Source organism: Ruegeria sp. AM5, from assembly GCF_056540645.1.
The window spans coordinates 1-55,883 of the sequence record NZ_JBQFXC010000005.1 but is presented as its reverse complement, the minus strand read 5'-3'; the positions used below and the strand labels follow the sequence as shown (position 1 = coordinate 55,883).

Sequence of the window (55,883 nt, the reverse complement as noted above, 5' to 3'; positions counted from 1 at the left end):
CAATCTCCATCTGCGCCTCGGCGGCCATGCGCAGAACCGCCTTGCGGGTGATGCCGTGCAGAATGTCGTTGGACAGCGGGCGGGTGACGATCTTGCCGTTCTTGACGAAATAGGCGTTGTTGCTGGTGCCTTCGGTGACATAGCCATCTTCAACCAGCCAGGCATCGTCACAGCCAGCCGCTTTCGCCATCATCTTGCCCATGGACGGATACAGCAGTTGCACGGTTTTGATATCGCGGCGGCCCCAACGGATGTCATCGATCGAAATGACCTTGGCCCCTTTCTTCGACGCGGGGCTGTCGGCCAGACCTGGCTTATTCTGCGTGAACAAAACCAGCGTAGGCTTGGTATCCGCTGACGGAAACACAAAATCCCGGTCGCCGTCACTGCCGCGCGAAACCTGTAGATAGATCAGACCCTCTTCGATGTCGTTCAGCTCGACCAGTTTGCGATGGATTTCCAGAAGTTCTTCTTTGCTGCAGGGTTCAGCCATCTGTAACTCGTCCAGCGAGCGTTTCAGCCGCACCGCGTGGCCTTCGAAATCGACCAGCTTACCATCCAGCACACTGGTTACTTCATAGACGGCGTCTGCAAACAGGAAACCTCGATCAAAGATCGAGACGCTTGCCTCGGTTTCAGGCAGGTATTCGCCATTCACATAAACGGTGCGGGTCATGTTCTTCTCCTCAGCCCCAAAGTGCCGCTTTGGGCGGATGCACTCCGGCGTCATCAAAAATCAGGGGTGTGTCGCGGTCTTCTGCCAACAAAAGCGGTCCGTCAAGGTCCGTCACCATCGCGCCCTGCGCCACCAGCGTTGCAGGTGCCATGGCCAGCGAACTTCCAACCATGCATCCGACCATGATGCCATAGCCCTCGGCCAGCGCGGCCTTTCGCAGCTCCAGCGCCTCGGTCAGACCGCCGGTCTTGTCGAGTTTGATGTTCACCACATCATATTTGCCTTTTAGCGCAGGCAAGCTGGCCCGATCGTGACAGGATTCGTCGGCACATACCGGCACCGGACGATCCATGCCGATCAGTGCATCATCCTCACCGGCTGGCAGAGGTTGTTCAACCAGAGCAACGCCCAGTCGCACAAGATGCGGCGCAAGATCGGCGTACACTTCAGCAGACCAACCTTCATTGGCGTCGATAATGATTTTGGAGTCCGGCGCACCAGCCCGCACAGCCTCAAGCCGGGGCATGTCGTCCGGTGTACCAAGTTTGATCTTCAACAAGGGTCGGAACGCATTTTCTGCTGCCTGTGCCTGCATTGCCTCGGGAGTGTCCAGGGAAAGAGTATAGGCCGTAACTTCAGGCCCCGGTGCGGCAAGTTCCGCCAGCTCCCACGCCCGTTTGCCGGAGCGTTTCGCCTCAAGGTCCCAAAGCGCACAATCCAATACATTCCGAGCCGCGCCGGCAGGCAGCAGATCCATCAGGGAATAGCGAGAGAATACGTCGGGCAGGCCGGCAATCTCGGCCTCGACTGAATCCAGCGTTTCGTCATAGCGCGCATAGGGCACGCATTCGCCCCAACCATGATGCACACCATCCGAGATCCGAACCGTCAGGACCTTTGCCTCAGTCCGTGAGCCGCGCGAGATAGTGAATACCTGCGCCAGCCGAAATACATCGCGGGAAACGTCAATCTGCACGCGTTCAACCTTTCATCGAAAGTGGTGTCTGTTGCCGACAGCAAGGGGCGATCGGCAACCTGCTTAGATCACAGTGCGGCCAGCGCATCCACCAGTTTACCGGCACCAAACCGGTAAGGATCGGTTGCTGGGATACCCATCTCGGTCTCAACCTTGGCGATGTATGCGTGTGCGTCGTCTTCGCTCAGATGCTGGGTGTTGATCGACACGCCCGCAACCTGGCATTCCGGGTTAGCAACACGCGCCAGCGGCAGCGCTGTGTCGCGCAACTGCTCCAGCGTCGGCAGCGAATACTCAGGCAATCCTCGCATATGGGTCCGGGTCGGCTCGTGGCACAGGATCAGCGCGTCGGGCTGACCGCCATGAATCAGCGCCATGGTCACGCCAGAATAGGACACATGGAACAACGAGCCCTGCCCTTCGATGTGATCCCAGTGATCCGGATCGTTGTCCGGTGTCAAATACTCAACGGATCCCGCCATGAAATCGGCGATAACCGCATCCAGCGGAACGCCCTGACCCGTGACCAGAATTCCGGTCTGACCGGTGGCCCGGAAGGTGGATTTCATGCCGCGTTTGCGCATTTCAGCGTCCATGGACATCGCAGTGTACATCTTGCCGGCAGAGCAGTCGGTTCCAACGGCCAGGCACCGCTTACCAGTACGCTGGCGGCCGTTTGCGATAGGATATCCTACGGTCGGTACACGGACGTCGTGCAATGTGCAGCCGTGAGTCTGTGCCGCAGCAACCAGATCGCCTTCGTCGCGCAGCAGGTTGTGCAGGCCCGACGCCAGATCATAACCCATCTCCAGTGCTGCGATCAGAACCTCTTTCCAGGCCTCACTGATGACCCCACCTCGGTTGGCAACACCAATGACAAGAGTCTTGGCACCAGCAGCTTTACCTTCGGCAAGTGTCATTTCGGTAAGACCCAAATCAGTCTTGCAACCATCCAGCCTTATTTGACCCACGGCATTCTCAGGACGCCAGTCGCGGATACCAATGGCCACTTTGGCCGCCAACAAGTCGGGCGCATCGCCCAAAAACAACAGGTACGGTGTCTCGATCATTGCGGTGCACTCCTTTGATTCTGGCTTAAGCTAGAGAACCGTTTTGACGAGGGTTTCTCAAATTCTTCTTGCCTGCCCGCCCACAGCGGGAAGTTTTTGCGTATTTGGACTTTCTTGCACAAGATTGTTCGAAGTTTTTAAACTGATCAAACTTTAAGCACCCCATTTTGCCAGTATCTTCAATCATGCTGCATACGCATTGCCGCATATGCACAATCACGCTTGCGCAGCATTGCGCAATTTAATATCCCATGACCAACCCTAAACGCAATTTCCTTACTCTCATGAGGTCCAAATGAGCTTCCGCATCCAACCTGCCGCTCCGGCCCGGCCCAATCGCTGCCAACTGTTTGGCCCGGGCTCGAACACCAAGCTATTTCCCAAGATGGCTGCATCAGCTGCAGACGTCATTAATCTGGATCTAGAAGATTCGGTGGCTCCTTCCGACAAGGATACCGCTCGCGCTAACGTAATCGAGGCGCTGAACACAGTCGATTGGGGCAATAAATACATGTCGGTTCGGATCAATGGGCTGGATACACCCTATTGGTACCGTGACGTGGTTGATGTGCTGGAACAGGCAGGCGACCGTCTGGATCAGATCATGATCCCCAAGGTAGGCTGCGCGGCCGATGTCTATGCCGTGGACGCGCTGGTTACCGCAATCGAGCGTGCCAAGGGCCGAACCAAGCCAATTTCATTCGAAGTGATCATCGAATCTGCCGCCGGACTGGCGCATGTCGAAGAAATCGCAGCCTCATCCCCGCGCCTGCAGGCCATGAGCCTTGGTGCCGCAGATTTTGCAGCCTCAATGGGCATGCAAACAACCGGCATCGGGGGTACGCAGGAAAACTACTATATGCTGCGCGAGGGTGAGAAGCACTGGTCCGATCCGTGGCACTGGGCGCAGGCCGCAATTGTCGCCGCCTGTAGGACTCATGGCGTGCTGCCTGTCGACGGCCCGTTTGGCGATTTCTCAGACGATGAGGGCTATATCGCGCAGGCCAAACGGTCTGCCACACTGGGGATGGTCGGCAAATGGGCCATCCACCCCAAGCAAATCGCATTGGCCAATCAGGTCTTCACACCGTCGGATGAAGCAGTGTCCGAAGCGCGCGAGATCCTGGCTGCCATGGAAGAGGCAAAAGCCAACGGTGAAGGCGCGACTGTCTACAAAGGGCGTTTGGTCGATATCGCCTCAATCAAACAGGCCGAGGTAATTGTGGCACAGGCGGAATTGATCGCGGCGGGTAACTAAGAAAAAAGGGCGCTCAGCCGAGCGCCCTAATCGATCTGATCAGCGTCCAAATACATTGTTTGGTGTCCATGTGAAACGCTCACCCTTCTTTCCTGATTTCATCATCAGGCACGAGGTACCGTATTTCTGAAAATACTTGATTTTGATTGGATACCAACCCGCCTGCGGCACTTCGACCTCGGTGCGTTGGTTGGCTTCGCAGCCCTGACGGCCGTTGACATAGCCAATCTGCTGACCGCCGACCCAGGCGTCAATCCCATCGTTCGACCAGGTCTCAAGCTCGTAAACTCCGGGTGAATCAAACCGGATATATCCGCTGATTTCCGCGGCAACATTGAACGCCTGATTGTAGGTCAGGACAGGATCACCTTCGTTCGTGTCTCTGTAGTCCAAACCTCTGAGGGGCTGACCCGGCTTTGCCTTTTTCAGCAGATGATTGACCTTCGAGAGGTTCTGGATTTTGCGAGGCGGGTTACCTTCCCAACTGTATTTTACGTTCAAACCGGCTTTTGGGCTGGGCTGAGGGCTAGCTGGCTGTAACTTCAAAGGTGCTGCTGTCGCAGCGCCGGCAAACATTGCCAAGGCAGCCACCAGCGCTCCGGTGCGGAAAAATGTCATGGTCTACTCCCTGAATTTGCGCCTGCTTCGGGGTTAATCCCTGCCGACGATCCTGTTGAGATGACACTAGGCGCTGAACTTTGACCTCGCAAGATGGTTAAAAATCACTTTTTAATGGTCACGCACGCATATCCTTGGGCGATCCCATCACAACATATGAGGTGATCGAGGTCACATGCGGCAGTGTACCCAGCACCTCGGTGTGAAAGGTTTTGTAGGAAGGCAGATCGGCACATTCGACCCGTAGCAGGTATTCGATCGTGCCCGTGATATTGTGACATTCCACCACTTCGGGCGCTTGTTGCAAGGCCCTTTCGAACCCTTCCTGCGCCGCTTTTGTGTGCTCGCCCAAACCAACGCCGATATAGGCAACGAAACCCACCCCCAGCGCCGCCGGGTTCAGCACCGCTCGGTAGCCGGAAATGACCCCTGCCCGCTCAAGCTCCTGCACCCGGCGCAAGCAAGCGGATGGGGACAGGCCCACCCGCTCGGCAAGATCGAGGTTGCTGACGCGGCCATCGCGCGAAAGTTCGTGCAATATTTGTTGGTTGATCTGATCAATCTTCGCCATTTATTGCGACATTAGCCTTAGAACGCACGAATACGCAATTTCATTTGCCGGGTTCAGCGAGAAAATGCAGCCATGACCTACGATATCCTGATGGCCCTGATCGCGTTTGCTTTTGTCTCGTCAATCACTCCAGGCCCTAACAACCTTATGCTGATGGCATCGGGTGCGAATTTCGGCTTTCGCCGGACAATCCCGCATATGCTGGGCATTGGTTTGGGCTTTACCTTTATGGTGCTTCTGGTGGGGGCGGGTCTGGTTCAGATCTTTGACCGGTATCCGATCAGTCATACCGTGTTAAAAGTACTGTCGGTTCTGTATCTGCTGTATCTGGCCTGGAAAATCGCCCACGCAGCGCCCGCCAAAGGTGCCGATGCTGCAGGCACCCCGATGACGTTCCTGCAGGCTGCAGCGTTCCAATGGGTGAACCCAAAAGCCTGGGCGATGGCGTTGACCGCGACAGCCGCCTATGCGCCCGACCAAACGATCAACGCGATTCTGCTGGTCGCGCTGGTGTTCGGAGCCATCAACCTGCCCTCGGTCAGCACCTGGACGGTTCTTGGACAGCAAATGGCGCGAATCCTGACGAACCCGCACCGATTGCTGGCATTCAACTGGACGATGGCGGCCCTGCTTGTGGCCTCGCTCTATCCGGTGCTGTGGCCGAATTAGGTTACCTGAGCGGCAGGCAAATTTCGGTCAACAGATCCTCGGGGGCCGTTTCTCGTGGATCGTTGAGATAGATCTCATAACACGGATGGTCCGCAGGTTCTTCGCCAGACTCGGGCAACCAATTGCCAAATAATGCCTGATACGCGCCGTGAAGGCCGGAATAAGGTCCCTTGAAGGTCAGCACCGCTGTTTTGCCACCCGGAATTTCAAGGTCTTCCATCCCCTCGGGCGTATCATCACCGCAGAATTCAGCACCTGCAAAACTGCGCAATTCATCCTCGGGCACATCGTCCGGACTGTCGAGATACAGCCCGATCATCGGGCCGACTTGCGGCCACAGTTTGCGGGATTCGCACAGGGCACCAAAGGCCTCAAAGCTGCGGCCAATCTCGGCATACGCCCCTTTATGTGGCAGCGCTATGACTCGGCGGGACGGTTCGGTTCGGGTTGTTACGGGATGCATCGGATATCCTCCGGTTTTGAACATTGGATGGGCCGGCAGTATTTGCCCCGCACGTCGAAACGCGGTGGGGCTGCTGCCGTAGGCCTCGGAAAAGGCCCGCGCAAAGGATTTTTGGTTCGGATAGCCAATGTCGGTCGCGATCCGCGTAACCGGTCTGTCTGTTTGCACCAGCCAGCAGGCGGCACGGTGCAGGCGTATCCGACGGGTGGCCTGCGCGCAGGTCTCGCCAGTAATGGCGCGAAACACGCGATGCCAGTGAAACCGCGACATGGCTGCGACCTCGGCCAAAGCATCCAGCGACAGTTCCCCGGCGGGGTGATCATGGATGTAGGCCAACACGCGTAACACGCGATCTTCGTAGCTGGCGGCCATCGGTATCCTTCCTTCTCTTTGCCCGTCCGTGGTCGCATATTCCGCGACCACAAATCTTGCTGAGTTGCATCCCGGACCACCTTTGGTCATATAGCAGGGAACTTCCGCGTTGAGAGGCGTCATGACCCAGTATCTGGATTTCGAAAAACCGCTGGCCGAGATCGAAGGCAAAGCTGAAGAGCTGCGCGCGCTGGCCCGTGCCAATGAAGAAATGGATGTGACGGAAGAGGCCGCCGCGCTGGATGCCAAGGCCGCCAAGCTTCTGGACGAGCTGTATGCCGATCTGACCCCATGGCGGAAATGTCAGGTGGCGCGTCATCCTGAACGTCCACACTGCAACGATTACGTGGATGCGCTGTTTACCGAATTCACCCCACTGGCAGGTGACCGGAACTTTGCCGACGATCTGGCGGTAATTGGCGGTCTGGCGCGGTTCAACGATCAACCCGTCATGGTGATTGGCCACGAAAAAGGCAGCGATACCAAATCGCGGATTGAACGCAATTTCGGCATGGCCCGCCCCGAGGGCTATCGCAAGGCTGTACGCCTGATGGAAATGGCAGGCCGCTTTGGCCTGCCGGTAATCACCTTGATCGATACAGCTGGGGCCTATCCCGGCAAGGGGGCGGAAGAACGTGGCCAGTCCGAGGCGATCGCGCGCTCAACCGAGATGTGCCTAAAGATTGGCGTTCCTTTGGTGTCCGTAATCATCGGCGAAGGTGGTTCTGGTGGCGCGGTCGCCTTTGCGACTGCGAACCGCGTAGCGATGTTGGAGCATTCGGTCTACTCGGTGATTTCGCCCGAAGGCTGCGCGTCGATTCTTTGGAAAGATGCCGAAAAAATGCGCGAGGCCGCCGAAGCGTTGCGCCTTACCGCTCAGGATCTGCACAAGCTGGGCGTTTGTGACCACATCATCACCGAGCCCAAGGGCGGTGCACATCGCAACCGCCCGGCGGCGGTCGAAGCCGTGCGGTCTGCAATTGCCTCGATGCTGGAAGAGCTTGATGGGAAAGACGCGGCAGCCCTGATCAAGGACCGCCGTCAGAAGTTCCTGGATATCGGTTCGAAAGGGCTGGCGGCTTAACCCGTCAGCCACCCAACCGCTGCAACAGAGCCACCGAAGGCTGGCCAGTCACGGACAACCCGTTGGCGCGCTGGTAGGCGCTAATTGCCGCCTCAGTATTCTTGCCGATAACACCATCTGCGCCTTGTGTGTCATAGCCCGCGGATGTCAGGCGGCGCTGCAGTTCTTTACGATCCTCCAGCGTCAAACCGGTCGCATCCGGCCCGAATGACGCTTGGAACGGCGCGCCGCCAGCAATGCGATCAGAAAGATGACCCACGCCGATCGCGTAGCTGTCCGAATTGTTGTAGCGCTTGATCACCTGAAAATTGCGGAACACAGCAATACGTGGGCCGGGCGTCTGCGGTTGCAGCACTGCCGCCGGCGTGCCCGAAACCGTGCCCACTTCACCGCCCCAAGGCTGCCCTCGCACCCAACCGGCACGTGCCAGATAAGCAGCCGTTGACGCAAGTGAATCTGCTGGGTCATCGGACCAGATATCGCGCCGCCCGTCGCCAGTGAAATCGACTGCATAAGCAAGGTAGGACGTCGGAATGAACTGTGTGTGGCCCATCGCTCCGGCCCAGCTGCCGGTCATGTTAGCCGGGGTCGTATCGCCCTCTTGAATGATCTTCAGCGCCGCCACCAGTTGCTTCTCAAAAAACGCTCCGCGCCGCCCGTCATAGGCCAGAGTCGACGTTGCCGAGATCACCGGCACATCGCCCCGCCGTGCACCATAACGGCTTTCCAGGCCCCAAACAGCCACGACGACCTCCTTGTCGACACCGTATTGGGCCTCGATCTGCGACAGGGTTCCTGCATGCCGCACAAGCATTTGCTTGCCAGTGTTGATCCGTTCATCCGAGGCAGCAATCGCCAGATAATCCTCAAGCGAGCGTTTGAATTCGACCTGATTGCGATCGCGTTCGATCACGTCGGGTAGATATCCTGCGCCTTGAAACGCTTGGCTAAGGGTCGTCTGTGAAATGCCCTGTGACGCTGCCCGGTTTTTGAAACTGGCCACCCAGGCATCCCATCCTGCGTTCGGAACCGCACGCATCCGCGAAGCCGGAGCACTGTTGGGTGCGGTGCCTGTGGAACAGGCCGCCAACAGGGTTGAACCAAGCCCTAAGGAAAACACTCTTCGATTAATCATGGTTAAATCTGCTCTTGTTGTGATTTGCGTTCAGAATAGCGCAGCCCGGTCGCTCAAGCCAGCAAAGCGACATCCTAAATCAACTGAGTTGAGAGATGGGCAACAAGCCGCTCAGATCACAAGCAGCCGCAAGCCCTGGGTCACATCCGAACGCACTGCTAGTCGCAACCCAGGCTCATCCCCGGCCTTGAGCGCTGCGATGATCAGACGATGGTAGTGCGGTGGCTCGGTCCTCCGCAACCGACCGTATAGGGCACGCATCGTGGGACCCAGCTGCAGCCAGACGGTTTCGGCCATGGCAAGCATCGCGGGGGCCTGTGCGCGTAGATACAGCGTGCGGTGAAATTCCAGATTTGCACGGATATATCCCACTGCATCGCGTTTCGTGACCATCTCGGCTACTGCCATGTTGATGCTTTGCAACCGGTCAATCAGCGCCATATGCGCGCGCGGCAGGGCCCGGCTGGCCAGTTCAACCTCAAGCAGCGCGCGCAGCGCCGCCAGCTCTTCGATCCGATCGCGCGTGAGTTCCGGCGTTGATACCCGACCGGAGGTGGACAGGAACAAAGCACCTTCTGCCGCCAGACGTCGCACCGCCTCGCGCGCGGGAGTCATCGACACACCGAATTCCTTGCCAATCCCGCGCAGCGTCAACGCCTGCCCCGGGGCAATCTCTCCATGCATGATGCGGGATCTGAGGGCGCGATAAACGCGATCATGGGTTGCCGTATGAGACTCGGCGGGGCGTGAGGCTAACATGAGTTTATGTGATCACAAATCGCGCTGAGGTCAAGCGACGGAGTCGAAGCGATATCTGTGCAGTTCAGCCCCGTTGTCTCGCAGCCAGCGGCGTGGTTCTTTGTAAGGGCCAAAAATACGCTCGACCTGCGCCCAGAACGCAGGTGAGTGGTTCATTTCGGCAAGATGCGCCACTTCATGCGCGGCCACATAATGGAGAACCTCTGTCGGGGCGAGGATCAACCGCCAGGAGAACATCAACCCGCCCGCAGAACTGCACGACCCCCAGCGCGAACGCGTATCGCGCAAAGTAAGGCTACTGTACGACCGCCCCAGCATCGCCGCGTAATCATCGCACGCACCGGTCAGACGATCGCGGGCAAGCTCTTTTAGAAACCGCGCTAGTCGCCGTGCTTCGGCACCGGGCGGAACCCCGATCGCATCGCCACTCAGCAAGACCCTCCGCCCCGATGCAGGAACGATTCGCCGCGCCGTACCCTCGATCGGAATGAACTGCCCTACGCCAACTGCTTCAAGGCTAGGTCGATCCTGCAGGTGCCCGCGGATCCAGCCCTCTTTCTGCTGTGCGAAATCCAGCGCTTCGGCTTCAGCCACCCCTGTCGGGTAGGTCAGCGTAACCCGTCCATCCAATTGGGAAATTCGCAAACTGATCCGCCGTGCGCGCGCCGATCTGCGCAGTGTCAGCGGCACCGGAGGTGTTCCGGGCAATGCGTGTCGCCCCATGGGTGGGCCTCCTTTGCGCAAAGGCTTTGACAGTGCCTGCCGCATGTGGCAGGTGACCTGAATCATTGATGAGATTCACCTGATATCAAGGGGATTTGATATGCCCAAGGAAGAATGGGGCGTAAAGCGTGTCTGCCCGACAACCGGCAAACGTTTTTACGACCTGAACAAGGACCCGATCGTCAGCCCCTATACGGGCGAGGTCGTGGAGCTGGACACCGGAAAAAGCCGGATGATCGCCGCGGATGCTGAAGATGCCGCTTCGGTCAAGGCGCGCGAAGCGTCGTCGGACGAAGACATCGTTCTGGATGATGACGACAACGTCGATGTCGAATTGGACGACGATCTGCTGGACGACGATGACGACAGCGATAACGTTTCACTAGACGATATCAAGGACATGTCGTCAGAAGACGAAAACTGATGGATCCCGAGGCGGCCCCGCCGCCTCGACCCGGCCTGCGAAGTCGGTCTGAATTTTTTGCGGATTCCGATTTTAGGACTTGCACTCATCGACGGCGTCTCATAAACGTCCGTCCACCGTTACGACGGTACCTGTATGGGGCCTTAGCTCAGTTGGGAGAGCGCTTGCATGGCATGCAAGAGGTCAGGGGTTCGACTCCCCTAGGCTCCACCAAAATCCCATGATATGCTTTGAACTCAATAACTTCATGGTTTTCAATGGTTTTCCCAAGGGCCTGTTACATTGAGGTGTTACAGTGAGGACTCTTGAGAAGATGCCTGGACACCCCCGTTTGTATCGCCGTGGATCGACCTATTATCACCGCGCAGCCGTCCCGAAGGACATAGCTGACTCGTACGGTAAGGTCGAAGAAACCTTCTCTCTACGCACCAAAAACAAGGCTGAGGCTCTCGTTAGGGTCCGTATCGAAGCAGCCCGCATTGACCGCCTGTTTGAGGAACACCGGAGAGCGCTGAGCAGGCAAACGGAAAAGGACGCAGAGGAGCCTCTGGAAGAACTCACCCCCATCCAGATAGCCCGGGCAAAGCAAGCCTACCTGCATCATCTCTTGGATGAGGACGAAGAGGCTCGGTTGGAAGGCTTCGAGGACCCAGAAGATCCACACGAACCCAACGCCTATGAACCACGCCCAACCTTTGAGGAATGGCAACAGATTAACCAAGACATGAACGAGGTCAACCGAGCCAACCTCGCTCGAGGCAAACGCGATGAGTTCTTCCGGTCAGAGGCCGACGAGATCCTCACGTGGGAAGGCATTGACCTAAAACTGGCCGAGGGTTCCCCAAGTTGGCCAAGGTTGATCAGGGCGCTCCAAGAGGCATCTGTGGAAGCCCATGAGGCGACGAAGGATAGAGACCTTGGCAACCCAGTTGCTACCCCGCCATACCCCGAGGTCACCCCAGGCGAAACTGACGGTGGCACGGCGGGTCCTCTCCTGTCTGAGGCGGTAACGAGTTGGGAAGCCGAGAAGTCACGAAGCGCTTGGTCACCCAAGGTACGCGATGATCATTTGGCTTGGATGGCCGCGTTCACGGAGATCGCAGGCGATAAGGCCCTCTCTCAGTACAACAAGGACGATGCTCGACGTTTCAAGGCAGCCCTGCTCAAGCTCCCGGCGAACTGGAAGAAGAAACCCGAGGTCAGAAACCTCTCGATCCTAGAGGCCGCTGATAAGGCCGCTGAGACCGGCATGCCACCGATGAGCAGTGCTACGCTGAACAAAGCGTTACGCAGGGTCGGTGCCTTCTGGAATTGGGCAGAGGCGCACCATGACGGGACCAGAAGCGGGTTGTTCAAAGGGTTGACGATCAAGGAGACGATCAACGCCCGTGAACAACGTGACCCGTTCAGCACAGAACAGTTATCCAAGCTGTTCAATAGCCCGCTGTACACTGGATGCCGGTCTGAGCGTTTCTGCGCGGAACCGGGGGATCACTCCATGCGTGGAACCGCGCGGTACTGGTTGCCGCTCCTCGGGTTGTTCACGGGAGCAAGACTCAATGAACTCTGCCAGTTGAACGTCAAGGATGTACGCGAAGAGGACGGGATCGTGTTCCTAGATATCACGGACGAAGCAGAGGACCAGAAGGTCAAGTCAGCGAGCGGAAGGCGGCGCATACCAGCTCACCGGCAACTTGTCGAACTTGGGTTCATTGAATTCGCCAGCAAGCGGCGAGACGCGGGTACGGATCGACTTTTTCCAGAACTCAAGCTGGATGCCTCAGGGTATCGCTCAGGTGAGTTCTCGAAGTTTTTTAGCCGTTATCTTGAGCGCATTGGGGCGAAAACCAGGAAAACGTCGTTCCACTCACTGAGACACAATTTTGAAGATGCTTGTCGCAATGGAAATGTGCCGCCGCACATCATTAATGCGCTTCAGGGCCATGCAGAACAAGGCATGGCTGGTAGATATGGAAATGGTGTTTACCGGCTAACACTCTTAAAGAAAGCGATGGATAGCATCACCTTCAGTGAGGTTGGGTTCGGCAATTTGCAAAGGAGCTTCGGTGCCATCGCGCCAAACACCATCCTTTCTGACAGTGAATTGGGGAGCTGAAAGGAATGCAGGTAGTTGTTCTGCCTTTTGAACGTTCAACCCAAAACAACGAATTCACCAAAGCCGACCTAAACCGGCTTTGGATACGTTTCACTAAAGAACTCGAATGGTTTCAGTAGGCAGCTTGTTTAGTCTTCAATCGCCAACAAGTCTTTGGTTTTACTCTTTTCGATTAGCTTTGTAACAGATGGGCGCGGCCCCAGCTTTAGCTGAAAACGCATCGCATCGCCTAGTCGTGGGTAAATGTCGTTGTGCCTTGAGCCAAATCGCACCCAACCGTTGGCAGCATCGTATGTTCCAGCATCCAGGTTAGTTTCTTCCGGTACGTGTATGTAGTCAGAGATGCCCGGGAACTCTTCTTCTCGCTTTTCGGCATCCCAGAACAAGACTTGCCACAACTCATTTTGATGACCGAAATCCAAACCTTTGAATTTTATGGCATCGCAAACCTTTTTGTACGCTTCAGGATCTTTCATGTTGCTGTGGCCATATGCCAAGTCATATGCAAGTTTAGCTAGCGCCTTAATTACGACTGGTTGCGCCAGCACGGTGGTGGATTTTGCTCCTGGTCGACCAAAACCATCGCTGTTTGCGATCAACTTCCAAAAAGTACGAAGGTATTCTCTTCGGCTTTCCACAATCGCTGGTGTCGCAGACTTTGAGTTGGTTTTCCCAAGGCACAACAGGCACGTAACGGTCATGATGTCTTTGCGTGTTATCGCACCATCATCATTTTGCCAGTCGGTCACGTCACGTTCGGAAGGCTTGAAGCCAAGCAGGTTTTCTTCGATCAAGTCTTCAGAAATAAACTTATTTATTGGATCGGAGTGATCGTATTGTTCTCGGTACGATCGACCTACCGCTTTACCTTTTGCGTTAAGGTCGTAAAACAACTGCTGCTCTTCTTCCTCTTTCAGCCCAAGGTGGCACTCAACTGCTATAGTGGACTCCGCCAGGGCGGCTTCGAGAATTTTTGACCAAAAAGCGTGAACACCGTGGTCAATGACTTCACCATGGTAGTCCGAAGGCACAAATAGTCCTTTCGCCGGATACTTATGAGATTGGTTCACCTTCTTTAGGAAATCCAGGACACGATCGAAGCCAGCACGACGATGCTGACCATCGACCACCCACATGATGTTCTGGTGGCCAATTAAAACTTCAAATGACCCCGTCGAAATTCCTATCCGTTCGCCCACGTCGCGAATAAGCAAATCTGATCCATCTGGGGCCGCATTTCTTATGTTGCATACAATGGGTTGAAGCGAGACGTATGCCGGATCACCGAGTTCGTCGCGGATTTTCAGCAACTCAGGCGTAACGGTCGTAGTCCTTTTCAATGCGTGCCTTACTAGCCCCATAAGAGTGTATCTCGCCAAACCGACGGCGTGTTCAGTTATCAGCGTCCTCTGCGCGTGAAACTCTTCAGCGTATGCGGCGTTACTCGAAATAGTGGTCCTATTTGCAACCTCTGAAAGATCGATAAAGTCTCTCAATGACATGTTGAACTTCAGCGTTGTACGCCCAAGGTTTGGCCCAATCATTGCCTGAAACCAGCGACCGGTTGCATCAGCCTGCTTACCTAGGTCGGCCAGGGTTCGTGGGGACTCATTCGCTTCAATGTTCATATGCTGCTCTCCAGTTCGTTCGATCTTGGTTTTACAGGATCGATCCTGGAGGTCAACATAAAAATCACCAGGTGAAAAAACTAAATACGATTTTATTACTTTTTATCTTTCCATACACTTCTCTCAAGCAGCCAGGCCAATATGCGTTTCGAGGAGGCTGTTCAGATCGATTTTCACGCAGGAGCTGAAGTCTGCGCTCCAAGTCTTCATAGGTGGTCATGACGTTTTTGCATTCAAACAGTATCACTTTCGGCGGTCATGAAGCTCCGCGTGAAAGCCCAATAAGCACTAAGAAGAAGCCCCCATTGCAAAGACTGATGCCATACAACGGCTTCGCGTGTCGTAATTAGGCCAATTGTGTAATTTGTCCGCTTTGGGTTTTGAGACAAAAATCCTAGTACATATCAGTATTCACCTTTCCTTCCTACGCCCCCCTCACCCCCCTGTTGAGTCCGTTGAGCTAGGCAAAGTTCACGCCCCAGGGGTACTTGAAACTGTTACGCCCACAACCTTCCTTGCCGATTGCAACGAAGCCTCCTATCTGCTTGAATTGAGCCATCATAGGAAGGCCAATCAATGAAGCAGTACGTCACCTATCGACGAGTATCCACGACCGAACAGGGGCGCTCTGGGCTTGGCCTAGAGGCCCAGACACGGGACATAGACTTGTTCCTGGCTAACTACTCAGACGAACCCTTCGAGGTCATAGGAGAGTTCACAGACGTCCTGAGCGGGACAGACAATGAGCGCCCTCAGTTGACCAAGGCGATCACCCTAGCGAAGCAGGCAGGGGCCGAGTTGCTGGTCGCTAAGTTGGACCGTCTTTCGCGCAAGGTATCTTTCATTGCAACGCTGATGGATGACAAGCAGCTGTCTCTGCGTGTCGCTTCGATGCCTCATGCAGACAAATTCCAACTGCATGTCTACGCGGCATTGGCGGAACAGGAACGTGAGTTCATATCCAAGCGCACCAAGGCTGCGCTGCAGGCCGCCAAGGCCCGAGGTCAGAAGCTCGGTGGTATGCGTGATGCTACAATGAAGCGGAACGAAGCTGTAAAGGCCAACGCTGTTGCAAGGGCTGAGAAGGTGCGGGGCCTTGTGCTACCCCTGAGAGACGCTGGGAGGTCGCTACGAGAGATCGCTGCGGAGCTTGATAAGGCAGGCGTGGCGACTGCGCGGGGCGGTGCTTGGAGTGCCGCTCAGGTGAAACGGATCATCGAGAGGTTGGCGTTGAACACTTAGTTCTCCTCTCGCTTTGCGCTTGTTCTTCTTCCACTGCAGCATTCTGGATTAGGAAACCAAGGGTAGGAAGCTGCAGGTCTAAGGGTTTCTCCCTCCCCCTGAATGAACCTAAAACGTCTCGGCTGGTGTCCATCTGGCTGAGGCTCGGAAACCCCTAAATCAGTGTTTTGTAGACCACCCTACCTGACCCCTGATTTTGGCCCTCTATTTCCCTATAAAATCAAAGGCTCATAGGGACCAAACTAGCTGAACTGCGCGAGGTGGGTCGGAGTTTGAGCCTATCGTTGTGAACCAAGAAGCGCGGTAGTTACTGCCCCTTCTGAACGAACCCAAGACGCTTCGGCTGGTGTTCTGCTGGCCGGGACATGATCATCGAAAACCCAATGAAACAAAGGGTTCTGAATTTCACCCCTCCATCAGATATAGATACCGAAAGTTATACCATTGGGTATCACTTCGTGTGCCACAACGGTCACTCGAATGTCGAAGCAATTCCCCAACACCCTAGAGAAGAAGTAACCCTGAGGTTTACCTCAAGTGAGTTCAGAGGGTGCCTTACCCAATTACAGCTCCCTCATGAGAAAAGATAAAAACCCAAAGATCTACCTGCAGTGTTCAATCACGGGCATCAACTTGGATTTGGCGACCGAAGCTATTCTCCCTCCCTCTAGAGAAGAGAGAACAACTTGAAGCTATACACTTAGTGTAAAACACCAAGTGCCACTAAGCGTCCGACCCCCTGTATCTCCTCTGCGATGATGATCGATGATGGTCATTAACCGGTCGATGACACGCTATGTACATCTCGTTGTAAATCAATGGGTTGGAATTACTGCCCCCTTATGAGTAACAGATACCAAGAGATTTACCTTTAGTTACACGATCAGGTTTCTCTCAAGGCTTCACAGTTTCCCGTGTGTGTACGTCCTGTGAATGCCCACCACCGATAATCAACCATCAATCCTATTTGCTACACCGTTTCGATCTTGGTTCTTGGTCGAACCTGTTCAGGCCTCATACGGATCCCTGTCCTTACTGACGGGTCGATGTAGTGAGACCTTGTACCGTTTCTCCTCGCCCGTGTTGCATTTGGCAGTTTTGCACATGGGCGGGGTGATGAGGACGCCCTCGGCTGTTGTGGTGACTGGCTTCGGGGGCGTCCTCAGTAATCCCAACGCACAACCCAATGAGGCCACAATGACCACCTGTGCCTCTGCTATATGCAACAACCCACTACCAGCCTTTGAGTACACCAAAAGGCTGTCCCAGCGATGGGGCTTATGTTCCCGCTGTCGCTCGGTCGTGCAGAACCGAGGGGTTCCTCTCGGTGGCTACATCCCCGGTGGTGCGGTCAATGCAGTTGCTCGGTCGGTGAAGAGGAAAGCCGAGCCTACATCCTCGGAGGTCGCCGAGGCCGTCCGGTTAACCCGAGGCACAAGGCATCGTGTCGGTGATTGGGCTGATAGGCCCACATACCGCATGGCTGTGTTGAGGCATGGTAGAGCAAGGGAGAGGTTGCAGCATCTGCTCATCGGTAGACGACATGAACCGAACGCATCAGTCATTGTCAGATCATTCGTCCACTACGTTCTTGCCCGAGAGTTCCTCGGTACGGGACACAGATATGGCGTCTACCTCGTTGGCGGCACGTTCATGGGCCGTCAGGGGCTTTGCGTCCCTCCCGGTCGCAAGGATGAGGTGCTGACCGGCGATGTCCGATACTCGAAGTACCGCCTGAGCTACGCCGACTTCGCCATTGTCGGTACACATACCCTGAAAGCTGCTGAGAAGCTCGGTCTACGTCGATCTAACCGAGACCTAACCTCATCGATTGTGACCTCCTATGCTCGCCTCCTCGCTTCTGGCGATGCGTTCCCGCCGGTCTCAGTACCAATCAGATCGATGCGTACAGACTTCCTCGGCGACAGTCTGTTCGATCATGTTTTGCCGAGGTCCCCAGCGATACCCGCGAGATACCACAAGGTGATCCGCAGGTCCTCTGGTCTGATTGCTGGTCAATGCCCTGAGGGCCTCGACCCGATTTCCGAAACGCTGCCACGACCGACAACACTGCCCAAACCACAAGCACCACCGATGCCGTCTACGGATTGGCTGTTTGACACGTAAGGACTACCCGACATGCCGCGAGCAAAACCCAAGAAACCACCTCGGCAGATGTACCTCAAGACCTGCAACGCCTGCGGTGAAGAACATGAAACCCACAAGCCAAAAGCATCGAGGTGCGACCGGTGCATCTCTGAGAACCGCAGGATCAACTACAAGTCTTGCATCTCGTGCGGTGTGAAGTTCCCGGCTCCGTTCGGCGATGAATATAACTGTCCTTCCTGTGCCGAAGCTCATGGGATTGGGCAGGCCGAACTCACCCATGAACAACGCGAGGCTATCAAGGCTGAAGAGACGCTCGCTCGATGGAAGAACAAGGTCGCGATCCTCGAGGCAAAACTCGATGAACGCAGCCACGCAAAACCGAAAAGGACACGAAAGATGGCCACCAAGGTCAAGAAAAGCGCCGTCGGCGTAGCATGGCTCGAGCTTGTAAGCCGCGATGGGCAGGTCTCATCTTTATCCCAACTCCACGAGCGCGAGATCGACGAGGAAACCAAGCTGCGTTTGGCTATGGCGTTCACCCGCCTCCGGCTAAAAGGCTACGCGCTGGACGCACTGGCTCAACTATGCCCCGTCCAACTGATGTCTCTCGATGAGGACAAGGCGATCACTAGCCTGCCCTTAATCGAAAACCCAAACCCACCAACACCACAAGAGTTGGCCGAGATCGAACTCGGTCTTCGATAACCAACCCATTCCAAAGGACACCAGAAACATGGTTGAAAGAGTAACCCTCGGTGGCGGCGATGCCACCGCACAAACAATGCCATCCTCCAAATCATATGCTTCAAGTGCAGACTACGTGAGCGGGGGCGTCACCGTCCGCGACACCAAGAACACGCAGCGCGATGTTCACTCACAAAGCGATCTCAAAGACAGCGACGTAATCAACGTACAAGGGATGTCAATGAAGGTCGCCCAGGCTAAAGAACTTGGATTGCTCGACGCCGTCTTTGATGAAGGGCTTTCAATTGGCGCGGCTCAAAGGGCAGCGCAGGAGCATAGTTCTGCGGTAGTCGAAACGCCCGAAGAACCCAAAGGTAGTGACACAGGCCACGCTGAGTTCGACTCCGTGATCGATGGTCTCAACGCCTCGCTTGATGACAGCATTATGTCGATGGGCGAGGCTCAGACATATGAAGCAGCGTTCGGCCAGATTGCCATGTCCGGTATGACCATCGAGGAAGCTGCCGAAACCATGCGCGGTCTAGCTGACGGGTCGGTATCTGAGATCGATGTACCCGGCGACACCCGCGCGATGTTCTCGAATGTCCAAAGCACGATCACCGAGGCCGCAACTCAGAGCGCAATGCAGGAACTTGGGCAAGATGGCTTCGATTTCCTGAAACAGGCATCCGCCACAAACCCCGGAGTGGACCGCGTGGTCCGTCAGTTCGCCGTAGACCGGGCGGCGGGTCGTGCCGATGGGATTACTTGGGCCGAGTTCGCGCAGCATATCCGTGAGCAACTTGGTCACTAAAATCCTGCTTGGTGATGGCTCGCAACCATCGCCAGCCACGACCCAGGCAGGTTGACGCTCATCCCAGACTAGTTTGCCCGAGGGCGGCTGCGAGGATAACTGTGGGTCACCTGTCGGGGCCGCAAGTATGAATGGCAAGAACATGACCAGCTTAACCGACATGGTTTGGGACACAGACGTCGCTCTGGTCCTGAACCGTATCCAACCCCGCGCCTGCGCTGATCCGGACTACTTTTACGCGACCGCCGATCTGATTGAAGAGGGTCGTTCACCAACTGGGATCGGGCAGTTGACGCTCAGTGAACTCGAAGCATGGGCAGAACGCCTGAATAAAGGATCAAAGGCCGATGCTCAGGATCAAGAGAGCCGATACTTACATGCGAACAACGATGTTCGCTACGTTGCCCCGCGAGAAGACCACCGGCCTATTCGTCAGGTACACCCATCATCCACCTGATCCACGCATCGACGCGGCGATCCTTGATGTCGAACACGCCAAGACTGGCCGCTTCGGCATCGGCTGGCATTACTTGGTGCTGGTCGATGGTACGATTGAACTATGTAGACACCCCCTAACGCGTGGCGCAGTTGGTCGCGACAACTTCACCCTAAGCCATATCCAGATTGGCGTAGTGGGTGGCCGAGACCGGGAGACCGGTAAGTTCTCTGAGACCCTCACGACTGCCCAGCGTGACGCACTCGAGGCTCTCTATCAGAAACTTGCGGAAACACTCGGTGTAGCTCTCGAGATCGACGAAAGCCTCGAGAAGTTCTCGTTTGTCCAGCACGAGCAAACCGAAGCTGCCGACGCTGAACTTGAAAAAACCCTCGACCGCAACGAAGCGATGACGCTAGGCGTCCACTAACGCCGCCAACCCCCCCTCGACCCCCGAAAACACCTCCTGTGATCCATTGATTTCATTGGCTTTTCTGAGGCCAAAATCGACCCTCCGCAGGGGTCGGTAGGGAAGTGCTGTTTTAGGGGTTTTGAGGCTTCCACAAAGGACCCCTCCCTATGGCCAACGCCATCACAGTAGGTGACGCCAAACGTCACTACCAAAAACACACTCCGCTGCACGGCAGAACCCGCCAGCACAAGGCAGACCTCGACGCAATCGCAAAGGCATCCGCCCCGATGCCCAAGGCCGAAAACCTGATCGCCAAACGCTGTGACGAGGTAATCGACCGGAAGATCGACAAGATGCTCACGCGTCTCCAAGGTCGTCGCACCCGGCATCGCTATGACCAATCTGCCGTGGTTGCTCTCGAGCATCTGACAGATGATCCCCTCGATCCCCATACGCAACTACCGATCTGGCGGGACATGCTGCGCCGCTCGAAGGGAACGACCCTGCCAAAGATGGATTTCTATCGAGATGCCCGCGCGATCTTCCAGCAGCACTCAATGTTCAACCCGGCGGCTCAGTGAAGCCGTTCAGATCAAAGGACCCCGAAACCATGACATCCAAAACCAACCCCACACCGGGACCACTAACCGACGACACTGAGGTCTGGCAGCGCACCCTGTCTATTCTCGCAGGTATCAAGCAGGTTGCCAGCGAGGTACGCGCAGAAGCTCGCCAGATCGAAGCGGTTTATCCTGATCAGTGGATTAAACCCGGATATTGGGAACGGGCCGATTTAGTAAGCGCCCTTAACAACGCCCACACGGTCATGAGCGCCGAAGTTCGCGCGATTGCGCGTAGCCGCAACTTAGCCATGCCTGAGAGTTTGAGGTGACGATGGACAAATTCAAAACCTCAAATCAAAGGTTTTAAGCGGCTCAGGGTTAACCTCTTGGCCGCTCTTACTTACGCCACATCAGCTACGGCTTTGGATGTACCGTCAGTTGCTCATTTTCCGAGCGGCCTGCTTCGCGTCGTATTGCTTCCACAGCCCCATGTGTCCGTTTTGCCGCGCGTTTGCCAGCCACAGCTTTTTTCGAGCGTCGGGCATTTCCATAGACCGGTACTGTCCACCGGAGAATTTTGGCCAGTCTATGGCTAAACCAAGTTTGACCATTTCAGCGGATAGATCACGACCATCCTCAAGGTAGCACTTTGCAACAGTCCGTCCGTGGGTGTCTTGCTCGGTCACTTCGGCCCTAATTTTTTGACCCTTGCAAAGCGAAACGAGCGCCCATTTCGCCTTCTTTCCATAGGGATGGTTCATCTCGGGAGCATCGACACCAAACAGACGAACCTGTGTTTTCTTAATGACCAGTGTATCGCCATCTACAACGTAGGCTGAACCCGATAGTATCGTGACGTCGGGTTTCGGGACCGTATGGTCTGGATCAAAACGCTCTGGCTGCGATGTGCGCTGCCGTTGGTTCGTAGTCAATCTAGGTTTCTCATGCCTACCTGACTGACTCGGCGGAGTAGTTGTATCAACTGGCCTGTTACTGCGAATTGCCAAATACACAGCAACAGCCAAAACCAAACCCAAGACTATCAAGATTTCCATGAGCTAGGTCTCCTAGAGTTAGGTCAATCAGATTTTTCGCACTGGATCAGGATCGAACCAAGCACACGTTCGGGTTGATACGCTAGGGACACCTCATATTCACTCAGGGAGATGTGACGGATTTACCCCGCTGAGCGAATTCACGCGTGTGACAACGAGGCATGTGATCCATGCTCATTGCCACTCCCAGAATAGCTATCGGAATTTCAATTGGTTGATGTTTTTCTCGTCTTCTAGAGCTGGCGGCGCAGTTTGGCAGAAAATCGCAGGAGAATGGCAGCTTCGCAAAAGCAATCAATTCGTATCGTCCAGATGTGCAACCCAGGGTGAAAAGTCTTAATAAATGATTAAGTGACGAACTATCGCGTGATGAGTGTGGAGCATATTGTGGTATGACTGAGAACAAGGATCGCTTGACGGCTGAGGAAGCAAAGGGACTTCGGACCGCAAAAGAACTAGAAGGTCATCTCGCGTGGTTGGATACGTTTACCCCCGCAGCCTTGGGTGTCCTCGCCATCGCATCTGGTATCTACACCTATCTCGGTGTGTCCTCATTGCTCGAAGATAACGGTGCGGTATCATTTTTCGCAGCCGTTGCGTACTCAATCGCCGTCTCTGTCGGTATCTTCGTCTTTTGGAGCTACATGCTACGCTTGCTTCCTTCAATGCGTACGGCTAGTGGCTTCATTGGTTTGACGATCTCCACGATTGTTGGCTCTGTCGCCATTATCGCCATGTCTAGCTGGCTGAACGCAGCCGCGCTGGCAGGTTCGGCGGCAGTAGAACAACACTTGGAGAACACTGTCCGTGACTACCAAGCTGCACTCGAACAAGCCCACGACATAGCCCTCAGTGGCCAAGCGTTGGGTCGCGAGGTGGAACGCGCCCGCCAGAGTTTTGAAGAACTGGCTGAACTCGAGCAGTCCGGAGACCTCTCAGGTACCGCCGGTCGGGGTGCCGTGTTTCGTGTGCTGACACAAAAAGCTGAGGAGTTGCGAAACCTTGAAGAGCAGATCGCGGCGCAGCAAGAACCTATCGAGGAAGCCTTCCAACAAGGCAACGAAATCCTCGCAAAGATGCGCGAGCTTACTGTAGCCCCCGGTCCAGTGGATCGCCGTTCGGTTCAGTTCTCCGAGGAAAGTGTGAAGCTGGCGGGTGTTATCTCGCGCCTCAACCAGTACAGCGTGGCACCACTTGTTGCTCGTGCTGCTGAGGACTTGCCATCCTCGGTCGTACTTCCAGAGCTTGATGGGCGCAGTTCCGACGTACGAGACGCGCAATCGTCCACAATCAACTCCGTTTTGAATGCGTTGGACCAACGCAGCAAGACACTCAAGAACGCCGCTGACGAGGTATTGGACATGGAGCCGCCCATCGAGACGGCGTACAACCCGATTTCCAGCGCCGATGCAGTAATCAAGTACGCCCACAACTTCGTACCTTCGTGGGCAGGAGCTATTGCCATCGACTTGTTGCCCGCCGTGTTGGTGTTTGTGCTGGCTATCACACAGGCCGCAATCCGCAGCGGCAAGGACGGCATGAGCATTGAGGATACTCTGACGCTTGCTGACCTCAGAGCCGCAATGAACGCCATGAAGGACGTAGAGGCGACAATGGGCGTGGCCGACGCAGCTATCCTCAACCGCGCCACTCCACAAAAAGATGAAACGTGATGAACTTACTAAGTCGTTTCGATCCTCGTTCTGGGCTGCGCTACGTACTGATCCTGCAGCTCGCGATTGCGGGCGTTCTAATAGCGTCGGACGTTTTTGGTGTCATGCCCAGCCCATTTAAGGAGCGTGTTAAATTCCCGACCGGTCCGATATCCCCCGGCGATCAACGTCGAGAGTATCGCACTGATCGTAGCGATCCGTCACTTGTGCCGCAGGACGGACCTCTGGACGTACCCGTGCCAGAGGCTTTTCCAAACCGATTGGACTTTTCAGTTCAGGAAGTCGAAGGAATGGGGAGAATACTTCTTCTTAGCGGCCAGATAGAGGTGGACGACTCGGCCCGCTTCGCTTCGTACCTGTCCGACATGCAGGAGAAGCCCGACCTTGTGGCTCTCCACAGCCCGGGAGGAGTAGTTTCTGAGGCACTGTCCATTGGTAAGCAGGTGAGAGGTGCTGAGCTTTCTACAGCCGTTCTAGCTGGCTCGATGTGCGTATCGTCATGTCCTTACGTTCTTGCAGGCGGTGAGGAACGCGTCGTCTCTCTTCGCGGCATTGTAGGTATGCATCAGCACTACTACGACCAACCTCGCTTAATACCTGTCGTCTTCGCGGTAGAGAGCATCCAGAAGGGGCAAGGAGAGACGATGCAGCATCTGATTGACCTGGGTGTGGACCCGTCACTGATGCTGTTCTCACTGAACACACCACCCGAGGAAATCTATGCGCTTATCGAGGAAGAACTAGTAGATACCCGCATAGCAACCCAAATTATCGATTAACACGAGACACTGAGGACTTCGCCTTGTTCAAGAAGCTAACCATTGCCTTCGCATTTTTCGCCACTACCGCAGCCGCCGGTGGCCTCCAAGTGCGCGACGCGGACACGATCGTTGTCGATGGCACTCCTGTCCGTTTGAACGGCGTGGATGCGCCGGAGCTTGGCACTCGTTCTGGTCAGGATGCTAAACGCTGGATGGTGAACTATCTTCGCGGCAAGAACATCGAGTGCAGTCTTAATGGCGAACGCACCCATGATCGGTGGGTCGGTGTTTGCTACGCGGACGGACAAGACATTGGTGCTGCTGTGATTGCTGCGGGGCATGCTCTGGATTGCGCGAGGTACTCGGGGGGACGCTATAGGCATTTGGAGACATCCGCGGCCAAATCTCGGTTGAGACGCGCCGGGTACTGCCGGTAAGTACAATCGCTGGCTGGAAAGCGGCCATTCAGGCGAAAACGCTGAAAGTCCGCTTAGAGCCCAAAGCGGCCTATTGTGATCCATCGCGTGCCGGATCGATACGGTGGCAGAGACCATTGTATGACCTCAGCCTTATCCCTTTTTGGAAGGCGGGTTTTCTCCACCTTTCGACGCCCAATTTGGACCAACAATGCTAAGAGCTTTGGGGGGGCGGAAGCTGTGGGACGAGTTGTTCCATTGGTGGCGACATAAGAAACAACAGGTACGCCTTATGAGGTTGCGCTGCGGACGACGCCTATTTTTCAACAATTCCCACAGCGAGACCTTCCGTGAAGCTCAGAGCTACTCTGTCTCCCGGGCTAAGCTGTTCAACAAACTCACGACCAACATCCGTTTCAACCTCGATCATTTGTTCCGTGCCGCTGCTGTCCGTCACAGTGGCGATTGAGCTCGCGGCGTCGAAGGAAACAAAAGTCAGAATTAACGTAACCATCGTTCCGGCAGCCACGCCCGGTGTTGATCCCTCTGCAACCTGGGCTTCCAATTCAACCATACTGTCAACCTCGCCGGGGAACGCCATGCTTGCAGCTACCCCCAGTGTGTAAACCGCTTTGACTGTGTCGCCTTCTTCAATTTGGTCGAAGTTTACGACTTCCGGTCCCGCAACAATGGTCTCTTCTTCGCCCGTCTCTGAGTTTTGCAGCACGATAAGGCGAGTGTCCGGATCGACCGACTTAACTGTCGCATCGGCTTCGATGGTCACGCTGCGCTCAGCTGTTTGAGCGAAACTGAGCGCGGGCAAAATCAAGAAAAATGCGGACGCAAGAAGTTTGATTAGCATGTCTTCTCCTAATGAGATTGATGATGGAAGTCTGCAAAGTAGCACACAGTTTCGCAGGATAGCCAAACGTTGCCACACCGCTTCGCAGTTTCAAAGATGTTTGTCAGTCAGCATCAGCAAGGACCGAAGTTCTCGAGCATCAGATTTCCACCAGAGCGCACACGTAATCTTGAGTGCTTGGGCGGACAACGCTTCAGGTTTCGGTCTCTTGCTTGCCATTCTTGGTCCTCCGTTTCCTAAATATAGCAGTGGACCAATTCAGTTGGGGAAGCTCATACAAGGCTGACCGAACCGAGCCCTTTTCAGACTTTGGGTCAGGCGCAGCATCCGTTTCGAAGGCGGGTATCAGCTATTCGCTTCATCTGAATAAGCAATACTCTTACCGGCTTTCACTTCGCTAAAATAAAGTAATCGGCTTCACTGATGCGACATAATACGCATGCTAAAATCCTACGCAGAGAATGTTGGTTCATGAGAGGTGCGCGGTTTTTTTGCGCACGGTGAAGGATTTGAAACATGGAGCTTCTGGCGTTGAAACCACTGGCCTTGGCCGTCTTGGCGGCAGTGGGGTATGGCGTTGCAACCATCGGAATGAAACTGGCCTCAGCCGAATGGACGGCGGTGGCGCTCGCTCTGATCATTCTGGGTTTTCTTGCCGCCACCCAGTCCGAGGTGGTGCTGATGCGCACAGTTCCACTTTCCGAGCTGTATCTAATAATAATTGCGCTCGAGACGCTGATCGTACTGACCTACGCTTACAGTATCGGCGAAGGGCTAGAGCCGCGCGATTGGACAGGCGGCGCGCTCATATTTGCGGGGCTCGCGATCGTCTCGCACTGACCGGACATGGGGTGGCCGGCGCGATACGCTACGCTCGGGCCAACGATGACTTGTTTGCCCAATGGGGCCGGGAGCAATTTCTAAGTGTTCTGACGGCAACGGCGGGTATGTCCGTAAAGCGGTCGCAGAAGGCATTACATCTAGCGTCCGCTCTGCGGCCATCTACCTGCGTGGTAGAGTAACTAACTGCGGATTTCCTTAGGATGCAAATCGCACCTTGCGTCTCTGCCAACAACTGAAAAAGTGTTACAGTGGGTTGTTACAGCGCAGGAACTCTCTTACATTTAAGCCACTGATTTTATTGAAACCTATCACCTCAGGATCGCATCCCCTAGGCTCCACCAAAACTTAACAATACAATTAGATAGCGAGCATTCGAGCGGTGTGACACAGAGGTGTGACACAAAATGAAGCTGCATGAGTATCTCTCACTGTCCAGACATGGCATCTACTACTTTCGTTGGCCATTGCCCGACACAAGACCAAAACCCCACAATAGACCAAACACCAAACGAAGAACCCTTCGGATGTTTTTGCGTAAACGATGCCCTAAAGAGGCTGGTACTCTGGCACGGCGTCTTGCGGTGCGCGGCGACATAAAAACAAAGCACATAGAAACATAAGGCATAAACCACGGCGAACTGCGCACAAAGGTGCATGAGCACTTCACGGAAGTACCAAAGAAGGCAAACGCATTTAGGGATGAACTCGGCCCCTAGAGGCAATGATGCTGGGCGAAATGAGCTTGGAACTCATTGATCCAGCGTTCGCAGCAGTCGTGCTTGTATGCATTTCGACTTACACAGGATACCGCTTCAGTCGCTGAGTTGAAATGGGGTCTTTGTAAGCTTCCCCGTAGTGGGTCGATTTTGGTAAATACAATCGTTCTTCGTAAAGATCGCCAGAAATAGAACTGTGCTGAGTACGGCGATGTCTGCCGGTGGCGGAAAGGAACTAGCTGTTGGCAAGCCTAGCGGATCTACTTCTGGGCACCCCTGAAAGTGACAAAATGACTACGCCCCCGTTGCCAGATGCACTTGTTCCAGACCTCATCCCTTCGGTCCCGGTGAAGTCAACGCAATTTATGAACTCCTCAATGGCCGTTGCCAAGATTGGCGCGCCGTAAAACGTTGTAACTGTGGAAGATATTGTTGCCAAAAGCCAGTGGACGGCGAATTTCTTGTTTTTCTCTAAATCTTCTTGTTCGGCGTCGAGGTCACTCCGACGATTAAGGTCCGGTGAACACCACGAATAATTCGCCGGGACTTTTGTCTTAGCAGGGAATTCACACGGCAGTTCACCGCAATAGTTCAGGAATTTGCGAGCGCGTGCTTGTTTGTTTCGTGCGATGCGCGCCGTGCGGATATGAGACATTTGATTTCCTTTTTCATATCTCATTTCCTCATCCTCAGACCGGAAAGTTGTCTGAAGGTATCTTTTCAGGCTACACGCCCATCGGGACACTATAGGATAGGTCTACTAGGCCTCACTTAATTGTTGCATCGCCGCAATGACGCTATCAGCTAAAAATTTCCCAAAGAGAAAACTCGTTGTGACATAAGGAAATGCGAATATGAAGTTGTTGTGATATAGTCTATCGAAACAACCGGGTAAAAGTTGATTTGGGAGGTCACAATGCTTCGTATGTTGCTAAGCTTTTTCGCTCTGGGATTGGCACCAACGAGTGTCTTTGCCGACGCTGTGCCCAGTGAAGAAGCAGCCGAAGGCTTGTTCTCAGAGCAACCTTACTCTCCCTACGCAAATCGCAGCTTCCCAGAACGCCCGCTTTGGGGGGACACCCACCTTCACACCGGGCTTTCGCTTGACGCCGGAGCTTTTGGGAACACCCTGCTACCGGATGATGCCTGGCGTTTCGCCAAGGGCGAACAGGTCATTTCTTCGACTGGACTGCCTGTTCGGCTAGCCCGGCCTTTGGACTGGATGGTCCTAACAGACCACACAGATTTGATGGGGTTTGCCCCAGATCTGCAAGCTGGCAAACCGGGCGTTCTTGCCGATCCAAAAGGTTTGGAGTGGTACGAAGGGTACATGGCTGGCGGCGAAGCGGCCGGAAAGGCCGCGTTCGACATTATCACCAACTTCTCGCAAATGACTCTGCCGGAAGTTCTTCTTAATTCTTACAGCCCAGGTGCCGATGCTTTTGCCTTTACTTGGGAGAACATTGTCCTTGCAGCAGATCGACATAACGATCCCGGTAATTTTACTGCTTTCATTGGCTTTGAGTGGACCTCCGTACCAAAAGGATTCAACCTGCACCGGAACGTCATGCTGCGTGATGGGCCCATCAGAGCGCTTCAAATGGTGCCTCCGGTTACGCAACCTCCCTACGGTGATACTGATCCAAAGGCGCTTTATGCCTGGCTTGAAGAGTATCAGGAGAATACTGGCGGTCGCGCGGTAGCTTTCGCCCATAATGGCAACCTGTCGAACGGATGGATGTTCCCGACCGAAGACACCTATCACGGTGGCAAGGTCGACGAGGAATATGTGGCTGCCCGCGCAAAATGGGAGCCCCATTACGAAGTCACTCAGATCAAGGGCGACGGCGAAGCGCACCCCTATCTGAGCCCCGACGACGAATTCGCGGATTACGAAAACTGGGACGTTGGCAATCTCGACATAACCGAGCTGAAATCCGATGACATGCTGGCCGGCGAGTACGCCCGAGAAGCTTTGAAGCGCGGTTTATTGTTGGAAGAGAAGTTCGGCGTGAACCCATATAAGTTCGGCATGGGCGGCGCGACGGACAGCCATACGTCTCTGGCAACTGCTGAGGAAGACAACTTCTTCGGAAAATCCGTCAGCGTTGAACCTTCGGCCACGAGAATAAAGCATCCTTTCATCGCCAACGATCTTGGCGAAATTCCTGGCGACCTCCTTGTAGCTTCCGGGTACACGGCCGTTTGGGCGACCGACAATACTCGCGCAGCGATCTTCGATGCGTTCAAGCGGCGCGAAACCTACGCGAGCACTGGACCGCGGATTGGTCTGCGGTTCTTTGGCGGATGGGATTTCGATGACGCTGATGTTGAAACTCGCTTCCTTGCGGATGTGGGCTACACAAAAGGTGTTCCAATGGGTTCGGATCTGCGACCTCGCGAGGGTGAAGGTCCGCCCACATTCCTGATCGCTGCTCTGCGCGACCCGGTCGGGGCCAACCTGGATCGCGTGCAGGTGATAAAGGGATGGCTCGATTCCGAAGGTGCTTTGCAGGAAAACGTCTATGACGTGGCATGGTCGGACAACCGTGTTGCCGATCAAAACGGCAAGATCCCTGCGGTTGGGAATACCGTGGATCTGGAAACCGCCAGCTGGACCAATACAATTGGAACCGCCGAACTGGTAACGGTTTGGTCTGACCCTGATTTCGATCCAAATGCGCGGGCATTCTATTACGTACGTGCGCTCGAAATCCCAACCCCACGCTGGGTGTTGTACGACAAACTGAGGTTTGGTGCGGAGCTGCCAGAAGATGCGGTACTTACGCATCAGGAGCGCGCGTATTCCTCGCCGATTTGGTACACGCCGGCAGAGTGACCTTACTTCGTGCAGATTTGGGGACCCAGGTCGCAATCACTAACTCGGGACGCTCTTATGATAAGCGGCGCACCTTGAGTTGCAATTCCTTGTGTTATTCAACTGCCTGATGCCAGCATAAAACATAATGCCGTATCGCGTTTCACGCAGGAGCCTTCATGCGAATAGTGAAAGAACCTCTGTTCCATTTCTTCTTGATCGGAGCTGCCATATTCATTTGGTTCCACATAATATCACCAGATAACGACGCCGCTGCAGATCCGGAGACGATAGCGATAAGCGAAAGTGATGCCGCGCTGTTAGCTTCACAGTTCGAAGCGAGGTGGAAACGCCAGCCAAGCGGTTCTGAGCTACAAGCGTTGGTCGACGCTTCAATTCGCGAAGAAGTTTTAGTTAGGGAAGCAAGAAAGCTTGGCTTGGAACGCGGAGATAGCGTGATTAGATCGCGGCTGAGCCAAAAGATGGATTTTCTGACCGAAGCCATCGCCGCTTCAGTTATTCCAGAAGACGAAGATCTAGAGGCTTTCCTCCAACAAAACACGGACCGCTACGCGACACCCAATAAGGTCGCGTTCACTCAAGTTTTTCTTGGTGAAGAACCAAGTGAGACCGAGATTGAAAGGGCACTCGCCGCCTTGCGTGCGGAGCAAGAGACTTCCGGCTTGGAAATCGCGACACTGCTGCCTGCATCAATGCCCCTAACCGCGACACGGGTAATCGACTCGGTCTTTGGAACCGGATTTTCCAATGGTCTCGCCAATCTCGAAAAAGGTCAGTGGATGGGGCCGGTCCAATCAGGTTACGGCATCCATCTGGTGAAAGTGCTTGCCATTGAACCAAGCCGGATACCTCGCTTGCAAGAGATCCACAGTGTGGTGCTTCGTGATTGGCGTCGCGCCATGAGCGAAGATTTGGCGCAGGCGCAATACGAAGCTCTTGCCGACAATTATGAGATCACAGCACCCGATCTCACAGGTCAGGTCAAATGAACTTCTTCTTCAGCTTGATGTTTGCTCTGCTGTTCGCGTGGCCCACGGGGTACGCCAACGCGCATGCGCTTGATCCGGGATACTTGGAAATTCGACAAATCACTACGGACACTTGGAGTGTCCATTGGCGAAAACCAGATGTGTATGGTCAACCAATGGCGATTGATGCGGTGTTACCGGATGGCTGTACGCCCTCACACGGCCCTGACCCAATCTCCGATGGGCGAGCGTGGGTTTCTTCCTGGGTTGTCGAATGCCGTGCTGAGATCGCGGGCCAATCCATCGAGATTGACGGACTGGCGGCACAAAAGAACGACGTTTTGGTCCGTGTGCATCCTCTGCACGCCGAGCCTGCCACGCTTCGTTTCACCCCGGATGCTGCCATCCAAAACATACCTTTTGAACAGACAACATGGTCTGTTTTCATAGCCTATTTTCAGTTGGGTTATGAACACATACTAGAAGGCTGGGATCACCTGCTGTTTGTCTTTGCACTGTTTGTTTTGGTCCGTGATCCCTGGAGACTGGTGGGAGCCGTTACAGCTTTCACGCTTGCGCATTCGATAACACTAGCACTGGCAACACTCGGCGTTTTGAATGTTCCCGGCCCACCGGTCGAGGCGGTTATTGCGCTCTCCATCGTTTTTTTGGCGATGGAGATTGTAAAGGGTAGCGAAGGTCGGCTCCGGCTTTCAGAACAGAGCCCCTGGATCGTTTGTTTCGGATTTGGGCTTTTGCACGGTCTTGGTTTTGCTGGCGCTTTAGCCGAGATAGGACTTCCCTCTAACGATATTCCCGCAGCCTTGCTTGCATTTAACCTTGGTGTCGAGGCCGGACAACTGAGTTTTGTCGGAGCTTTGGCTATCCTGCTTATAGTCTGGCGATTTATTGCGCTTCCTGTCAGCCAAAAGACAACGCTTGTTACAGCCTATAGCATCGGTTCGGTGTCGATGTACTGGCTAATTGAACGAGTAGGCAGCTTTTAATCGTAATGGCTTTCAATGCTCTCTTCTTAAGCTTTCTTAACAACTGCTCGCACAGATAGTGAATGACATTTACTCGCCCATATTTCCCGAATTTGCATATGGTCATCGTTCCAAACGATGAAGGTTCTCTCGTAACGCTCCATTTCCGATATTGATTTCATTAGTGAAGATATTGGAAGTTTGCCCATAAGTTTACGTGGCATTTGCGCATAGTTTTACACGATATGTCCAAAGGTTGGCACACAACTCTATTCGGTGTCCGCTCAAGTGCCTCCGAAAGTCTCTTTGAGTTCTGCGACTTGTTCTGTATCCAACATTCGGGTTGGCATCCCCCGTAGCGCCAGGAGTAACTTGGCTGTTTCTTCCAGCTCTTCTGCTGCAGAGACCGTTGAAAACAGATCCTCTCCCGATACGACGGGACCGTGATTGGCCAACAGAACCGCACTATATTTGCCATCCAGATCGCGGATCAAATCACCAGATTTCGGATCGCCCGGCTTGACGTATGGAACCAGTTTGACTGTGCCGACGCGCATGACCACGTAAGGTGTAAGCGGCGGAATACAGTCATTGGGATCGGTGTCTTCCAGACAGGACAGTGCGGTGGCCCAGGTCGAATGCAGATGGACCACGGCGCCAGCTTCTGGCCGCGTCTCATAGAAGGCTTGGTGCAGAAAGACCTCCTTGGTCGGCTTGTCACCGGAGACGTGGTTGCCATCCAAATCAATCTTAGCGATGCGCTCGGGGTCGATATCGCCCAAGGTGGAATTGGTTGGTGTCATGAGGATGCCGTCGTGCAGACGTGCAGAGACGTTTCCAGCAGTGCCGACGGAGAATCCACGCGCAAACAGCGAGGCGCACAGCTCGGACATCTGTTGTCGCAGTACCTGTTCTTCAGAACTCATTTGCCTGCCTCCATCATTTTGAGCGCCCTAGCGAAAAAGTCCGGAGCGCCGAAGTTTCCAGACTTTAGAGCCAGCGCAATGGGTTCAGTTTTTCCAACGCTCAAGACTGGTACGCCCGGGTCGATCTCTGGCCCTAGTGACATGGCCGGTGATCCCAGTGCCTCAGAAACAGCCTTTGCGACAGCTCCCGACGTCTCCCCCCCTGCCACCACCAATCGCTTGTAGCCCTTTTGGACAAGTTCTCGGGCGGTAACTGCAAAGAGACTATCCAGTTTTTCTGCAACCGCTTCCCGACCGAATTGGTCTTGGATCGCCCGCACATCCTCCGGGCTTCCCGATGAATACGCTAGCGGTGCCTGACCTAAATGCGTTTCAAAGAAATCCAGAAGCGTTTGCATAGTCACATCCCCGGACATAACACCCGGAACGTCAATGGCGAAGGTCGGATGGGATTTCGCATGAACATCGATCTGACCACGGGTCGCACCTGAGCAAGACCCTGCAAGGATAGCGGCGGGCCCAGCGATACCTGTGAATACACTGCCACCTCTTTTGGACGAAGCTTTTCTGACGAAGTTCTTGGGTAGCCCCAGCGCTATCCCAGATCCCCCAGTAATGAGCTGGGCATCCTTCAGAGCCTCGCCCCAGGCCAGCAAATCCTCGTCCGAAATCGCATCACCGATCACAAAGCGTTCGTCGACGTTCCGCAAAGCAGTAGCAATCGCCTCTGGTCCTTGCGTCACGGCGTCAATTGAAACCAACCCAACCGCTTCTTGGGTCTGATATTGCAACCAACGCTTGATGTCGGCATCCGTCATCGGAGTAAGAGGGTGATTTTCCATCCCGGACTCGTTCAACAGCTTGCCGAACACAAATAGATGGCCGTGATAGATGGTGCGCCCCGTTGTCGGAAATGCTGGACAGAAAACCACCTTTTGCGCGCCCAGTTCGTTGGCCAACGCTTCCGCAACCGGGCCGATATTTCCCCGCCTAGTGGAATCAAAGGTCGAGCAATACTTGAAGATGAACTGGCGGCATCCTTGATCTTTAAGCCATCGCAGGGCTCGCAGGCCGTCCGCAACAGCTTCTTCGACAGGTGCAGTGCGGCTCTTGAGTGAGACGACACCCGCTTCGATCTCTTTGTCGGCCGGGGTATCCGGAATACCTGGAAACTGCGCGGTTCTTAATCCACCTTCCGGCTCGACGCCCTTTGCTAAGGTGTTCGCAATGTCGCTCGCACCAGTGAAATCGTCCGCTATGACGCCGATTAGCATATTTTAATGTCCTTCGTCGGCCCTGGATCCAGCCTATGGATGTGCGGTGCTGCTCCGACGGGAAAAATCTCGCGCACAAGTGGATCATGGCCGGGCACGATAAGTCGAGGATGTGAGGCTAACTTCTCGAGTGTCTCGAAACCATCCATCATGTCCTGCAGGTCGACGACGATGGGAAAGGCTTTGCGCGCCATGAAATTCTCGTAATAGTGTGAGGCATCAGAGGCGAGTACCATCCACCCGGCTGCTGTTCTTACACGAACACATTGCAACCCCCGCGAATGCCCGCCGATACAGTGTACGGTCACCCCATCTGCTATCTCGGCCTCTCCGTCGTAGAACACGACCTTGCCTGAATAGAGACGCTTTACGACCTCGCAGATATGGCCCGCCGAGAAAGGCACGCGTAAGTGGTCGTGGCACATGCAGGGACCTGTGGCGAAGGCCATTTCCGCCGATTGCATGTGCAACTTCGCATTTGGGAACATATGCAGCCCCCCAGCGTGGTCATAATGAAGATGGGTCACGATAACCTCGGTCACCGCTTCAGGCATGATGTCCAATGGGCGCAAAGCCTCGCGTGGGTCCATCACAATAGGACGTCCACGGGCGGCTGCCTCGTCGCCGTCGTATCCGGTATCGACCAGTATAACTTTGTTGCCACGCTTGAGCACCCAAACGAAATAGTCCATCGCGTGAGGTGCATCGTGATTGTCATCCAATATGAAGCTGTCGCGTCGAGTGCGGGCATTGCGATCCGCGTATTTCACGGCGTGAATTTCCCAATCGTTCATCGGATGACCTCGGAATACTGGTGAACAGTCTTGGTGGCGATCATATCAGCCACAGCCGTATCGAAGGACTGGAAATGCGCGCTTTCCAGGTGGGCGGAGAACGCCACGCTGTCATCATAAACCTCATAGAGAAAAACTGTCGCGGGATCGTCGCCTAGGCAAACGTCAAACTGCTGGCATCCGGGTTCTTCACGCAAAGAGGTTGAAGCGTTTTCGACCATTAGCGGCAAAAAGGTTTCTCTCGTACCGGGCTTGAGAGTGAAGGTGACGGTAACCACAAACATCAGACGGAAAGTCCTTTCAGACGTGAGAAAGCGCGCTTTGCCACGGGCAGTTGGCTGAGGATCAGACCAACGTTGAGCACAAGTAGAATGGCCGCACCGGGTCGTGAAAAGAAGACCGAAAGATCCCCGTCCGACAAGAACAGCGATCGGCGGAAAGTTTCGTCAAACAGGCTTCCCAGTATAACCCCAATGACCAATGGAGCGATTGGGTACTTCATCAGGTTCATAAAATAGGCGACGGCGCCGACACCAAGCATCAGGTAGAGATCATTGATGCCACCACCGACGCTGAAGGACCCGATTGTTGTCAGAACCATCACAACCGGCAAGAAGATGGTCTGCGGTATGGCGAGTATTTTGATAAAGACCCGAGCAGTGAACAGGCCCATCAAGAACATAGTCAGGGATGCCAACACCAGGATTGCGACTACGCGCAGAATGATCTCGGGGTCTATCGTGGGGCCCGGGATCACGTTGTTGATCTTGAAAGCCCCCATTAAAGCCGCGGCGGGTGGTGAACCGGGAATGCCCAAAACCAAAAGCGGGATTAGCGCGCCCCCAATGCAGGCGTTGTTTGCTGTTTCAGAGCATAGCAGACCTTCCAATGACCCTTTTCCGAACTTGTCGCCCTCGGCAGATACGGTCTTGCCGACACCGTAGCTGACCCAACCGGCGACATCTTCGCCGACGCCAGGAAGCGCTCCCACCCCGGTCCCAATCACTCCTGACCGGCCAATGGTGGGCAGGTAGCGTCGGATGGAGCGTAGGTTCGGAAGGATGCGACCTTTCAGGGCCAGAACTTTCCCGGCCTCAACATGCCTCAAGCCGTCGATGATTTGGGGGATGGCGAAGGCCCCCATCAAAACTGGCACGACCTGAAACCCGCTCAACAAGTAAGACCAGCCGAAAGTATAGCGCGGCTCAGACAGAAGCGGATCGAGCCCCACCATAGACATTGCAAGCCCGATCAGACCGGCGATCCATCCCTTGATCACCAGATCCTCGCTCATAAGTGTGCCAGATAGAAGGATGCCAAACAAAGCCAAGAGTGCTTTTTCCGGACTCGCGATGTTCTTCGAAACCAAAAGCAGTGCCCAGACAAAAATCAAAAGCGTGATAGTCCCGATAACCGTACCGATAAAGCTGGCCGTTGTGGTCAGACCAAGTGCTTCGCCCCCTCGACCTGCTTTGGCCAGAGGGTAGCCATCCATGGCCGTCGCCGCGCTGGCTGCTGTGCCAGGTATGTTCAGCAGAATAGACGGGTAAGAGCCGCCGTAAATCGCGCCGACATAGGCCCCGAGCAAAGCGATAAGCGAATAGTCCAATGGGATCTTGTTGCCGAAAAATCCCGTCAGGATCGTCACTGCCAGCGTTGCGGTCAGGCCGGGCAATGCGCCGAACGTGATGCCTAGGAACACGGATGCAATCAAATACAGATAGGTCAGCGGGTCCACTGCCAGACCAACGAATGCGGTCCCAAACCCAGCCAGTTGCGAAAGGATAAAGTCCATCCGGTCAGTCTTTCCAAAACGGACGAAGCGTCACGTAGTAGTGGTATTCGATTTGCTTGAAGATCAGTCCCCCGCGCGCGGGCACGTTCTGTCGGAAAATAAAGGCCATCGCGCAAACGAGGATCAGCGGGGCCAATATTGCGACGACTGGCACTAACCGCAAAACGCGTTCGGAAGCCGCTTTGGTCAACACCACAAGTGATAGCGAGACCCATAGGGCCAGTGTAAACCAATCATCACTGTGTGCATTCCATTCCGCCTGCGCGGGAAACACGGCGAACGCAAAAACCCCGGCAGAAACAACTGCGATACAGGCTACCAAAGCACGCCGCGCGTGACCGCCGTAGTAGCCGTAAGTCAAAGCTGTAATCAGTAACCCCGAGCACAATATGAAGTCCACTCTGGGAACCAGCCCGACGACGTATGCAAGAAGGATCAGGCCTATTGTTGTTGCTCGATAGGCTTCCGACTTATCCCATCCAATCCCCAAAGCCGTGAGTGCGTTCTGGGCTCCACCTGAGCGGATCGAATTAGCCAGCAAGACGAAGGACAACACAAGCAATCCACAGAAGATGAACAACGGTACAATTGCAGCCGAGTTGTACCAGTCCGACCCACTTACACCTGCGCGGTTTTCACCCCAAAGTGGGATGTCCAACGTCTTCCAAAGGAAAAAGACGGACACTGTTATTAGAACAATCGCAGCCCAGAAATCGCGGGTCCGCATGACCAGTGTTTCGTCGATTTTGTCCATGCCTGCCTCCTAGAGGAAAGGGCGCGATCAGACGCGCCCTTCCAAAGTTGATCGGATTAGGGCTTCTCGATACCCAGCGAGGCTGGATCGACCGTGGCAGCGCCCAAATCTTGCAAGGTATAGGCAAAAGTAGCCTCAAGGTTCGCAAACAATTCTTGAGCTTCTTCGCCGTGTTGACCACCGACATCATAATTGTTTGCCTCAGCCCATTCAGCGACGGTATCGGATGCAATCGCCTGCTCGAACGCATCGCCGAGGGCCGCCTTCACATCATCTCCAGCCGAGCTGTGAACGGCGAATCCGATGGCTTGTTTTAGCGGCAGATACTTGTCGAGACCGTCATAGATGCCAAAGGCAGATGGCACTGTAGCTCCGGCAATCTGCGCATCTTCCGGTGTCAACATCGCAAGTGGCTTCAATTGTCCGCCTTCGATCAAAGGAGCTTGTTCAGCCAGCGAAGTCACAACCAACGCAACCTCACCTGCTATCGCCGCTTCCTGCCCGGGCGCTGAGCCTTTGTATGGAACAAACTTGAACTCTGCACCGGACCCTTTCTCGATGGCGAGAAGATTCAAGTGGTGGATCGAACCCGCGCCGGACGCGGCAGCGGGAATAGTGCCAGGAGCGGCTTTGGCAGCGTCGACCAGTTCTTCCAGAGTATTGTAAGGGCTGTCCGCCGGAACCGAGATCAGATCGGGTGATCCGCCAACAATAAACGGATACCAAAAGTCAAATTTCTTATCCCAACCACCCTGCACAGCAGCGGTGACGTTCGATTCAGACAGACCAACCAATGTGTAGCCATCGTCTGGTTGGTTCATGACGTAGACCATGCCGTTGGAGCCTGCGACCCCACCGGTTTGGTTGATCACATTGATCGAGACTGGAAGGTGTTTTTCCATTTCGGCCATGATCATTCGGTTGATCGTGTCCGTGCCGCCACCGGCCCCCCAGACCACAGCTGTGGTGATATCACGGTAAGGGTAATCCTGCGCGGTAGCAGCCCCTGAAATCCCGGTTGCAATCACGGCTGCAGCCGCCAACTGCCCTAACTTCAGTTTCATTTCCAAGTCCTCCCAAACATCTTTGCGTTTATTATTGCATTTATTTGCGTATACATTAAAGAATGCGTTGTCAACGGACTGTAGTGAAAGCTGCTATCGCGCTATGAATGCGAAACGGGAAGGAAGCGGGCTAAGATGAAGAAAAGTTATGATGTGGCAGTGTTCCACGGGGACGGAATCGGCCCGGAAATTATGGCCCCTACGCTTGAAATTCTGCGTCAGCTCTCGCGCGGCAGTCCTTCCTACGAACTGGTGTTTACAGACGCTCCAGCGGGCGCAGCCCACTACGCCAAAACTGGAGAATCGTTTCCGGCCGGGTCACTCGAAACTGCGCGCCACGCCGACGCGATTCTGCTATCTGCAATGGGTTTGCCGGATGTTCGCTACCCTGACGGAACCGAGATTTCACCACAGATCGACCTGCGGAAGCAACTGGGACTTTTCGCTGGTGTAAGACCAGTAAAGGTAAGCAGCGGACAAATGACCCCCTTGGCGCTGCCTCCCGGAAAAGAGATCGACTTTGTCTTGATACGCGAAAGCACAGAAGGACTGTTCTTCACCCAAGGCGCTGGAGAAGTTACCGAACACGAAGCACGTGAAACTCTGCTGATCACTCGTGAGGTGTCCGAAAAACTGTTCCGGTTTGCGTTTGAACTCGCCCAGAACCGCAAAAGAACCGGGCGCGGTCGGGGTCGAGTTACATGTGTCGACAAAGCCAATGTATTCCGCGCCTTTGCGTTCTTCAGATCGATGTTTGATGCAGAAGCTGCAAACCATCCCGAATTGCAGGCAGACCATGCTTATGTTGATGCCACCGCTCTATGGATGGTTCAAAAACCTTGGGAATTTGATGTTTTGGTCACTGAGAACATGTTCGGAGACATTCTCTCCGACCTTGGCGCCGGCCTTATGGGCGGTCTTGGATTGGCTCCTTCAGCAGATATCGGGTTGAACCACGCCGTGTTCCAACCCTGTCACGGCTCTGCTCCGGACATTGCGGGACAAAACACTGCCAATCCTTTCGCGATGATCTTGTCTGCGGCAATGATGCTTGAATGGTTAGGGTTGACCCATAATCATCCAGAACTGTCCAAAGATGGCGAACGTTTACGGGAAGCCGTGGAAAAGGTGACTGAGAGCGGTCAAAACCTGACGCGTGACCTTGGTGGCACCGCCGGAACGCAGGACGCAGCCTCATCGGTATCGGAAGCATTGTTGGCATGAATACTCAACAAGCCATCACGGTCGCGTGCGTAGGTGCGGGGTATTTCAGCAAGTTCCACTACGAAAGCTGGTCTCGAATGCCCGGAGCGGTTCCGATTGCATCCTGCAACCGTGACATCAAAAAGGCGAAAGAAACAGGACTGGCCGCTTACGATGATCTGTCAAAAATGCTAGAGGCGGAAAAACCAGATCTCGTGGACATCATCCTTCCACCTTTGGCGCAGGCCGATGCCATCCGAACGGCGCTGCACTCTGGAATAAAGTGGTTGATCTGCCAAAAACCTTTCTGCATGTCGCTGCATGAAGCTGAGAAAATTGTTGCAGAGGCCGAAGCGGTAGGAGCAACTATTGTTGTACACGAGAACTTTCGCTTTCAACCTTGGTATCGCGCGATCAAAGAGGCGATGACCGGGGGTCGAATTGGTACACCTCTACAAGCTACTTTCCGGCTTCGGCCTGGCGACGGACAAGGACCACGCGCCTATCTTGACCGGCAGCCGTATTTTCAGGACATGCCGCGTTTCCTGGTTCATGAAACAGCAGTTCACTGGGTAGACACATTCCGATTCTTGTTCGATGCGCCCATCGCAGTTTATGCGGACTTGCGCCAAGTGAACCCCATTATCGCGGGTGAGGACGCCGGCTATATCCTGTTTGATCATCCCAATGGTTTGAAAGCTCTGTTCGATGGGAACAGGTGTCTTGACCACAGCGCCAAAAACCTGCGTCAAACTATGGGTGAAGCTCTCATTGAAGGAACAACAGGATCATTGGTTCTTAACGGCGATGGTTCAGTTGAACTCCGCGCTTTTGGAAAGCAGGCGCAGCAGCAAATTCTACCTCCAAGCGATCATAATGGATTTGGCGGCGATTGCGTCCACGCCTTGCAAAGTCACGTCGTTTCAGGCCTTGTAAAGGGCACGCCGCTGGAAAACACGGCCCGAGACTATTTGGACGTGATCCGCATCGAAGAGAGCATCTATCTTTCGGCTGCGGAGGGACGAAAGATCAACCTGGAGACGCCGTGAAGGGTCAAGACGCAAAAACTCTTTCCAATACGCAACGCGCCGTTAGGGATTTGCGGCAGATGATCCTGTCCGGCGAACTTGCAGCCGGAACTGACCACCTGGAGTCGGAACTCGCCGAAACCCTTGGTATGTCCCGCACCCCGATACGGGAAGCTGCGCTGATGTTGGAAAGCAAGGGGTTGTTGGAGATGCGGCCCCGCAAAGGCGTGCGGATACTGCCGGTTTCATCAGACGATATGCGTGAAATCTACGACATCCTGACGGAGCTCGAGAGCCTCGCTGCACAACGCGCTGCCGAAGCGGGTTATTCAGAAGATGAACTGGCAGTACTTGCTGGATCAATTGCGAAGATGGACCGAGCCATCGAAGCCGAAGATCTTGAAGCCTGGGCCGAGGCCGATGAGTTATTTCATCAAGAGCTCGTTCGGTTGGGCGGCAACAAACGGGTCGAAGCGATTGTCGCCATGATGAGCGACCAGGTGCGCCGCGCGCGCGCAACGACCTTGTTCATCAGACCCCTGCCCGTCAAATCCAATGAAGATCATCGGGTTGTTTTCCAAGCGATTAGTGAAGGTCGTCCGGATGTCGCCCGTGAACGTCATCGAGAACACAGGCTGCAAGCCAAGGCTATGCTTTGCGAGATACTCGAAAAGCATCGGCTCAACAGCCTCTGATCTTCTCGTATCCGGCCATTAATCATCTAAAATATCTGCTTATTTTCGGTACTAAAGGCGCTCCGAATACTTGTCGATAACGGCAACCCGCAGTTGCCTCCGGCTGCTCTGATATTCTTTTTTCTAGTCGCTCAAACAATCACTGCATCGATTGGGGTTGAAATAGTACGATTTCGTATTAATTTAGTTCGATATCGTACTATTGGAGAGTCAAGATGCCAAACCGAAGACGTTTTCTCAAGATTCTAGGCGGAGGCACAATACTGGCGGCAACGGGCGCGGCTGGGTTTCTCACGACACGTACGCCCCATGAAGCTTTAGCTCCGTGGACGCCAAAACCGTATGATGACCCACGCAAGGCTGCTTTGTCCTACGCAATTCTCGCCCCCAATCCACACAATTTGCAACCTTGGCTGATCGAGTTGGTTGGGCAAGACAAAGTGCGCATCCACCGTGATCCTGAACGTGAGCTTCCTGAAACCGACCCTTACCACCGCCAGCTCTATATTGGCCTCGGCGCATTTGTTGAGACGATGGTTCTGGCAGCAGGTGCACAGGGGTTTGATACAGAGGTCGAGTTACTGCCAGATGGGAATGACGGACCTATCGCAGAAGCGATGTTTGTATCTGGCGGGGCATCCGATCCACTCTCAGATCAAATCCTCAAACGGCATTCCAACAAAGAACCGTACACAGAACAGCGCCTCTCTGCCGATCAAGTGTCTACGCTTGGCAACTATGCAACTTTGATTACCGATGAAGATTTGGTGGTCCGTATTCGAGACCTCACGAAACGCGCTTTTGAAATCGAAATGCGAACACCGCAGACCTTGAAAGAATCCGTGGACCTCATGCGGATCGGGAAAGCAGAAATCAACGCCAACCCGGACGGGATTGAGTTACGCGATCCGTTTCTGGAAACGCTGCGACTTACCGGCCTATTGGACAATGAGACCCTGATGAACGTTGATCACCCAGGCACTCAGGCGCACATGCAAGACTATTTCGCTATGCTAGACGCGACACCGCAGTACGCAGTTCTCACGACAGCTAAAAATACGCGAAGCGATCAAATCGATGCAGGACGTCAGTTGATGCGTTTCTACCTGAAGACAACCGAAATGGGCCTAGGCGTTCATCCGGTCAGCCAGGCACTTCAAGAGTATCCTGAGATGGCCGATGAGTACGCTCTGGCGCATGAGCTTCTTGCGTCACCGGGCCACACGGTGCAAATGTTGCTGCGTTTGGGGTATGGACCTGAACCAATTGCCACACCCCGCTGGCCGCTGGAGACACGAATTCTGAATGAAGCCTGAAGATGAGACCAAAGAAGTTTACCGGTTCTTCACCGAAGTCGGGATCATCAATCAGTTGATCTCGACCAAGCTGGAAGCGTTCTTGCCTGGTAGAATGACGGCGACTCAATTCGGAGTTTTGGGCCATCTGGTACGGCGTCCCGAGGGTGAAACTCCACAGCAACTTTCGAACGCGTTTCAAGTGCCTAAAACTTCGATGACGCACATGCTTTCCAGTCTTGAAAATCATGACCTGATTACTCTTGAAGCCAACCCCAATGACAAGCGTTCGAAAATTGCTCGGCCTACACCGCAAGGCGCGGAGTTTTTGAAAGCTTGTATGGAGCGGATGTCGGAATCCCTGGCTCCAGTTTTGTCCGAACTCGGGCCTGAACCGTTCCATGAATCATTGCCTAATCTGACGCTCATACGCGAAACTTTGGACAGCGAGCGCGACTAGCCGAAACCTGCGCCAGCCGAATCAAGCAACCAAATTTTCAGAACATCATGCAATCCGCGCCCGGCGGGAGCGGCGGCGATCCTTCAGGCAAAGTGGGCGTGTAGTCAAATGTCACAATCTTCGCGCCACCGTCGAATGCAACGAACAGTTGATTGGACCCCGGCCTAATGGCGATGCCTTCTGGATCGGTTCCGAATTCCAACAAACTTTGCTGGGCGAGAAGTTGGCCATCTGCCGTGAACTCATACAGGCTGTTTGACCCTTCCCAGTCATCAACAATCAACATGTGGCCGGTACGCGGATCAATCGCGATGCCCTGCGCCTCACTCAAGGGAGGAGAGAGCTTCATGGTATCCAACCTCGCCGTCAAAGCACCCTCTGAAGTGAACCACGACAACCGTTCGGGGTCATCCTCGACGGTCACGATCTGTCCCTTGGCGTTGATCGCAATTCCTTCCGTATCCGCGAAACCACCTTCCAATTCGAAGGGTGCTCCCAGGCGTGATCCGTCCTTGGTGACACGTTGAAGACTGCCGAGACCATCGCCCAGCAACAAGTGATCCCCTTCAACAGCAATTGCTTTGATCCGAAAGAGATCGCTGGATATACGGCGCAATTCATCACCTTGCAATGTAACGAGAATTGCCTCGGGCCCCTCGTTCGCAATCCACAACCCACAAAAGGTCGGATCGTAGTCAAGACTTGCGGGCTGATTAAGTTCATAACGCCCTGTTTCGCGAAGCTGCAATGCCGTGGCCGGGGTCGACACAGCAAAAATCAATAAGGCGGTTGTCCTCACAAACACTCTGGATGCTCCGAAAATCTGCGTCAAAACTGTGGGGTGGAATCGTAACACGTCAATGCTAAGAGCACCTAAACTTCCAAAATCAGAGAGCATCATTTTACCTGATCAGAGACTTATAACACGGAAACTGGTTACGAGCGGTGTGGTTCGACGCATCTGGGTTCTGCCATAGTCCGTTGGAACTAGGGGTGTGTCGAAATCGCAAACCAACAACATGGCGCTTGTGAGAGTTACGAAATCAACACTAGCGAACGAAACAACCTCAGGCTTCATAGAACAAACTTGCAATCGCGTGCTCGGGCGTAGTCACCTAGGGCATAGGGTTGGAGAAAGCCAATGGCGCTGTGGAAGTTCGTGATTAGTGTTTGTTGCGCGCTGTTTCTTGTCGCTTGCGCTCCGAAAACCCGCACGTATGAAAAGACGGTATCAGCTGCGCTACCGGCAAATTCCAGCACGGCTCTGGGTCAGGCGGCCAATCGCCTTGGGGATCCTAAAGACGGTCGGTCAGGCATCAAGCTGATCAGTGATGGAGAAGAAGCGCTCGTATCACGGCTGTTGTTGGCCACTGCGGCCGAGCGAACGATAGACGCGCAATACTATCTTCTGCACGACGACCCAACCGGTCACCTGTTCGCTGCCAGTCTCTTGCAAGCGGCGGATCGAGGTGTTCGTGTCAGGCTGTTGTTGGATGATATGGATACGTCCGGCTACGACGCGATGACCGCTGCGTTGGACAATCACAAAAACATTGAAATAAGGCTGTTCAACCCGTTCTGGCGAGATCAGAGCCTTTTGATCGCGGGTCTGACTGATTTCAAACGCATCAATCGCAGAATGCACAACAAGTCCATGACAGCAGACAACGTGTTCACGATTGTAGGTGGGAGAAACATCGGTGCCGAGTATTTTTTGGCGCGGGAAGAAATGAACTATGCTGATCTGGATGTGCTGGCCGCAGGCCCAGTTGTACGCGAAGTGTCACGTAGCTTTGACGCTTACTGGAACAGCGAATTCGCTGTTCCGGCTCGCGTGGTTGTCGGAGAACCCGAAGAATTTGACCTGAGCGATGCGCGCAGCAGGTTGAATGAACTCGTCGAGGAAGCGAAGCAAACGCAGTACGGCGCAGCGCTCAGAAAGTCGGCAAAAGAGAACTTCGCGGATGGCGCCCTGTTACTGGATTGGCTGCCAGCGAAACTTTATGCTGATCCGCCTTCAAAGGCCGCGGGCCTCGAGAACTCAGGTCCCGTTCTTGCATCTCAATTGCTTCCGTACTTTGAGAATGCCAGCAGTGAAGTGAACATCGTGTCCGCCTACTTCGTGCCGCGCAACAACGGTGTGAAATGGCTGACCGAACTCGAGAACCGTGGGGTCGACGTAAAGGTTGTAACCAACTCACTTGCATCTAACGACGTCGCACCCGTTTACGCACACTACGCCAAGAAACGCCGAGCACTACTACGCGGTGGAGTAGAACTCTACGAGCTGCGACCCGACGCTTATCAAGTCCAACGCCGCGGTATTAACTGGGCTCAATCCAGGTCAGGCCTGCACTCCAAGGCATTTGCAATTGATGACCAGTACTTGTTCGTGGGTTCATTCAACTGGGATCCGCGATCTGTCAACATCAACACCGAGATGGGAATTCTGATTGACTCGCCAGCATTGACTGCACAGACGATGGGAGCCTTGGACGACGCACTACCCGCATACACATATAACGTGACGCTCGAGCAAGCTGGCCAGCTTAAATGGACGACAAGAGCCAATGATGGCACCATTCTTGAGTACCAATTCGAGCCGACAGGATCGGCCTGGGATCACATAGTTGCCGGGTTATTAAGTATTTTACCAATTGGGTCCCAGCTTTAGGTTTCTGCAAACTACCTGATCGCTTGGCCGTCACCGACGCCTGCGAAGATGGCGGCAGAAAAGACATAGGTCATCAGTCGCAGATATTTCCCAATATCCAATTCTTAATACAGACTAGATATTCATTTTATCAACTGCTGGCGGGAAAATGCCTGCTACCAAAGTCAATGGCCATGTTCATCATTCCAGGGAAGCTGAACGTTAACGGGCAAGTCCCGGTTTCCGGTTACTCTAACAGTTACGTTCAGCTTGCCGTGCCTTAGTGGATTTTTGCGCTTTGTGTTTCATTTCTAGCGATCATCTAATGTCGTAAGATGCCGAAGGTAGATTGTTTTGAATAACTATAGCTGATTATTGTGCATCTTCAGTGAGAAAGAACAATTCAATGGGCTGCGCAAGGCCACGTATTTCGTGATCCCCACAGCTAACGAACATGTTCGGAGCAGCACTTGCAACGGCTGACGTCGCCAACACTCTCCGACCAGTTGATTTTGTTAAACCTTCAATTCGGCTTGCAACGTTCACCGCCCCGCCCAGAACTGTGAAATCAAGCCTGCCGGGGCTGCCGATATTACCATAGCTGACCTGCCCAACGTTAATTCCAATACCAACATCCAAAGGCGGTTTTTGAAACCCGTCTCGTCTGGTGTTGATAGCGTTCAAACCACTCAGCACACTCTGCGCTGCAAGAGCCGCCATTCTGCAGCGGTCGGCATGGTCTTTTTGAGCTTCAATAGTAAAGATCGACAGGATGCCATCGCCCATGAACTTGAGGACGTCTCCACCGTTGTCCTCTACGGCTTTAACCACCAGATCAAAATAGTCGCTAAGCGTGTCGAAGATATCTTCTTCCGGGGAGGTCTCGGAAAGTGCTGTAAAGCCTCGCAGATCAGTGAACATAACCACGGCATCCAAAGTTGTTCGCTCTCCGCGCTTTATATTGCCGCTCCAGACGGCCTCGGAAGGTCCATCTCCTAAATAAGTTCGAAGCAGACCTTTAGACGATTTTCGCATCGTGACAGGTTCCAAGGCGGAAGAAAGGGCCGGTAAGGCCGCTTCAATCAGCCTAAGATGTTCGGGCGAGAATCCATCCTTTGCCTGAGTAACGAACGTACATCCATGCAGCGATCCATCGCCGTAATAGAGCAAAGTAGCGTAGTAGTCGGTGCCACCCTGCTCTGCAAATTCAAGATAGGATGAATGCTCTGTTTCCAAGTCCAGTCGCCGTAGACTTTTGTGAAGTGGCTTTCTGTTCGCAAGAATATACTCGAATGAACTCCCGACATAACCATCTGTCAACATCGTCTCATGAGTGACGTCGTAGCTGTCGGTGCCTTCAGGCGTCCAAACTACCCCCCAGGCAATAAGCAATGGGTTGGCAAAGCGCTGGCCAATGTTTGCCCGCCATAGCGGCACTCCGGCTTCGATCAAGGAGGAACAAAACTGTGACACCACCTTTACAGGATCACCGGAGCGACGACCTTCTGTAATCATCCATTCGGTCAGTCGAGTGACTTCTTCCATGGACCCAATTTAGTCGCTTGGAAACGATGAGCAAAGACAATTGGATTGGCAATGTCGGTTGCTGTTGTTGAGCAGCCTGATCAGACCTGTCCAAATTGATGCTCGGGCATCAACGGAATGTATTCCATCGGGAAGATGGTTTGTAAATTTAGATCCCGCGCGGTTCCAAACAGACCTATTTGAAGATTGCAGCCCTCTCTTGGGAAACCTTCAATAGAAACCAATCTCGCTGACATCTACGCGGGCCTCGTGATCTCTCCCGTAGGCTACAACTCCAACTGAGGTGATTTCGTCAGCAACGGGAATAGCGCGCAACATGGCGCCTGAAGCCTTGAAGCCTGAGAGAGGTAACCAGAATTCGGTCCAGTTGTCAGAAGTTGCGAACGCGGCCTGATAGTATTGCCATGGAAGCACCGTGCCACGTGTCCTGAGGTGGACGAAGTATTGCTCGCCATTCCCCCGTACCAACAGCCTGACGCCCGATACACCCTCATCTGGTCGAACAGGCAACTTGCGTCGGAACTGGATGAAGCCGCCGTTGTTTTCTGTACTCACGGTTCCGGTCAACCGCGCGAATGCAACATCACCTTCCGAATGAAACTGCACCTGCCCTGAAGAGACCCCTCCCATGACGGTGTCGGCAATGTAGTCCCAACGCGTCTCCGGAGACTCGGAGAAGTCCTCAGCAAGATTTCCATCAGCCTGCGCCATTGTAGATCCGATAATAAATAGACCTGAAACAAGCCCAACGAAGTTGCCACGCATATTGTTCTTCCTCAGTTCAATATCGCAATGGAAAGGTTCAGCGCCGTGGCAAATGCAACCCACGAGAAGTAAGGCAGAAAGGCCAATGCGGAAACCTGATCTGAATTCCTGACCTGAGCGATGAACATGAAGATTACGGCCAACAACGCGACAATGACCACAAGGGCAAACCACGGCAGTTGCAGTACGAAAAAGGCTGGGGACCACAAAAAGTTCAGACCCATCTGCGCCCACCACAGCTTCATTGCGGTCGAACTTCGGTCTGTTTCAAACTGACGCCAACCCGTCACAGCAATCAAGACATAGAGCGCCGTCCAAACTGGGCCAAAAACCCAATTTGGTGGGTTGAAGGCGGGTTTAGAAAGCTGCGCATACCAATCGCCGGGTGCGGTCAATATCCCGATCAGGATGCCGCCTCCCATCACGAGGGCAAGAAATGCTATGCGGACCATCCAGTTCGACATTGTAAGGCAGCTTTCAGCAGTCCTTGGTCGCTACGTTGACAACTGCGTCGGAAGAGAAGGTTGCAGTTTTGGTCTCAACTGCGTCGGCATATGACACTGTTGCGCCTTCGATCTCGGACCCGGTTACGGTGATTTCGCGTTGCCCGATTGTATCATCAACATCGATGGTAAAGGCGAGTTTGTCCCCAGCCGCGAGGGAGGCTATCTCAAGTTCAATTGTGTTTTGCCCGTCCACAACCGAAGGAATTTGACGCAGTGCATCAGCACCCTCAACGAATTCGAGAGGTTGGAATACCTCTACACCCGCGCCTTTTTCGGTAACGTCGAAAATCAAACGTCCGGCAGATTGCGACAAGTCGATTTTGAGGGTCGAGGCATCTACTTCGCACGCTCCGACGTTTGTCAGAACAAAACGGTCCTTGGGTGCGCCTTCTATGAAGCGAATTTGTACACCAGCTTGAAGCGAAGTAGCTGCAAACAATCCAAGGGTCGCCGCAAGAATGCTGGTCGGGAGCATATTTATCTCCTTGCTAAAGGGTTCTTGGTAGATACGCTTTGGCGGGTTTCTTGGATCAGACTTATGCCCTTTGACTATGGTGGTTTAGCCGACAGGGCCTTTCGAAGTTCAATGCACCGCTGTCAGAACGGTTAAGTCAAAACATGCCGTTTTTATTCTCGCTGTTTGCTGGAACTTCCTGAAGAACGTCCCAGTGTTCGACAACCTTGCCATCAGCATCCAGGCGAAAAATATCGATCCCTGCGTACTCGAGACCATCGGGCCAGATTTGATGGCAATGCAGAACAACGTGATCGCCTTCAGCAAACGCACGTTTGATTTCCACACGCTTTCCCGGGTATTCGGCGGCCATGCGCTCGAAATATTCGATAAACGCTTGCTTTCCGTCGCCAACATGCGGGTTGTGCTGCGTATAGGTATCACCAACAAAGGTTGCTATGGCCTCGGCAGGTCGACACTCGTTGAACATCATTTCGTAGAAAGCGATGACGTTTTTCTTGTTTGTTTCGAGGTCCGGCATGCTGATCTCCAAATCGACGTTTGTACCACCCAAAAATGTTGGCCCACGCAATTCCGGGGAGCAACCCGGCAAGAATCTCAATTACTAATCGACAAGAAGTTGCGAGCTTGATTTTGTGCTCCGACTATTTCGAAAGTTGACCAATTACTCGGTGTCATCGAAGTCAATATGAATGTGATTTCCATCAGGATCGGCCACATGGATTTGGACCATTCGAGTCCCAGGGACTTCAGTTTTGCGATACTGGATCTGACTCGAGATCAGTTTTTCTTCGAATGCGCTCAACCCCGTGGCTGAGAGCGCAAAATGCTCGAGCTTGAGCTTCACTTCGGAGCCAACGTTAGGTGTTCCTTCATGACCCACAAGATGAACCACGGCGTCATCACCCGTATACAACCATGCTCCGGGAAACGGAAAATCGGGGCGGGCCCCGGGTTTCAAACCCAGGACATTTTCATACCAAGTAACCATCTCAGGCAACCTAGTCGTCACAATATTCACATGATCCAGCCGTTCAATTCTCATTAAAAACCCTCAAGCACAAGCTTACCTTTGGCTTTTCCGCTTTCGAGGATAGCATGCGCTTTCATTAAGTTTGTAGCATTGATCCTACCAAGTGTATCGGTCGCTGTGGATCTGATCTTTCCATTGTCTATCAAACCGCCGACCTGATTCAGGATTTCGCTTTGACGGTTCATATCTTCAGTCCCAAAAAGCGACCGAGTGTACATGAACTCCCAATGCAATGAGATCGATTTGGGTTTGAACGGCGCGATGTCGAAGGTTTCAGGATCATCGATCAACCCAAAGCGACCTTGAGGTGTCATCACCTCTCCAGCTTGGGAAGCATACAGCTGGGACTGGTTTGTTGAATAGATGAAATCCACGCTTTCGATACCTAGCGCCTCGAGTTGTGAGCCAAAAGGTTCCGCATGATTGATGACATGGTGTGCCCCAAGCTCTCGAACCCAGTCTTGTGTCTCGGGTCGGGACGCCGTCGCTATCACTGTCAATTCAGTGAGAGCCCGCGCCAATTGAATCGTGATTGACCCGACACCACCTGCGCCACCAATAACCAGCAACGTATTGGTTCCGCCGTAAACGGCATCTTGCACTCGCAAGCGGTCGAAAAGCATCTCAAAGGCAGTAAGCGTCGTTAGCGGCATCGCCGCAGCTGCCTTTGCAGGTATCGATTTTGGCGCAGCTCCGACAATACGTCCATCTACCAGATGAAACTCGGCATTGGTTCCCGGCCGGTTTATTGCCCCGGCGTACCAAACAGTATCTCCCGGATTGAAAGTCTCAACCGTTTCGCCAACTGCTTCGACGATCCCTACTGCGTCCCACCCCAGAATATCAGGTGCTGGACCTACAGGAGCACGTTTTTGCCGAATTTTCGTATCGACTGGGTTCACTGACACGGCCTGCACCTTCACCAACAAGTCGTGCCCTTTCGGCGTCGGTTTATCGGCCTCGAAGTCGATTAAGGCGTCCGCCCGATCAATCGACCCTGTCTTAAGGTATCCCACGGCTTTCATAACGTGCTCCTTTGTCCGGTTCTTTATCAACCGATGACTGTCATCTCATTTAGCGTGAATTCTGCAACGGCGCCTTCTGTTGCTTCCAGGTAAGCCGCAAGGTGCTGAGCACCCATGTGGGTTTGCCAAAGCTCTCGGCTTTCCCAATTTTCGTAGAACACGAAATGAGCCGGGTTGTCGTTGTCCTGGTGCAGGTCATAGTTGATGCAACCCTCTTCGGCTCGGGTTATGTCGATGAGCTTGATGAGCTCGGCCTTTACGAGGTCAATTTTGTCAGGGTTGGCTTTGATGTTGGCGACGATTGTCAGCTTGGCCATTGGAATAGGTCCCATGTGTTCTTGAGCGATGCGCAAGATTTACGCCGCAGTTCTTTCGGGATAAACAGGGCAAGATCGAACATATAATCCGGAAATTCCGTTTAATGCTTTTAGACAATCTTCGCTTGTTTCTGACCATAGCCGAGAAAGGCAGTCTTGTGGCCGCAGCGCGTGAGACAGGGTTGTCGAGTACGACAGTGTCCGAACGGCTCGCGGCTCTGGAGGTACATTACGGCGTGGTTTTGTTCAACCGCACCACCCGTTCTATCAGCTTGACCGAAGAAGGCCGGACACTCGCTAATGGAGCAAGAAACGTTCTCAGTGAGGTTGCGGACCTGGACACACTTGTTCGGCACGGCGCCGAAACTCTGTCTGGTCCAATTCGCATAAGCGCGCCCATTGACTTGGGACGGAGCTTTGTTTCCGAGGTTATTGCCGAATTCACCGAAAAGAACCCTGCCGTCTCAATCGAACTGTCCCTCTCGGACGGTTATGTCGACCTCGTAGGCCAGGGTTTCGACCTCGCCGTTCGCTTCGGCAACATTACGGACAGCTCACTCAGGTTGAGAAATCTGGGAAGCTACCAACGTTTCGTTTGTGCGTCCCCAAGTTACCTGGCCTCATTCGGAACGCCTAAAAAACCAGAAGATCTATTAAACCACAACTGCTTGGTGATGAGGTTTGGCGACATGATCGACAACGTTTGGGAGTTTGGATCAGGACCAAATGCCCAGCGCGTATCGGTAAAGGGAAATCGAATTGTCAATGATGGTTCACTCATCCGCGATTGGGCGATTGCAGGCCATGGGGTCGTCTTGAAGTCCGAACTGGATGTGGGCGACGATGTTCGATCTGGCAGACTTGTTTCTGTCTTGCGCGACTTCCTCCCATCGCCGAAACCTTTGCAAATGATGTTTCCACCGAGCCGGGCCCAACCACGTCGCATAACAGCCTTAGCTGAGCATTTGCGTCGCAAATTTGGTGTGAGTTGAGGCCGCAGGGGAAGACACTAATCTGATAGCCGCTATGTCTGCTCAATGAATTTCAAAGTCGCATGTGCTAGCTCTGTGCCGGCATCTTCTTGAATGAAATGCCCGGCTTTTGGCACAACTGTATGATTTTGACCAACTGCCCCAGGGATCGACTTTTGGAACAGTTTGTCTACTCCAGCCATGACCCTGTCATCTTCTCCAAAAACAGTCAGAAACGGAGTGTTGAGGGTCTTGAAGGTTTTCCATGCGGCTCGGTTGGCTTCTGAAGCTGGATTGTCGGGCGAGTCGGGCACCAACACTGGAAACTCTCGAGCGCCTGCCAGATAGCGCGCATCTGGGAACGGTGCGTTGTATGCTGCGACTTCTTCATCGGAAATCTTGGATGATGTGCCGCCGAATACAATGCGTCCCGAATTAAATTCAGGCACGGACTGCGAGTATTCCCGCCAAGAAAGAAATGCCTCACTCAAGGGTGCGTCACCGGTGGGCAAGGCCGTGTTTGCCACAACTACGCGCGAGAACCGCTCGGGCATACTTGCAACCAACCGCAAGCCTATTAGACCACCCCAGTCCTGGCAAACCAACGTGATGCCCGTCAGGTCAACTTTCCGCAACCACTCGGACATCCAGTCTACATGGCGTTGGTAGGTGTAATCGGATCGCTCTGTTGGTTTATCCGACCGTCCAAACCCAATCAAATCAGGAGCCAGAACTCGATGGCCCGCGTCCTTGAATAACTGAATCATGCACCGGTAAAGGAAGCACCAGGTTGGCTCTCCATGCATCAACAATACTGGTGATGCATGGGCCGGTCCCTCGTCCAAATAATGCAGTCGGAGAAGACCGCCTTCGGTATCATCCACATCAAGATAATTCGGGCCGAATGCGAAATCTGGCAACCCGTCAAACCGATGGTCAGGTGTTCGAAGGAACTTCATTGTGAACTCTCCAATATGCCGACGGTATTGGCCAAGCAACAGTGATCGATAAAACAGAAACGGTCCAGTACCAGCGTATATCGACGTCAGGTTTGCATTTTTGTTCGCCGCCCTTCTTCTCTTGCTCGCAGCGAAGGTCCATTTGTATAGATCTCGGATTTGCCGCTCCAACAAAAGGATTGGTCTCAAAGACCTCATCTTGCCAGTTCTTCTGAGCTGAACCAGATTTCATCAATGCGGATCGCCAAGAAGCGCATCAGAAGAAGAGCGCAAGTCCGGTCATTGAGACAACCAAGAAAAGTAGAGTCATGATTCCACCTGAGCGAACGAAATCGACCACCCGGTAGCCTGCCGGGCCCATGATCAACGCGTTCACTTGGTGTGTTGGGATCAAAAATGAGTTGGACGTTGATATTGCCACCGTGAGAGCAAACACAGCCGGATTGCCACCCGCGGATACGGCAATAGAAACTGCTAGTGGTACCAGCAGGACAGTTGCGCCTACATTGGACATGACCAGCGTGAACGCCGTTGCCAAAACGGCAATCCCTGCTTGCAAAGACCAGATCGGCCACCCCTTCAGAAGGGTCAACACATGCGCTGCAATCCAATCCGCAGTGCCGGTGTTCTGAACGGCCTGACCTAGCGGGATCAGTGAAGCGAGTAGAAAAACAGTACTCCAACTTATCGACTCGTAGGCTTCGTCAATCGAGAGCACCCGGCTCATCACCATCCCAATAGCGCCGATCAACAGGCATAATGACAAGCGCAGATCGGAAAACAGAATTAAGCTCAACGCTATTAGGAAGAAAGCAAGCGCCCAGCCGACCTTGTGTGGCCGTAGCTCTTCTTGGGGAAAGTCTGAAGTTACGACAACAAAATCCCTGTCCGACTTCAGTCGTGTCAGACGGTCCCACTGCACGTGAACCACACACGTATCACCGACCTGCAAAGGGACTTGCCCGATATGCGTTGCTGAATGATCTTCGGTTTCAACATGGCTCAGTGTTTCTTCGCCGCGCTGAATGGCCAGCAGAGACAAACCATGTGTCTGACGGAGGCGCAGATCAATCGGAGTTTGGCCGATCACTGAAGAACCGGGTGGAATAACAACTTCTGCCACCCCAGACTGCGTCGCGGCAAAATCATCCGCAAAGACATCTAGTTGGGGTAGGATCTCCAAGCCGTAAGGCTCAGCGAACTGTTGCTCAACCACCCGACGCAGGCCAAGTACTGCAAGCCGCGCCGGGGCTTCGATCTTGGTATCTGCCATCGGCGCGATGACCTTGTGGCCGCGATAAGATGTGCCAAGAATGTACATGTTATGGGCGACCATTAGATCTGCGAGCGTTTGCCCGATGATGATCGAACCTTCAGGAACACGTATCTCGAACATATCAGCCCTTAGCCCATAGGTGTTTTCGACATAGGTCTGCATGGACCGGGCTGAGCTTGCGTCTTCTCCACGATCGCGCCGTGCAGGGAGAACCCAACGACCAAAGAGCACAAAGTAAAGCACCCCAGTCAGCACTAGCATCACACCGATAGGCGTGACTGAAAACAGCCCAAATGTCTCCATTTGCTGGTCAGAAGGAAGGGATGAGTTTGCCGAAACAATCAGGTCATTCAACAGGATGAGGGGGGACGACCCGACTAGTGTGATGGTACCACCCAGTATCGCGCAAAACCCCATGGGCATCAGCAACCTACTCATTGGGATTTCCGTACGTGCTGAGAGGCGGCTCACAACAGGTAGAAAAAGCGCAGCAGCTCCCACGTTCTGCATGAAAGAGCTGATCACACCAACCGTAGTTGAAATAATCGGGATTATCCGAGCCTCTGTCGTGCCTCCATTCTTGAGGATCAGGGCCGCAACCTTTGACATGAGCCCCGTCTTATCAAGCCCCGCCCCGATTATCATAACTGCGATGATAGACATCACAGCGTTCGAGGAAAAACCTTCAAAGAGCTTGGATACATCTGCAAGATTACCTAGCCCCGGGAGATAGCTCAGTGCACCAAGCAGAACCATAACAAGAATTGCTGCAACATCGATCCGTATGATTTCGGTAACAAAAAGTAAGACCGTAAAAGACAATAGACTCAGCACGGCTATCATTTCGTACGTTAGTGTTGGTAATTCCATATCTTACTCCCAAACTAACGTTACCTGACTACCAGCAAATACGAAGGACCAACTCTGCGCGGCAGATAAGGCCAATAGACATCGGGCCTGCTTACGCCGCTGTTTTCTCGGACGAGATATCTGCTGAAACCTGGATTCTGCCAACCCAAAGAGAGGTAGATGACAAATTCATAAGCCTATCTAAGCATTGAGCAGCCTCATCTGACTGGTCCAATTTGATTGTTAGTGCATCATCGGCCTGTGATCCATCGGGATGATGGTTTCCGGCGCTGGCGGGCG

At 53.9% G+C, this 55,883-nt stretch carries 59 protein-coding genes and 1 tRNA gene (1 of these 60 running past the window's edge); 27 read left to right on the top strand and 33 right to left on the bottom strand.

Features of this window, described 5'->3' with window-relative positions:
- The 3 genes from ACR0AH_RS13655 to dgcN form a co-directional block, all read right to left on the bottom strand.
- Positions 1–676 carry the 5' portion of a D-amino-acid transaminase gene (locus ACR0AH_RS13655; protein ID WP_170395576.1) on the bottom strand. It extends 185 nt beyond the left edge of the window, so 676 of the gene's 861 nt are visible here — the first part of the coding sequence; the start codon lies at positions 674–676; its stop codon lies beyond the left edge, outside the window.
- 10 nt (positions 677–686) lie between these two features.
- Complete coding sequence (dgcA, locus tag ACR0AH_RS13650; protein WP_480592353.1) at positions 687–1,652, bottom strand: N-acetyl-D-Glu racemase DgcA; 966 nt, start codon at positions 1,650–1,652, stop codon at positions 687–689.
- A 68-nt stretch (positions 1,653–1,720) separates the two neighbouring features.
- Positions 1,721–2,722: an N-acetyltransferase DgcN gene (gene dgcN, locus ACR0AH_RS13645; protein WP_480592351.1), complete on the bottom strand. Its 1,002-nt coding sequence runs from the start codon at positions 2,720–2,722 to the stop codon at positions 1,721–1,723.
- Between the two features lie 295 nt (positions 2,723–3,017).
- On the opposite strand from dgcN, the gene ACR0AH_RS13640 reads away from it, so the two are divergent.
- A complete protein-coding gene (locus ACR0AH_RS13640) occupies positions 3,018–3,980 on the top strand; it encodes an L-malyl-CoA/beta-methylmalyl-CoA lyase (protein WP_480592349.1) in 963 nt (320 codons plus the stop codon).
- Between the two features lie 39 nt (positions 3,981–4,019).
- Here ACR0AH_RS13640 and ACR0AH_RS13635 read toward each other — a convergent pair whose 3' ends face one another.
- Together ACR0AH_RS13635 and ACR0AH_RS13630 are read right to left on the bottom strand one after the other, a co-directional pair.
- Positions 4,020–4,598, bottom strand: coding sequence for a PA14 domain-containing protein (locus ACR0AH_RS13635; protein WP_170395568.1), 579 nt, complete (start codon positions 4,596–4,598; stop codon positions 4,020–4,022).
- A gap of 118 nt (positions 4,599–4,716) precedes the next feature.
- On the bottom strand, positions 4,717–5,169 hold the full coding sequence (locus ACR0AH_RS13630) for an Lrp/AsnC family transcriptional regulator (protein WP_170733525.1): 453 nt from the start codon (positions 5,167–5,169) through the stop codon (positions 4,717–4,719).
- Positions 5,170–5,241: 72 nt separating this feature from the next.
- On the opposite strand from ACR0AH_RS13630, the gene ACR0AH_RS13625 reads away from it, so the two are divergent.
- Positions 5,242–5,838, top strand: coding sequence for a LysE family translocator (locus ACR0AH_RS13625; RefSeq protein WP_170395564.1), 597 nt, complete (start codon positions 5,242–5,244; stop codon positions 5,836–5,838).
- Between the two features lies 1 nt (position 5,839).
- Here the strand turns inward: ACR0AH_RS13625 and ACR0AH_RS13620 are convergent, their stop codons facing one another.
- Entirely contained in the window at positions 5,840–6,673 is an 834-nt protein-coding gene (locus ACR0AH_RS13620) for an AraC family transcriptional regulator (protein WP_480592347.1), read from the bottom strand.
- Positions 6,674–6,794: 121 nt separating this feature from the next.
- On the opposite strand from ACR0AH_RS13620, the gene ACR0AH_RS13615 reads away from it, so the two are divergent.
- On the top strand, positions 6,795–7,757 hold the full coding sequence (locus tag ACR0AH_RS13615) for an acetyl-CoA carboxylase carboxyltransferase subunit alpha (RefSeq protein ID WP_170395560.1): 963 nt from the start codon (positions 6,795–6,797) through the stop codon (positions 7,755–7,757).
- A 4-nt stretch (positions 7,758–7,761) separates the two neighbouring features.
- Here the strand turns inward: ACR0AH_RS13615 and ACR0AH_RS13610 are convergent, their stop codons facing one another.
- The 3 genes from ACR0AH_RS13610 to ACR0AH_RS13600 form a co-directional block, all read right to left on the bottom strand.
- Positions 7,762–8,892 carry a lytic murein transglycosylase gene (locus tag ACR0AH_RS13610; protein ID WP_480592345.1) on the bottom strand — a complete coding sequence of 377 codons (1,131 nt, stop codon included), beginning with the start codon at positions 8,890–8,892 and terminating at the stop codon, positions 7,762–7,764.
- A 111-nt stretch (positions 8,893–9,003) separates the two neighbouring features.
- A complete protein-coding gene (locus ACR0AH_RS13605; RefSeq protein ID WP_480592343.1) occupies positions 9,004–9,651 on the bottom strand; it encodes a GntR family transcriptional regulator in 648 nt (215 codons plus the stop codon).
- 30 nt (positions 9,652–9,681) lie between these two features.
- Positions 9,682–10,374 carry a M48 family metallopeptidase gene (locus tag ACR0AH_RS13600; protein ID WP_480571347.1) on the bottom strand — a complete coding sequence of 231 codons (693 nt, stop codon included), beginning with the start codon at positions 10,372–10,374 and terminating at the stop codon, positions 9,682–9,684.
- Positions 10,375–10,474: 100 nt separating this feature from the next.
- Between ACR0AH_RS13600 and ACR0AH_RS13595 the strand changes: the two genes are divergently transcribed.
- The 3 genes from ACR0AH_RS13595 to ACR0AH_RS13585 all read left to right on the top strand — a co-directional run bounded on the left by ACR0AH_RS13595 (position 10,475) and on the right by ACR0AH_RS13585 (position 12,914).
- Positions 10,475–10,798, top strand: a complete 324-nt coding sequence (locus ACR0AH_RS13595; RefSeq protein ID WP_170395552.1) for a TIGR02300 family protein — start codon at positions 10,475–10,477, stop codon at positions 10,796–10,798.
- A gap of 137 nt (positions 10,799–10,935) precedes the next feature.
- Positions 10,936–11,011: transfer RNA gene (locus ACR0AH_RS13590), tRNA-Ala, on the top strand.
- 100 nt (positions 11,012–11,111) lie between these two features.
- On the top strand, positions 11,112–12,914 hold the full coding sequence (locus ACR0AH_RS13585) for a DUF6538 domain-containing protein (protein WP_480592341.1): 1,803 nt from the start codon (positions 11,112–11,114) through the stop codon (positions 12,912–12,914).
- Between the two features lie 128 nt (positions 12,915–13,042).
- On the opposite strand, the gene ACR0AH_RS13580 is transcribed toward ACR0AH_RS13585, so the two are convergent.
- On the bottom strand, positions 13,043–14,542 hold the full coding sequence (locus tag ACR0AH_RS13580; protein ID WP_480592339.1) for a DNA sulfur modification protein DndB: 1,500 nt from the start codon (positions 14,540–14,542) through the stop codon (positions 13,043–13,045).
- Positions 14,543–15,118: 576 nt separating this feature from the next.
- Between ACR0AH_RS13580 and ACR0AH_RS13575 the strand changes: the two genes are divergently transcribed.
- Positions 15,119–15,784, top strand: a complete 666-nt coding sequence (locus tag ACR0AH_RS13575) for a recombinase family protein (protein ID WP_171186481.1) — start codon at positions 15,119–15,121, stop codon at positions 15,782–15,784.
- A 1,572-nt stretch (positions 15,785–17,356) separates the two neighbouring features.
- On the opposite strand, the gene ACR0AH_RS13570 is transcribed toward ACR0AH_RS13575, so the two are convergent.
- Positions 17,357–17,554, bottom strand: coding sequence for a hypothetical protein (locus tag ACR0AH_RS13570; protein WP_171186482.1), 198 nt, complete (start codon positions 17,552–17,554; stop codon positions 17,357–17,359).
- A gap of 405 nt (positions 17,555–17,959) precedes the next feature.
- On the opposite strand from ACR0AH_RS13570, the gene ACR0AH_RS13565 reads away from it, so the two are divergent.
- The 6 genes from ACR0AH_RS13565 (at position 17,960) to ACR0AH_RS13540 (ending at position 21,131) form a co-directional block, all read left to right on the top strand.
- Complete coding sequence (locus ACR0AH_RS13565; protein WP_480592337.1) at positions 17,960–18,598, top strand: hypothetical protein; 639 nt, start codon at positions 17,960–17,962, stop codon at positions 18,596–18,598.
- Between the two features lie 28 nt (positions 18,599–18,626).
- On the top strand, positions 18,627–19,391 hold the full coding sequence (locus ACR0AH_RS13560; protein ID WP_480592335.1) for a hypothetical protein: 765 nt from the start codon (positions 18,627–18,629) through the stop codon (positions 19,389–19,391).
- Positions 19,392–19,533: 142 nt separating this feature from the next.
- Complete coding sequence (locus tag ACR0AH_RS13555) at positions 19,534–19,848, top strand: hypothetical protein (protein WP_480592333.1); 315 nt, start codon at positions 19,534–19,536, stop codon at positions 19,846–19,848.
- The gene (locus tag ACR0AH_RS13550) at positions 19,781–20,257 is read left to right on the top strand and encodes a peptidoglycan recognition protein family protein (protein WP_171186489.1); all 477 of its coding nucleotides are present in this window, start codon (positions 19,781–19,783) and stop codon (positions 20,255–20,257) included. The genes ACR0AH_RS13555 and ACR0AH_RS13550 overlap by 68 nt, the downstream gene beginning before the upstream one ends.
- A gap of 149 nt (positions 20,258–20,406) precedes the next feature.
- Entirely contained in the window at positions 20,407–20,820 is a 414-nt protein-coding gene (locus tag ACR0AH_RS13545; RefSeq protein ID WP_170647182.1) for a hypothetical protein, read from the top strand.
- 29 nt (positions 20,821–20,849) lie between these two features.
- On the top strand, positions 20,850–21,131 hold the full coding sequence (locus tag ACR0AH_RS13540) for a hypothetical protein (RefSeq protein ID WP_170647183.1): 282 nt from the start codon (positions 20,850–20,852) through the stop codon (positions 21,129–21,131).
- A 105-nt stretch (positions 21,132–21,236) separates the two neighbouring features.
- On the opposite strand, the gene ACR0AH_RS13535 is transcribed toward ACR0AH_RS13540, so the two are convergent.
- The gene (locus tag ACR0AH_RS13535) at positions 21,237–21,857 is read right to left on the bottom strand and encodes a thermonuclease family protein (protein ID WP_170647184.1); all 621 of its coding nucleotides are present in this window, start codon (positions 21,855–21,857) and stop codon (positions 21,237–21,239) included.
- A gap of 392 nt (positions 21,858–22,249) precedes the next feature.
- Between ACR0AH_RS13535 and ACR0AH_RS13530 the strand changes: the two genes are divergently transcribed.
- The 3 genes from ACR0AH_RS13530 to ACR0AH_RS13520 are packed head-to-tail and all read left to right on the top strand — an operon-like array spanning position 22,250 to position 24,728.
- Positions 22,250–23,530 (top strand): hypothetical protein, encoded by a 1,281-nt coding sequence (locus ACR0AH_RS13530; protein WP_170385602.1) that lies wholly within the window; start codon positions 22,250–22,252, stop codon positions 23,528–23,530.
- A complete protein-coding gene (locus ACR0AH_RS13525) occupies positions 23,530–24,309 on the top strand; it encodes a COG3904 family protein (protein ID WP_480592331.1) in 780 nt (259 codons plus the stop codon). Before ACR0AH_RS13530 ends, ACR0AH_RS13525 begins: the two co-directional genes overlap by 1 nt.
- Positions 24,310–24,332: 23 nt before the next feature.
- Positions 24,333–24,728, top strand: a complete 396-nt coding sequence (locus ACR0AH_RS13520; RefSeq protein ID WP_170647186.1) for a thermonuclease family protein — start codon at positions 24,333–24,335, stop codon at positions 24,726–24,728.
- Between the two features lie 295 nt (positions 24,729–25,023).
- On the opposite strand, the gene ACR0AH_RS13515 is transcribed toward ACR0AH_RS13520, so the two are convergent.
- A complete protein-coding gene (locus tag ACR0AH_RS13515) occupies positions 25,024–25,569 on the bottom strand; it encodes a hypothetical protein (RefSeq protein WP_010443748.1) in 546 nt (181 codons plus the stop codon).
- A 516-nt stretch (positions 25,570–26,085) separates the two neighbouring features.
- Between ACR0AH_RS13515 and ACR0AH_RS13510 the strand changes: the two genes are divergently transcribed.
- Positions 26,086–26,409: a hypothetical protein gene (locus ACR0AH_RS13510; protein ID WP_010443746.1), complete on the top strand. Its 324-nt coding sequence runs from the start codon at positions 26,086–26,088 to the stop codon at positions 26,407–26,409.
- A gap of 954 nt (positions 26,410–27,363) precedes the next feature.
- On the opposite strand, the gene ACR0AH_RS13505 is transcribed toward ACR0AH_RS13510, so the two are convergent.
- The gene (locus tag ACR0AH_RS13505; RefSeq protein ID WP_170733522.1) at positions 27,364–27,807 is read right to left on the bottom strand and encodes a hypothetical protein; all 444 of its coding nucleotides are present in this window, start codon (positions 27,805–27,807) and stop codon (positions 27,364–27,366) included.
- Positions 27,808–28,044: 237 nt separating this feature from the next.
- On the opposite strand from ACR0AH_RS13505, the gene ACR0AH_RS13500 reads away from it, so the two are divergent.
- The 3 genes from ACR0AH_RS13500 to ACR0AH_RS13490 all read left to right on the top strand — a co-directional run bounded on the left by ACR0AH_RS13500 (position 28,045) and on the right by ACR0AH_RS13490 (position 31,942).
- Entirely contained in the window at positions 28,045–29,967 is a 1,923-nt protein-coding gene (locus ACR0AH_RS13500) for a DUF3604 domain-containing protein (protein WP_170733521.1), read from the top strand.
- 158 nt (positions 29,968–30,125) lie between these two features.
- The gene (locus tag ACR0AH_RS13495; protein ID WP_480592329.1) at positions 30,126–30,956 is read left to right on the top strand and encodes a peptidyl-prolyl cis-trans isomerase; all 831 of its coding nucleotides are present in this window, start codon (positions 30,126–30,128) and stop codon (positions 30,954–30,956) included.
- Entirely contained in the window at positions 30,953–31,942 is a 990-nt protein-coding gene (locus ACR0AH_RS13490; protein WP_480592327.1) for a HupE/UreJ family protein, read from the top strand. The genes ACR0AH_RS13495 and ACR0AH_RS13490 overlap by 4 nt, the downstream gene beginning before the upstream one ends.
- 263 nt (positions 31,943–32,205) lie before the next feature.
- Here the strand turns inward: ACR0AH_RS13490 and otnC are convergent, their stop codons facing one another.
- From otnC to ACR0AH_RS13455, 7 genes are read right to left on the bottom strand one after another with little or no spacing between them, the layout of a single operon-like run.
- Positions 32,206–32,847, bottom strand: coding sequence for a 3-oxo-tetronate 4-phosphate decarboxylase (otnC, locus tag ACR0AH_RS13485; protein ID WP_170647192.1), 642 nt, complete (start codon positions 32,845–32,847; stop codon positions 32,206–32,208).
- Complete coding sequence (gene otnK / locus ACR0AH_RS13480) at positions 32,844–34,121, bottom strand: 3-oxo-tetronate kinase (protein ID WP_480592325.1); 1,278 nt, start codon at positions 34,119–34,121, stop codon at positions 32,844–32,846. Before otnK ends, otnC begins: the two co-directional genes overlap by 4 nt.
- On the bottom strand, positions 34,115–34,915 hold the full coding sequence (locus tag ACR0AH_RS13475) for an N-acyl homoserine lactonase family protein (protein ID WP_170733518.1): 801 nt from the start codon (positions 34,913–34,915) through the stop codon (positions 34,115–34,117). The genes otnK and ACR0AH_RS13475 overlap by 7 nt, the downstream gene beginning before the upstream one ends.
- A complete protein-coding gene (locus ACR0AH_RS13470) occupies positions 34,912–35,199 on the bottom strand; it encodes a putative quinol monooxygenase (RefSeq protein ID WP_480592323.1) in 288 nt (95 codons plus the stop codon). The genes ACR0AH_RS13475 and ACR0AH_RS13470 overlap by 4 nt, the downstream gene beginning before the upstream one ends.
- On the bottom strand, positions 35,199–36,710 hold the full coding sequence (locus ACR0AH_RS13465; protein WP_170638038.1) for a tripartite tricarboxylate transporter permease: 1,512 nt from the start codon (positions 36,708–36,710) through the stop codon (positions 35,199–35,201). The genes ACR0AH_RS13470 and ACR0AH_RS13465 overlap by 1 nt, the downstream gene beginning before the upstream one ends.
- 4 nt (positions 36,711–36,714) lie before the next feature.
- Positions 36,715–37,464 carry a hypothetical protein gene (locus ACR0AH_RS13460; protein WP_480592321.1) on the bottom strand — a complete coding sequence of 250 codons (750 nt, stop codon included), beginning with the start codon at positions 37,462–37,464 and terminating at the stop codon, positions 36,715–36,717.
- A 56-nt stretch (positions 37,465–37,520) separates the two neighbouring features.
- Positions 37,521–38,528, bottom strand: a complete 1,008-nt coding sequence (locus ACR0AH_RS13455) for a Bug family tripartite tricarboxylate transporter substrate binding protein (protein WP_170513339.1) — start codon at positions 38,526–38,528, stop codon at positions 37,521–37,523.
- Between the two features lie 135 nt (positions 38,529–38,663).
- Here ACR0AH_RS13455 and ACR0AH_RS13450 point away from each other — a divergent pair, with 135 nt between their 5' ends.
- The 5 genes from ACR0AH_RS13450 to ACR0AH_RS13430 all read left to right on the top strand — a co-directional run bounded on the left by ACR0AH_RS13450 (position 38,664) and on the right by ACR0AH_RS13430 (position 43,209).
- A complete protein-coding gene (locus tag ACR0AH_RS13450; protein ID WP_480592319.1) occupies positions 38,664–39,752 on the top strand; it encodes an isocitrate/isopropylmalate dehydrogenase family protein in 1,089 nt (362 codons plus the stop codon).
- Positions 39,749–40,780: a Gfo/Idh/MocA family protein gene (locus ACR0AH_RS13445; RefSeq protein ID WP_480592317.1), complete on the top strand. Its 1,032-nt coding sequence runs from the start codon at positions 39,749–39,751 to the stop codon at positions 40,778–40,780. The genes ACR0AH_RS13450 and ACR0AH_RS13445 overlap by 4 nt, the downstream gene beginning before the upstream one ends.
- Positions 40,777–41,454, top strand: a complete 678-nt coding sequence (locus tag ACR0AH_RS13440; protein ID WP_170408443.1) for a GntR family transcriptional regulator — start codon at positions 40,777–40,779, stop codon at positions 41,452–41,454. Before ACR0AH_RS13445 ends, ACR0AH_RS13440 begins: the two co-directional genes overlap by 4 nt.
- Before the next feature lie 215 nt (positions 41,455–41,669).
- Positions 41,670–42,770: an Acg family FMN-binding oxidoreductase gene (locus tag ACR0AH_RS13435; RefSeq protein ID WP_480592315.1), complete on the top strand. Its 1,101-nt coding sequence runs from the start codon at positions 41,670–41,672 to the stop codon at positions 42,768–42,770.
- On the top strand, positions 42,760–43,209 hold the full coding sequence (locus tag ACR0AH_RS13430) for a MarR family winged helix-turn-helix transcriptional regulator (protein WP_480592313.1): 450 nt from the start codon (positions 42,760–42,762) through the stop codon (positions 43,207–43,209). The genes ACR0AH_RS13435 and ACR0AH_RS13430 overlap by 11 nt, the downstream gene beginning before the upstream one ends.
- Before the next feature lie 37 nt (positions 43,210–43,246).
- Here the strand turns inward: ACR0AH_RS13430 and ACR0AH_RS13425 are convergent, their stop codons facing one another.
- Positions 43,247–44,041: a hypothetical protein gene (locus ACR0AH_RS13425; protein ID WP_480587422.1), complete on the bottom strand. Its 795-nt coding sequence runs from the start codon at positions 44,039–44,041 to the stop codon at positions 43,247–43,249.
- Positions 44,042–44,350: 309 nt separating this feature from the next.
- Here ACR0AH_RS13425 and ACR0AH_RS13420 point away from each other — a divergent pair, with 309 nt between their 5' ends.
- On the top strand, positions 44,351–45,883 hold the full coding sequence (locus tag ACR0AH_RS13420; RefSeq protein ID WP_480592311.1) for a phospholipase D family protein: 1,533 nt from the start codon (positions 44,351–44,353) through the stop codon (positions 45,881–45,883).
- 351 nt (positions 45,884–46,234) lie between these two features.
- On the opposite strand, the gene ACR0AH_RS13415 is transcribed toward ACR0AH_RS13420, so the two are convergent.
- The 8 genes from ACR0AH_RS13415 to ACR0AH_RS13380 all read right to left on the bottom strand — a co-directional run bounded on the left by ACR0AH_RS13415 (position 46,235) and on the right by ACR0AH_RS13380 (position 51,528).
- A complete protein-coding gene (locus ACR0AH_RS13415) occupies positions 46,235–47,407 on the bottom strand; it encodes an adenylate/guanylate cyclase domain-containing protein (RefSeq protein ID WP_480592309.1) in 1,173 nt (390 codons plus the stop codon).
- Between the two features lie 210 nt (positions 47,408–47,617).
- A complete protein-coding gene (locus ACR0AH_RS13410) occupies positions 47,618–48,172 on the bottom strand; it encodes a CIA30 family protein (RefSeq protein ID WP_480592308.1) in 555 nt (184 codons plus the stop codon).
- A gap of 11 nt (positions 48,173–48,183) precedes the next feature.
- Entirely contained in the window at positions 48,184–48,636 is a 453-nt protein-coding gene (locus ACR0AH_RS13405) for a TspO/MBR family protein (RefSeq protein ID WP_480592306.1), read from the bottom strand.
- Between the two features lie 13 nt (positions 48,637–48,649).
- Positions 48,650–49,153: an aggregation factor core gene (locus tag ACR0AH_RS13400; protein ID WP_480592304.1), complete on the bottom strand. Its 504-nt coding sequence runs from the start codon at positions 49,151–49,153 to the stop codon at positions 48,650–48,652.
- Positions 49,154–49,289: 136 nt separating this feature from the next.
- Complete coding sequence (locus tag ACR0AH_RS13395) at positions 49,290–49,673, bottom strand: nuclear transport factor 2 family protein (protein ID WP_480592302.1); 384 nt, start codon at positions 49,671–49,673, stop codon at positions 49,290–49,292.
- 144 nt (positions 49,674–49,817) lie between these two features.
- Positions 49,818–50,198: a VOC family protein gene (locus ACR0AH_RS13390; protein WP_170776375.1), complete on the bottom strand. Its 381-nt coding sequence runs from the start codon at positions 50,196–50,198 to the stop codon at positions 49,818–49,820.
- Positions 50,198–51,211, bottom strand: coding sequence for a zinc-binding alcohol dehydrogenase family protein (locus ACR0AH_RS13385; protein ID WP_170776374.1), 1,014 nt, complete (start codon positions 51,209–51,211; stop codon positions 50,198–50,200). The genes ACR0AH_RS13390 and ACR0AH_RS13385 overlap by 1 nt, the downstream gene beginning before the upstream one ends.
- Positions 51,212–51,237: 26 nt before the next feature.
- Positions 51,238–51,528: a putative quinol monooxygenase gene (locus ACR0AH_RS13380; protein WP_170336714.1), complete on the bottom strand. Its 291-nt coding sequence runs from the start codon at positions 51,526–51,528 to the stop codon at positions 51,238–51,240.
- A 104-nt stretch (positions 51,529–51,632) separates the two neighbouring features.
- Between ACR0AH_RS13380 and ACR0AH_RS13375 the strand changes: the two genes are divergently transcribed.
- Positions 51,633–52,520, top strand: coding sequence for a LysR family transcriptional regulator (locus ACR0AH_RS13375; protein ID WP_480592300.1), 888 nt, complete (start codon positions 51,633–51,635; stop codon positions 52,518–52,520).
- A 32-nt stretch (positions 52,521–52,552) separates the two neighbouring features.
- On the opposite strand, the gene ACR0AH_RS13370 is transcribed toward ACR0AH_RS13375, so the two are convergent.
- The 3 genes from ACR0AH_RS13370 to ACR0AH_RS13360 all read right to left on the bottom strand — a co-directional run.
- Complete coding sequence (locus ACR0AH_RS13370; protein ID WP_480592298.1) at positions 52,553–53,458, bottom strand: haloalkane dehalogenase; 906 nt, start codon at positions 53,456–53,458, stop codon at positions 52,553–52,555.
- 256 nt (positions 53,459–53,714) lie between these two features.
- Positions 53,715–55,604: an SLC13 family permease gene (locus ACR0AH_RS13365; RefSeq protein WP_480592296.1), complete on the bottom strand. Its 1,890-nt coding sequence runs from the start codon at positions 55,602–55,604 to the stop codon at positions 53,715–53,717.
- A gap of 91 nt (positions 55,605–55,695) precedes the next feature.
- On the bottom strand, positions 55,696–55,883 hold a 188-nt coding region (locus tag ACR0AH_RS13360; RefSeq protein ID WP_480592294.1), incomplete at its 5' end, for a hypothetical protein.

Coding starts and splice junctions, on each gene's coding strand:
- ACR0AH_RS13495 (WP_480592329.1), top strand. CDS start 30,126: ATGCGAATAGTGAAAGAACCTCTGTTCCATTTCTTCTTGATCGGAGCT.
- ACR0AH_RS13375 (WP_480592300.1), top strand. CDS start 51,633: ATGCTTTTAGACAATCTTCGCTTGTTTCTGACCATAGCCGAGAAAGGC.
- ACR0AH_RS13575 (WP_171186481.1), top strand. CDS start 15,119: ATGAAGCAGTACGTCACCTATCGACGAGTATCCACGACCGAACAGGGG.
- ACR0AH_RS13460 (WP_480592321.1), bottom strand. CDS start 37,464: ATGGACAAAATCGACGAAACACTGGTCATGCGGACCCGCGATTTCTGG.
- ACR0AH_RS13405 (WP_480592306.1), bottom strand. CDS start 48,636: ATGTCGAACTGGATGGTCCGCATAGCATTTCTTGCCCTCGTGATGGGA.
- ACR0AH_RS13625 (WP_170395564.1), top strand. CDS start 5,242: ATGACCTACGATATCCTGATGGCCCTGATCGCGTTTGCTTTTGTCTCG.
- ACR0AH_RS13620 (WP_480592347.1), bottom strand. CDS start 6,673: ATGGCCGCCAGCTACGAAGATCGCGTGTTACGCGTGTTGGCCTACATC.
- ACR0AH_RS13365 (WP_480592296.1), bottom strand. CDS start 55,604: ATGGAATTACCAACACTAACGTACGAAATGATAGCCGTGCTGAGTCTA.
- ACR0AH_RS13560 (WP_480592335.1), top strand. CDS start 18,627: ATGGTTGAAAGAGTAACCCTCGGTGGCGGCGATGCCACCGCACAAACA.
- ACR0AH_RS13435 (WP_480592315.1), top strand. CDS start 41,670: ATGCCAAACCGAAGACGTTTTCTCAAGATTCTAGGCGGAGGCACAATA.
- ACR0AH_RS13525 (WP_480592331.1), top strand. CDS start 23,530: ATGAACTTACTAAGTCGTTTCGATCCTCGTTCTGGGCTGCGCTACGTA.
- otnC (WP_170647192.1), bottom strand. CDS start 32,847: ATGAGTTCTGAAGAACAGGTACTGCGACAACAGATGTCCGAGCTGTGC.
- ACR0AH_RS13640 (WP_480592349.1), top strand. CDS start 3,018: ATGAGCTTCCGCATCCAACCTGCCGCTCCGGCCCGGCCCAATCGCTGC.
- ACR0AH_RS13500 (WP_170733521.1), top strand. CDS start 28,045: ATGCTTCGTATGTTGCTAAGCTTTTTCGCTCTGGGATTGGCACCAACG.
- ACR0AH_RS13545 (WP_170647182.1), top strand. CDS start 20,407: ATGGCCAACGCCATCACAGTAGGTGACGCCAAACGTCACTACCAAAAA.
- otnK (WP_480592325.1), bottom strand. CDS start 34,121: ATGCTAATCGGCGTCATAGCGGACGATTTCACTGGTGCGAGCGACATT.
- ACR0AH_RS13600 (WP_480571347.1), bottom strand. CDS start 10,374: ATGGGGCGACACGCATTGCCCGGAACACCTCCGGTGCCGCTGACACTG.
- ACR0AH_RS13540 (WP_170647183.1), top strand. CDS start 20,850: ATGACATCCAAAACCAACCCCACACCGGGACCACTAACCGACGACACT.
- ACR0AH_RS13420 (WP_480592311.1), top strand. CDS start 44,351: ATGGCGCTGTGGAAGTTCGTGATTAGTGTTTGTTGCGCGCTGTTTCTT.
- ACR0AH_RS13595 (WP_170395552.1), top strand. CDS start 10,475: ATGCCCAAGGAAGAATGGGGCGTAAAGCGTGTCTGCCCGACAACCGGC.
- ACR0AH_RS13390 (WP_170776375.1), bottom strand. CDS start 50,198: ATGAGAATTGAACGGCTGGATCATGTGAATATTGTGACGACTAGGTTG.
- dgcN (WP_480592351.1), bottom strand. CDS start 2,722: ATGATCGAGACACCGTACCTGTTGTTTTTGGGCGATGCGCCCGACTTG.
- ACR0AH_RS13630 (WP_170733525.1), bottom strand. CDS start 5,169: ATGGCGAAGATTGATCAGATCAACCAACAAATATTGCACGAACTTTCG.
- ACR0AH_RS13400 (WP_480592304.1), bottom strand. CDS start 49,153: ATGCTCCCGACCAGCATTCTTGCGGCGACCCTTGGATTGTTTGCAGCT.
- ACR0AH_RS13535 (WP_170647184.1), bottom strand. CDS start 21,857: ATGGAAATCTTGATAGTCTTGGGTTTGGTTTTGGCTGTTGCTGTGTAT.
- ACR0AH_RS13445 (WP_480592317.1), top strand. CDS start 39,749: ATGAATACTCAACAAGCCATCACGGTCGCGTGCGTAGGTGCGGGGTAT.
- ACR0AH_RS13455 (WP_170513339.1), bottom strand. CDS start 38,528: ATGAAACTGAAGTTAGGGCAGTTGGCGGCTGCAGCCGTGATTGCAACC.
- ACR0AH_RS13380 (WP_170336714.1), bottom strand. CDS start 51,528: ATGGCCAAGCTGACAATCGTCGCCAACATCAAAGCCAACCCTGACAAA.
- ACR0AH_RS13565 (WP_480592337.1), top strand. CDS start 17,960: ATGTACCTCAAGACCTGCAACGCCTGCGGTGAAGAACATGAAACCCAC.
- ACR0AH_RS13490 (WP_480592327.1), top strand. CDS start 30,953: ATGAACTTCTTCTTCAGCTTGATGTTTGCTCTGCTGTTCGCGTGGCCC.
- ACR0AH_RS13580 (WP_480592339.1), bottom strand. CDS start 14,542: ATGAACATTGAAGCGAATGAGTCCCCACGAACCCTGGCCGACCTAGGT.
- ACR0AH_RS13410 (WP_480592308.1), bottom strand. CDS start 48,172: ATGCGTGGCAACTTCGTTGGGCTTGTTTCAGGTCTATTTATTATCGGA.
- ACR0AH_RS13470 (WP_480592323.1), bottom strand. CDS start 35,199: ATGTTTGTGGTTACCGTCACCTTCACTCTCAAGCCCGGTACGAGAGAA.
- ACR0AH_RS13370 (WP_480592298.1), bottom strand. CDS start 53,458: ATGAAGTTCCTTCGAACACCTGACCATCGGTTTGACGGGTTGCCAGAT.
- ACR0AH_RS13475 (WP_170733518.1), bottom strand. CDS start 34,915: ATGAACGATTGGGAAATTCACGCCGTGAAATACGCGGATCGCAATGCC.
- ACR0AH_RS13465 (WP_170638038.1), bottom strand. CDS start 36,710: ATGGACTTTATCCTTTCGCAACTGGCTGGGTTTGGGACCGCATTCGTT.
- ACR0AH_RS13555 (WP_480592333.1), top strand. CDS start 19,534: ATGACCAGCTTAACCGACATGGTTTGGGACACAGACGTCGCTCTGGTC.
- ACR0AH_RS13515 (WP_010443748.1), bottom strand. CDS start 25,569: ATGCTAATCAAACTTCTTGCGTCCGCATTTTTCTTGATTTTGCCCGCG.
- ACR0AH_RS13530 (WP_170385602.1), top strand. CDS start 22,250: ATGACTGAGAACAAGGATCGCTTGACGGCTGAGGAAGCAAAGGGACTT.
- ACR0AH_RS13570 (WP_171186482.1), bottom strand. CDS start 17,554: ATGTGTACCGACAATGGCGAAGTCGGCGTAGCTCAGGCGGTACTTCGA.
- ACR0AH_RS13550 (WP_171186489.1), top strand. CDS start 19,781: ATGTTCGCTACGTTGCCCCGCGAGAAGACCACCGGCCTATTCGTCAGG.
- ACR0AH_RS13395 (WP_480592302.1), bottom strand. CDS start 49,673: ATGCCGGACCTCGAAACAAACAAGAAAAACGTCATCGCTTTCTACGAA.
- ACR0AH_RS13610 (WP_480592345.1), bottom strand. CDS start 8,892: ATGATTAATCGAAGAGTGTTTTCCTTAGGGCTTGGTTCAACCCTGTTG.
- ACR0AH_RS13510 (WP_010443746.1), top strand. CDS start 26,086: ATGGAGCTTCTGGCGTTGAAACCACTGGCCTTGGCCGTCTTGGCGGCA.
- ACR0AH_RS13605 (WP_480592343.1), bottom strand. CDS start 9,651: ATGTTAGCCTCACGCCCCGCCGAGTCTCATACGGCAACCCATGATCGC.
- ACR0AH_RS13450 (WP_480592319.1), top strand. CDS start 38,664: ATGAAGAAAAGTTATGATGTGGCAGTGTTCCACGGGGACGGAATCGGC.
- ACR0AH_RS13430 (WP_480592313.1), top strand. CDS start 42,760: ATGAAGCCTGAAGATGAGACCAAAGAAGTTTACCGGTTCTTCACCGAA.
- ACR0AH_RS13415 (WP_480592309.1), bottom strand. CDS start 47,407: ATGGAAGAAGTCACTCGACTGACCGAATGGATGATTACAGAAGGTCGT.
- ACR0AH_RS13585 (WP_480592341.1), top strand. CDS start 11,112: ATGCCTGGACACCCCCGTTTGTATCGCCGTGGATCGACCTATTATCAC.
- ACR0AH_RS13635 (WP_170395568.1), bottom strand. CDS start 4,598: ATGACATTTTTCCGCACCGGAGCGCTGGTGGCTGCCTTGGCAATGTTT.
- ACR0AH_RS13505 (WP_170733522.1), bottom strand. CDS start 27,807: ATGAGATATGAAAAAGGAAATCAAATGTCTCATATCCGCACGGCGCGC.
- ACR0AH_RS13385 (WP_170776374.1), bottom strand. CDS start 51,211: ATGAAAGCCGTGGGATACCTTAAGACAGGGTCGATTGATCGGGCGGAC.
- ACR0AH_RS13615 (WP_170395560.1), top strand. CDS start 6,795: ATGACCCAGTATCTGGATTTCGAAAAACCGCTGGCCGAGATCGAAGGC.